Below are 57,671 nucleotides of genomic sequence, written 5' to 3'. Positions count from 1 at the left end.
AAAAACAAAATTACTTAACGGATTATTACCCAATGATTTGATAAACATAAAGCTAATCGTTAAAAATTGCACATATCCGATGTGCATCTTTGAGCGGTCAATATAGACCTTCCACCTGAGAAGGTCCTCTTATTGATTTTGCTTTTCAAAACTGCTCCATGAGTTATAACGTTTATATAATAGCGACCGCATTATCCTGATTTCTCTTGTAGAAGCAATAGAGATTGACGGTTTGGCGCAGCCCTGCCGAACACACTTGACTGATATTCTGATGGGAGTGCTGTGTTTGCCATTCGTCATCGCAATAGCGGCGCCATCAAAATCCGCATTCTACAGGCTGGCAGTAAGAGGGCGAGGGCTGTGGTTACGCACACGCCTACCTCCCCAGGGAGCGTACGAGAAGGTAGGCGCTTGCGGTATTGCTTGGGGCTGCACCGTCTTTTTCGGTGCCCGTTTTGCCTTGCAGTGCTACGCCCTTTTATTGGGTCGCCGCTTAAATGGCCCGGGGCTGGTTGGAAGGTGAGTGGCTTTAGTGTTCTCCTGCGCTCGGGCTTCGTCCAAAAACTGCAATAAATGCATGGCTCGTACCAATCGGTTACCCTTGCCGGGCGCAATGTGCAGATCGACTGCGTTCTCTCTGATGGCGACCGGCGTGATGATAAAATACTCCCCCAGGTGCAGGGGCGCAAACAATCGACAGGTCAATATAGGCATCTTTTTAGGCTCCTTGAGTCGCCTGTGACAGAAACACCCGGAAACAGCGCATCGCTTTGCGCCGCTTCTCTCGCCACAGGCGCGATCCTTGTGGGGAAAAGAAAAGGATGATTTGGGGAGAAGGGTGCGCAGCCAAGGCGGTGCGCGGCTGAAGTAAAGTACCACACCAATCCTCGCGGAACGCCACAGCACACCCCGCCGCCAGGGGCGGGAATGACTCGAAAAGTTCGCCTTCCGGGAGACGTTTATTGAAGACGAACGAGTGTATGGCGTATCATTCAAGACAGCCTCGCTAGATAGTTCTGTTATCTATTGGGGTTAGCCATCTCTCGGTGTGAGCGCACTGGGAGGTGGCGTTTTTCCTGACTTACACGGTCATGATGCGGTCCTACTCTGTTGATTGCTTTGCTGATGGGTTTCCCGCGAGCGCTCCCGTTACAGGGCGCCTCACGGGCAGAATACTGTTCGTTGCGCTGTTTTTTTATCTATTTATTCTTTGACAGCGACGGTTGAGCGGTTGGGCGCTATGGCAACCGACCTACCGTAATGCCTTTTTGCAAAGAGTTCAATCAAACTGAAGCTTTAGGCGACACCGAGTTGAGTCCCCCACCGACTGGCGAAGCCGTTGCAGTATCCCGGGGTATCAGCACTGCGTTCCGTGGGAATCCAGGGGCTGTTTCGGTAAGGGCTATCTGGGTTAAATTTCACCATCCGAACGGAGTGTTTTAGTGAGCCGCCGTATGCGGACCCGGCTTTAGCTGACTATGCTTTTTGCACGATCAAGTAGGTGTGTAATTCAGGATACTGGCCGTGTTCAAGGTGCTTGCAAATGCAATCCAGGCTTATTAATACTTTAAGGAACCCATTGGTACCCAGGCTCGAGTAGTAAACTTCCGGCCCCATCAAGTCATCTGTGTGGTCACTTTTCTCATTTGTGCCGCCGAAAGTAAAAATCAGCACGCCACCTTTATTGAGGCTGAAAACCAGTTTAGCCAAAACCTTTTCTTGCTGTTCGAGCGGTATATGCCAAATGCTATCCCAGGCTGTGATAAAGTCATACTTTTCTTCTATACGCCATTCGCATATGTCTTGATGATGCAAAACCACCCCTGGATGGCGGCACCTGGCTAAACGTATCATTTCTGCAGAGACATCGACGCCCTCTGGGGTAAACCCCTCACTTAACAGAAGATCAATGAATCGACCGGTAGAGCCGCAACCAACGTCAAGGGCTTTGCCTTTATTTTCTACGAATGCTAAAGCTCTTTTGTGCTCATCCATTCCATTCTTTCTATTGAAATTCTGGTCCTCCCAAAGGTGAGCGATTTTATCATACGCCTTGCCAATTTCTTTCGGATTCATGGTCATTGAGCCTAACGCATTCAGCAGGACGCAGCAAAGCTGTGTTCTGCTGGTTGGTTTTTGTTATCGCAAAGCACCACTTGCAAAACTATTGTCTTGTTGTTGAATCATAGTAAGCCCGTTTTACAAATTACCGCTGTGCATCTCCGAGATTTCGTTAAATTTGTTTAACAAAACTTGCTTGAGGTCATCCGGCCAGGAGTGGATGGCTTTTTCAAAACTGATTTTGCTGTTTCTGTATAGGGCGCGGCTGGCCTCCTCGAAGCCAGGGGTATCTCCTGCAACCAACAGCATCAACCCATCCAATTGCTGTTGTTTTGTGGTGATACGTTCTTCGGGCGAAACCTGTTTTTGTGCCTGTTGCACCAACTTGCGAAGAGTGACAGAAGCACCACCGGGCTGCTGGCCCAGCCACTCCCAATGACGGGGAAGCAGGGTAACCTCCTTGGGGATAACACCTAATTTGGGCCGTCCGCGCTTGGTTTTTGGGATCTGTGTATCAGTTGTTAGCCTGGCCAGTACTGCCTCTATATCACCGTGCCAATCCACCTCAACCCGTTTGCAGCTTTCAGATTCAAAGACAATGGGTTCATGAGCCGCCCCCATGTCTTTTACTTGGTGCGCAATCGCCTCCAGTGTTCCCCGCGCGATGATCCTTAGCTGGTCGATAACGATATAGTCTGTGGCCATCGTATTTCTCCATATTTACCCAGGCTAAATATTTTTATCCGGGTAAATATAGTTGATTCATCCGTCTGTGTACAATAGATAATGATTGGATTAGCGCTAACCTCTGAGGTGTTCTTATCGGGAGGGGTGGCTAGCCCAGCACGTTGAAACTCCGGACTGCCCACTTTGCCTGGTGTCCGTGAGGGCTTAATTTTTGTTTACATGTCAGTGATATACACGGCGTGCGGCTACTCCTATACTGCGGAAAAACCAACTGTTTAGGAGCGGATATGGCCAGAGCACGGATTGGTGTTATCGGGGGCAGCGGCCTCTACCAAATGCAGGGGCTGAGTGGGGCAGAAATGCTGCGGATAGACACCCCTTTCGGCGCTCCCTCCGACACAATAGTCTGCGGAAAACTACAGGGCATCCCCGTTGCCTTCCTCGCCCGCCATGGGCGCGACCACCGCCTGACCCCCAGCGAAGTGCCCTACAGAGCCAATATTTACGCCCTGCGCCAACTGGGTGTGCGCTATCTCCTGTCGCTTTCGGCCGTGGGCTCCCTGCGCGAAGAAGTGCGGCCATTGGACATGCTGATTCCGGACCAGTTTATCGATATGACGCGCAAGCGTGACAGTACCTTTTTCGGTGGTGGTGCCGTGGCCCATGTCGCCATGGCGGACCCGGTGTGCCCGGCCGTGGCGGATTGCCTGGCACGGGCCTTCGAAACCACCCAGGCGGGCCAACCCATCAACCTGCACAAGGGCGGCAGCTACGTTTGTATTGAGGGTCCCCAGTTTTCTACCCGCGCGGAGTCCCACTGGTATCGCAGTATGGGGGCCTCTGTGATCGGTATGACCAATATGCCGGAGGCAAAGCTGGCAAGGGAAGCGCAGATTGCCTATGCCACCCTGGCCATGGCTACCGACTACGACTGCTGGCACCCCCGTGAAGCAGCGGTAACCGCAGCGGTGGCCATTGCCAATTTGCAGCAAAATGCCGCCCGCGCCCAGCAGATCGCCGCAGAGGCGATCCGCCTGCTGGGTGAGGAACAGCCGCACTCTTTTGCACACACCGCGCTGGAAAGTGCTCTGGTGACGCCCATGGAGGCCCTGCCCAAAGACACCCTCACTGTAATAAAACCGCTGCTTGGCCCGACAGAACCAGTGCTTGAAGAAGTGGAGCACTGAGACGCATGCACGAAACACTGCCGCTATTGGAATTATCGGATTTCCCGGCCATTCGCCGCGAAAAAATACAAACCCTGCAGGTGAATATTGGGTACCGCTGCAACCAGACCTGTGTGCACTGCCATGTGAATGCGGGCCCCAATCGTACAGAAATGATGTCTGAAGAGAATCTGGCGCTATTGCTGGAGGTGATGAAAGCACGGGGTGTCAGCACCCTGGATATCACCGGTGGCGCGCCGGAGCTGCACCGGGGCTTCAGGCCACTGGTGCAGGCCGCCCGCGAACAGGGTGTGCAGGTGATAGACCGCTGTAACCTCACCGTACTGTTCGAACCGGACCAGGAAGATACCGCGGAATTTCTCGCGCAACACCAGGTGGAAATAGTCGCCTCATTGCCGTGCTATTCCATGGAGAATGTAGATAAGCAGCGGGGAAAGGGGGTTTTCGACAAAAGCATTCGCGCGTTGCAGAAACTGAATGCGCTGGGGTACGGCAGGGCGAACACGGGCCTGCATCTCAACCTTGTCTACAATCCGCAGGGTGCTTCTTTACCCCCGGAGCAGGTTGCCCTGGAGGCGGATTACCGCAGGGAACTGGCAGCGCATTTTGATATCGCGTTTAACAACCTGTTTGCTCTGGTCAATATGCCGATCAAGCGTTTTGGCTCCATGCTGGTGTCCAAGGGCCAGTTCCAGAATTATATGACGCTGCTCAAGGATAGCTACAGTGCAGCCAATCTTGACGGGGTTATGTGCCGCACCCTGGTCAGTGTCGATTGGCAGGGGAACTTGTACGACTGCGATTTTAACCAGCAACTGAATATCCCGGTACCGGGCCGTTTACACCTGCGCGATCTGCTCAGACACGATCTGCAGGATCTCTCCATTTGTGTGGCCGACCATTGTTACGGTTGCACAGCGGGGCAGGGCAGCAGTTGCGGTGGTGCCCTCTAGGGGCTTGCGGAAACAGGAAGAGAGCGGAAAATCAAAGTTAAATAGAGGAGCGGAGGATTATGGGCAAAAGAATCCTGCTGGTGTCTGCGATACTGGTACTGGTGATTGCCTTTTATGCGTTCGATCTGGACCAGTGGCTGATGTTGAATAAGCTGCAGGAGGGAACGGATAAATTCATGCAGTGGAAGGACGCCTCGCCACTGCTGGTGGGGCTACTGTTTGCGCTGTTTTATATTCTGGTGACCGGCTTATCTCTCCCCGGCGCTGCCATTCTCACCATTGCCGCGGGCGCGGTATTTGGTTTGTATTGGGGCACCCTCATTGTTTCTTTCTCTTCCAGTATCGGTGCAACCCTGGCTTTCCTGGTGGCCCGCTATTTACTGCGTGACTTTGTGCAGGAGCGTTTTGCCGTGCGGCTGAAAATGGTAAATGAGGGTATAGAGCGCGAGGGGGCTTTTTACCTGTTCGCGCTGCGCCTAGTGCCGGTTTTCCCTTTTGTCCTGATTAACATTCTGATGGGCCTTACCCATATCCGGGTCTCGACCTTTTACTGGGTGAGCCAGTTGGGCATGTTGGCCGCCACTATTGTCTATGTGAATGCGGGCACCCAGTTGGCAAGGATCGACAACCTGAAGGATATTGCCTCCCCGGAACTGTTGTTGTCCTTTGCCCTGCTGGGGGTATTTCCGCTGCTGGCAAAATATGTTCTCAACTGGGTGAAGCGCCGCCGCGCAGCCAAATGAGTCTTTGCAATGAGTAGACCCAAGAAATTTGATCGCAATCTAATTGTTATTGGTGCCGGCGCTGCGGGGCTGGTGAGCGCCTATATCTCTGCTGCGGTAAAGGCTGAGGTTACTTTAATTGAAGCGGGGAATATGGGCGGCGACTGCCTCAATACCGGCTGTGTGCCCAGCAAGGCGCTGATCCAGTGTGCCCGTATCGCCCACTGGGCGCGTCGGGCCGGTCAATTTGGGGTCTGTGTCGCCGAGCCGGGCATCGATTTTCCCGGTGTTATGCGCCATGTGCGTGCGTCTATTGAGCAGATTGCACCTCACGACAGTGTGGAGCGCTACACGGACCTGGGGGTGGAGGTTGTCCAGGGACAGGCGCGCCTGGTGGATCCATGGACGGTAAAAATTGCCCTGAACAGCGGCGGAGAACAAACACTCAGCGCACGGGCAATTGTGCTGGCTACCGGTGCCGAACCCATAGTGCCACCCTTACCCGGCCTGGAAAATGTGCACTATCTGACCAGTGAAACCCTTTGGGACCGGTGTGCAAAGCTGGACCAGGTGCCGCGCAGGCTGTTGCTGTTGGGGGGGGGCAGTATTGGCTGCGAACTGGCCCAGGCATTTGTGAGATTGGGGTCGGATGTCACACTGGTGGAGAAAGAGAGCCGCCTGCTGCCACGGGAAGACCGGGAGGTATCCGAAGCCCTTTCGCACGCCCTCAAGTCCGAGGGTGTGAATCTGCTCACCGGGCACGAGGCCCTGGCGTTTATCGGTAAACCAAACCGGATAGGTGGCGCCCTGCGTTTGCGCAATGCGGAGGGTGAGATAGAGGTAACATTTGACGAGGTTATCCTGGCTCTGGGCAGACGTGCCCGCACAAAAGGATTTGGACTTGAGGCACTGGGCCTGGTGCAGGGGGGCAAGTTGGAGACGGATGCCTACCTGCGTACCCGCTACCCGCATATTCTCGCCGCTGGTGATGTTGTGGGTCCCTACCAGTTCACCCATATGGCCTCGCACCAGGCCTGGTATGCCGCGGTGAATGGCCTCTTTGGGGGTATTAAAAAATTCGCAGTGGATTACTCCCTGGTTCCCCGTGCGACCTTTATTGATCCGGAGGTGGCCAGTGTGGGGCTCAGCGAGGGCATGGCCAGTGAACGGGGTATCGCCTATGAGGTGACCCGCTACGATCTCGATGATCTGGATCGCGCCATAGTCGATGGTGCCGCACAGGGCTTTGTCAAAGTGCTCACGGTGCCGGGCAAGGATAAAATTCTTGGGGTTTCCATTGTGGGCGAAAATGCGGCGGAGTTGATTGCCGAGTTTGTGATTGCGATGAAGTATGGGTTGGGCCTGAACAAAATTTTATCCACTATTCATACCTATCCCACCATGGCAGAGGCAAATAAATTTGTCGCCGGGAATTGGAAACGGGCGCATGCCCCCGAGTGGGCGTTGCGCTGGCTGAAAAGGTTTCACCGCTGGAGACGGGGTTAGTGCAGTGTAGTGTTATTGTCCCGCTGCTGAATGAACTGGAGCAGCTGCCGGAACTCACAGCGCAGTTGCGGGAACTACAAGCCAGCAACAGTTGCGAAATTATTCTGGTCGATGGTGGCAGTAGCGATAACAGTGTGACATTCGCCACTGCAGCGGGGTTTCGGGTGATTGCCTCCGAGCGCGGCCGCGCCGCGCAGATGAATGCCGGTGCGGCTGCGGCGCGCGGACACTGGCTGCTGTTTTTGCACGCGGATACCCGTTTACCCCAGGGCGCTCTGAGTACGATTGCTGCGGCTGCGGTACAGGGGGCAGAGTGGGGGCGCTTCGATGTCCGTATCTGTGGCAACAGTGTGTGGTTTCCCTTGATTGCCACCATGATCAACTGGCGTTCGCGCTTGAGCGGTATTGCCACAGGCGATCAGGCAATCTTTGTGCGCCGCGCACTGTTCGAGCGCCTGGGCGGCTATGTCCGGCAGCCTCTGATGGAGGATATTGAGTTGAGCCGGCAGCTGCTGAAGGTGGCGCGGCCGTTCTGTCTGCACCAGCAGATCACCACCTCCGGGCGCCGCTGGCAGAAGTTTGGTGTGTTGCGCACTGTACTTCTGATGTGGCGTTTGCGTTTTGACTACTGGCGCGGTGTGCCTGCGGCCTCTTTGGCGAAGCGCTATGAGTAGTGTTGCCCGGCAGGCACTGCGCCTGGTTGTGATGGCCAAGGCACCATTAAGCGGCTATGCCAAGACCCGCTTGATCCCCGCGCTGGGGGAGCACGGTGCCGCTGCGCTGGCGGAGAGGCTGCTGCACCATACCCTGGAAGCCTGTGTGAAGGCGGACCTGGGACCTGTGGAGCTGCATGTGGTACCGGGCCCCTCACACCCTTACTGGCGGGATTTCCCATTGCCTCGTGCTGTCACCCTTTACGGGCAGTCCCAGGGCAATCTGGGCCAGCGCCTGTGGCATGCCAGTGGAAACGCGCGGGCGCTGGGACAGGGGCTCCTGCTGCTCGGCACCGACTGTCCGGCGCTCACTGTGCAGCGCCTGCATATAGCGGCGCAGGGGCTACAGAAATCCGATGCGGTCATGTATCCGGCAAAAGATGGCGGTTACGCATTACTGGGACTCAAAGAGGTACAGGCGCGGCTGTTTGAGGACATCCACTGGAGTACCGAGGTGGTGGCGCAGCAGACACTGGATCGATTGTGGGAGTGTGGAATGCGTTGTCAGCGCCTGGAGGTGCTGGTGGATATCGATGAGCCCGAGGATTTATCTTCTTTGCCGCAGGCCTGGCGGGCGTCTGTCGATGTAGGCTAGAGTGCCGGGGCTGCGCCGCTCTCGGCCTCTACTGCGTTGTTATCGGCGAGAGTCCTGCGATTTTCATCGCCAGCGGCGGCCAGGCGCTGCTCTTCGATACGGCTGCTCCAGTTCAACAGTGCCTGGTAGTGGCGGATATTCTGCACATAGGTCACCGGCTCCCAGCCCCGAGCATAGCCGTGCTTGGTGGTTTTATAGTACTGGCGTTTGGCCAATAGCGGCAGGTGATCGCGCACATCGGGCCAGCGGTCCGGGTTGCCGCCCATTCGTTCGGTAAGGACACGGGCATCCTCCAGGTGGCCGTAGCCTACGTTATAGGCCGCCAGCGCCATCCAGGTTCTGTCGGGTTCGCGGATACGCTCGGGCAGCTTGTTGCGGATTTGTACGATATAGCGGGCGCCCCCCTCAATACTCTCCGCCGGATTGAGGCGGTTGACGCCCAGTTCCTTTGCTGTATTCAACGTCAGCATCATCAGTCCGCGCACACCGGTGCGGGAGCGGGCGCGGGGATTCCAGTAGGACTCCTGGTAACTGAGTGCCGCCAGCAGGTGCCAGTCCAGCTGGTACTGCTCGGCGACTTTTTGCATGGTGCCCTGCCATTGGGGTAGGCGTTCGCGGCTGCGCTTGGCGAATGCCTGGGCACCGCCGACATTCAATCCACTGACGTGCCCGAAGAATTCCTCGCGCAATTGCGCAATCATGCCATTGGTATTGGCGCGCAGCATAAACAGACGCGCGATATGATACAGGCTGTCGTCGCTGCTCTTGGGAAACGCCCAGGCCACCGGTTGGAACTGGGTGAGGTTGAACGCGACCGCGGTATTTGGGTAGAGGCCGCGGTGCACGACGTAAGCGTTGGAATCTACTACGGCATAGTTGTACTTGCCCTGCTGTACCATTTCCACCAGCTCCATGGTGTCCACATCGGAGATTGCCTCCCAGCGCAGCGCCGGGTAACGCTTGGACAGTTTTTTCAATTCCTCCGCGTGGGCACTGCCGGCGATCACCGCCACGGTCTTGTCAGCGAGATCGCTGATTTTGCGCGGACGCGCCTCACCCACGCGGTAGATGATCTGCTGGCGGATTTCGAAATAGGAGGGGGAAAAGCGCACATGTTCGCGACGCTCAGGAGTAACAGTGAGACTGGCGGCGGCGAAGTGAGCGCCCTCGGCGGGATCGCGCAGGCGCTCGAACAGCTTGTCCAGATCGTGTACATCACGGATAACCAGTTTGACGCCGATTTCATCGGCAAAGGCGCGCAGCATGCCGTACTCAAAACCGGTGGGGTTGCCGGAAGCGTCTTCATAATAGGTGGTGGGGCCATTTTGGGAAAGCACAACCAGTTCCCCAGAGGCCTTGATACGCGCCAGGGTATCCGGCGCCTTACTGGCGACCAGCAGCGCGGCACAACAAGATAGGGCCAGCCCCTTCAATAGGCGGCGGACATAGCGCAGCAGGCGGCTTGTCATCATCATAGGCTGTCCCTCTAGCTCGTCCGTTGGTGTTATCGCTGTTATACCTAAGGCCTGTTGAAGGTGAAAACGCCAGGGCTTTTGCGGCGCAAAGCCGGCGCAGTCTGCCAATTTTACATTATTTGACGACAATCTGCCCAATTTGGCTTTTGGGTACTGTGATCTGTACGCTTGAAACGCGCTATAGACTCTTGTAAGCAAGTATGACACCTGTCAAAAAAGAGAATCCTTGGCGCATAGCATGGCTTGTCTTTTGAACACTTTGATGGCGAACTGGTTCATGTGTACCCAGGTGTCGGGCAGGTGTGTTGGAGTGGCGATGCTTCAGGTACAATTGCGCCTCTCAAATTTCCGGAGCCTTATGCGCTCTTTCTTTCACGCTATTTTTCTTATCCAGACAAGAGGCAAACTCCCGCATGCTAGTTCTGCGTGGTGCTCCCGCACTGTCGACATTCCGCCGAAAAAAACTGCTCAATCAGTTGCGCGCACTGCAACCTACGATTGAGGATTTCTACGCCGAATTTGTGCACTTTGCCGATAGCGAGGCACTGGATAACAAGGAGAGGGCACTGCTTGAGCGGCTGCTCCAGTACGGCCCGACAGAAGAAAAGCGCGAACCGAATGGCGAATTGATCCTGGTGCTGCCGCGCCCGGGCACTATCTCCCCCTGGTCCTCCAAGGCCACCGATATTGCCCACAATAGCGGCCTGGCAAAAATCCACCGCCTGGAGCGGGGGATCGCCTACTACCTTAGTGGCGTGGCATTAACCGAAGCTGAACGCCAGGCCCTGGCATCGCAATTGTACGACCGCATGGTTGAGGTGGTGTTTACCGACTTTAAACAGGCGCAGCAGCTGTTTGTGGAGGAGGCGCCGCGCCCGCTGCGTGGGGTGGATATTCTCGATGGGGGCCGCGAGGCGCTGGAAGATGCCAACGTCACCCTGGGCCTGGCCCTTGCCGGGGACGAAATTGATTACCTGCTTGCCAGTTTCCAGGCGCTGGAGCGCAATCCCACCGATGTGGAGCTGATGATGTTCGCCCAGGCGAACTCCGAGCACTGCCGCCATAAGATCTTCAATGCCTCCTGGAGCATCGACGGCGAGGAGATGCCGCACTCCCTGTTTGGTATGATCAAGAACACCTATCAAAAGGGCGGTGACAATGTATTGTCTGCCTACGCGGATAACGCTGCGGTTGTGACAGGGAGTGTGGCCGGACGCTTTTACCCGGACCCGAAAAGTAGGGAATACAGTTTCAGCCACGAAGCCATCCATCTGCTGATGAAGGTGGAGACCCACAACCACCCCACCGCGATCGCGCCCTTTCCCGGTGCCGGCACCGGTGCCGGTGGGGAAATTCGCGATGAGGGCGCGGTGGGTCGCGGCTCCAAGCCAAAAGTGGGCCTGACCGGCTTCACGGTTTCCAATCTGCAGATCCCCGGTTGGGAGCAGCCCTGGGAATCCAATTACGGCAAACCCGAACGTATCGTGACCGCCCTGGATATTATGATCGAGGGCCCTATCGGCGGCGCTGCGTTTAACAACGAATTTGGCCGCCCAAATATCTGTGGTTACTTCCGCACCTTCGAAGAGCACTTTGACGGTGAGCGGCGCGGCTACCACAAGCCGATTATGCTCGCCGGTGGCTACGGCAATGTTCGCACGGAGCATATCGACAAGCCCGAGTTTTCTCCCGGTGCCAAGTTGGTGGTGCTGGGTGGCCCGGCCATGTTGATCGGCCTCGGTGGCGGCGCAGCCTCCAGTATGGCCAGCGGTTCCAGCTCCGAGGACCTGGATTTCGCTTCTGTGCAACGTCAAAACCCGGAAATCGAGCGCCGTTGCCAGGAAGTGATCGACCAGTGCTGGCAACTGGGTGAGAAAAACCCCATCGCCTTTATTCACGATGTGGGCGCGGGCGGCCTGTCCAATGCCTTCCCCGAACTGGTCAAAGACGGCGGCACCGGTGGTAACTTCGAGCTGCGCAAGGTCCCCTGTGATGAGCCGGGCATGAGCCCGCTGGAAATCTGGTGTAATGAATCCCAGGAGCGCTATGTACTGGCTGTTATGCCGGAAGACCTGCAGCGCTTTGAGGAAATCTGCACGCGCGAGCGCGCGCCTTTTGCTGTTGTGGGGGAGGCGACCGAAGACAAGCACCTGCTGCTAAACGACACCAGGTTTGCGTCCAAACCGGTGGACCTGCCCATGTCTGTGCTGTTCGGCAAGCCGCCGCGCATGCACCGCGAGGCGGAAACACGTAAAGTTGAAACCAAGGTGTTTTCCACGGCGGATATCGATCTCAATACAGCCGCCGAGCGCGTACTGCGCCTGCCCACGGTGGCGAGCAAGAGCTTCCTGATCACCATTGGCGACCGCACGGTGACCGGTCAGGTATCCCGCGATCAGATGGTTGGTCCCTGGCAGGTGCCGGTGGCGGACTGTGCGGTGACCACCGTTGCCTACGACAGCTATGCCGGTGAGGCCATGTCCATAGGCGAGCGCACGCCTGTGGCACTGCTGGATGCCCCGGCTTCCGGCCGCCTGGCAGTGGGGGAAGCGATCACCAATATCGCCGGTACCCCGGTAAAACAACTCTCCGATATCAAACTCTCCGCCAACTGGATGTGTGCCGCCGGCCACCCGGGCGAAGAGGAAAAACTCTACCGCACCGTGGAGGCGGTGGGCATGGAACTGTGCCCGGCACTGGGCATTACCATTCCGGTGGGCAAGGACTCCATGTCCATGCGCACCGCCTGGGAGGATGAGGGCGAGCAGAAGGCGGTTACCGCACCACTGTCCCTGGTGATCTCGGCCTTTACCCCAGTGACCGATGTGCGCAAAACGGTGACGCCGCAGCTGCGCACCGACAAGGGCGACAGCGAGCTGCTGTTGATCGACCTGGGTGCGGGTAAAAACCGCCTGGGCGGTTCTTGCCTGGCGCAGGTTTTCAACGAACTGGGCGACAAACCTGCCGACCTGGACGACGCCAGAAAGCTGAAAGGTTTTTTTGAGGTGGTACAGCAGGCCCTGCAGGAAGACCTGATTATGGCCTACCACGACCGCGCCGATGGCGGCCTGTTCACCACCCTGGCGGAAATGGGCTTTGCCGGCCGCGTGGGTATGGATGTGGAAATTTACGAACTGGGTGAAGATCCGATTGCCGCATTGTTCAGTGAAGAGCTGGGTGCGGTATTACAGGTCCCCGCCTGTGAGGCGGATATGCTGGTACAGCGCTTTGCCGCAGTCGGTGTGCCTACCCATAAGATTGGTTACCTGAACAACAACGAACATCTGTGTATCACCAATAACGGCATTGAAATCTTCAAGCGCGCCCGTGCCGAACTGCAGCAGATCTGGTCGGAAACCAGCTTCCGTATCCAGTCCCTGCGCGATAACGCCGAGTGTGCCGAGCAGGAATTTGCCGCTATCGCCCGGGAAGATCCGGGTCTGTCGGTGAATCTTACCTTCGATATCAACGAAGATATCAGCGCACCTTATATTGCCAGGGGTGTGCGTCCGAAAGTCGCCATACTGCGCGAGCAGGGGGTAAACAGCCAGGTGGAAATGGCGCACGCCTTCCACCGCGCCGGCTTTAATGCCGTCGATGTGCATATGAGCGACATCCTCTCTGGTCGTGTGGCCCTGGATGCGTTCAAGGGCCTGGTGGGCTGTGGCGGCTTCTCTTACGGTGATGTACTCGGTGCCGGTGAGGGTTGGGCCAAAACCATCCTGTTTAATGATCGTGCCCGGGATCAGTTTGAAGGCTTCTTTAACCGCAAGGACACTTTCGGCTTGGGGGTGTGTAACGGCTGCCAGATGTTCTCGGTGATCAAAGCATTGATTCCCGGAGCAGACCATTGGCCGCGGTTTGTGCGCAACCTGTCTGAGCAGTATGAAGCGCGCTTTGCCCTGGTGGGTATTGAGGATTCCCCCTCGGTGTTGTTTAAGAACATGGCCGGTACCTATATGCCGGTTGCTGTTGCCCACGGTGAGGGCCGTGTGGAATTTGCCGACCAGCAGGCACTGGAACAGTGTGAAGTTTCCGGCACCATCGCCATGCGTTACCTGAATAACAGCGGTGAGATTGCCCGGACTTATCCGGCCAACCCCAACGGTTCGGTCAATGGGATTACCGCCCTGTGTTCGGAGGATGGGCGTGTCACCATTATGATGCCGCATCCGGAACGCGTTGCCCGTACAGTTAGTAACAGCTGGCATCGGGATGAATGGAAGGAAGACGCGGGTTGGATGCGCCTGTTTCGCAATGCGCGGGTGTTTGTCGATTGAGGCGTATCCGCTTGTTCCCCAGGCCAGTGCCCTGGATTCAGGCAAGGATTGACTGGACCTTGCCCTAGATCGGCCATAACCCTTTCACAGGCGCCCTTGAACTAGGCCGACAACCCTGCGGAGTTGTTTGGTCTTTTTCGGGGCTCACGCCAGCCTGTTGCCGGTGCTGGCCTCTCTCTGGGCCCTATTCTCCGAGCGACTGTCGGGCTAATACTCTTAGGTATGCGAAATAGATAATTAGATCGGATAAGAATTGAATATCAAGAATACAGAAGAGCTGATGGATTATGTCAGTCACGGAAATAAGGTGAAGTACCTATTCTTCTGGGGGCATAGGAAACCGAAGAAAGGGGTATCGAAGTCTTGTTTGAGCCAGTGGTATGACTCGCCTTTTGAATCTGACAGCAACAGATTTCTCACTGCCGAACATTTTATGATGTATAAAAAAGCAAAACTGTTTGGCGATGATTCCGCTGCAGAAAAGTTGCTTACTGTGGCTGATCCAGGTGCTGCTAAAGCAATTGGTCGTCAGATTGAAGGGTTTGATCAAGAGCTTTGGGATAAGAAAAGGTTCGGCATCGTTGTACAGGCAAATTTGGCGAAATTTAAAGACAACCATGCGCTGAAAGAGTTTTTATTGAATACTGGTGATCGGGTACTGGTTGAAGCGAGCCCTGTGGATAGGATTTGGGGAGTGGGCCTGGCTGAAGACGATGAGAGATGTCAAAATCCCAACAAATGGAAAGGCCACAATCTATTGGGTTTTGCCTTAATGGCTGTTCGCAGCAGGCTGAGAGAGGGCGGCACATAACAAGTGTCGGCACGACCGCTAATACTGTGCCTATGCTGGACCTCCACCGCTTTGCGGCTCCGGCCCGTGCAACAGGCGATAGTGATAACGCTGAGTGCGGGCGCCTGACTTGCCTATTGGGAAAACAACGCTATGAGCAACAACCACAAGCGTCCGCTTTATATTCCCCACGCAGGGCCCTCCCTGCTGGAGATGCCACTGTTAAATAAGGGCAGTGCATTTACGCTGGAAGAGCGCCTTGAGTTCAACCTGGCGGGACTTCTGCCAAACACGGTGGAGACCATTGAAGAGCAGGCGCGCCGCGCTTATCACCAGTATCAGCACTGCAAGACCGATCTCGACAAGCATATTTACCTGAGGGCCATTCAGGATGACAACGAAACCCTGTTTTTTTACCTGATTGAGCACCATATCAAGGAAATGCTGCCGATCATTTATACCCCCACTGTTGGCGCCGCCTGTGAAGAGTTCTCCAATATCTATCGCGACCACCGCGGGCTCTTTATCTCCTACCCGGATCGCGAGTATATGGATGATATATTGCGCAGCGCCACCAAGGAGAACGTCAAGGTGATCGTTGTGACCGATGGCGAACGCATACTGGGCCTCGGTGACCAGGGCATCGGCGGGATGGGTATTCCTATTGGCAAGTTGTCCCTGTATACCGCCTGTGCCGGTATCAGCCCCGCCTATACCCTGCCTGTGGCGCTGGATGTGGGCACCAACAACCGCAATTTGTTGAGTGATCCCATGTATATGGGATGGCGCCACGAACGCGTTTGCCAGGAGGAGTACGATGCATTCCTCGAACAGTTCATCGCTGCGGTAAAACGCCGGTGGCCAAAAGTACTGGTACAGTTTGAGGACTTTGCCCAGACCAATGCCATGCCGCTGCTGCAACGGTATCGCGAGCAGCTGTGTTGTTTTAACGATGATATCCAGGGTACCGCATCGGTGGCACTGGGCACCATTTTGGCAGCCTGTAAGGTCTGGCAGGAATCCGTTGCGGTTCAGCGGGCTGTTATTGTCGGTGCCGGTTCCGCGGGCTGTGGTATTGCCGAGCAAATCGTGCGTGCCATGGTGCAGGCGGGTCTCAGCGATGCGCAAGCCCGCGCGCGTATTTTTATGTACGACCGTTACGGGCTGGTGACCTCGGACATGAAGGGTTTGCACGACTTCCAGGCGGCGTTGGCCCAGGACCCGAAAGCCTTTGCGGGGGCTCGGGAGTGGGATCTGCAGACCCTGATCGGCAAAGTGAGCCCGAGTATCCTGATTGGCGTCTCGGGACAGGGAGGACTGTTTACCCAGCAGGTGGTCGAGGCTTTGCTCACAAGTTGTCCCCGCCCCCTGGTGATGCCGCTGTCCAACCCCACTTCCCGCGCCGAAGCGACGCCCGCGGAGATTTATACCTGGACCAATGGCGAGGCTTTGGTGGCAACCGGCAGTCCCTTCGCGGCGGTGGAGACAGGGGGGCATCATATCGCTGTGGCCCAGTGCAATAACGTCTATATTTTCCCCGGCATCGGTCTCGGTGTGATCGCCGCCGCTGCAACGCAGGTGACTGACGGCATGTTGATGGCGGCATCCAACGCCCTGGCCGAGCAGGCACCGGTGGTCAAACACGGCGAGGGTGCACTGTTGCCGCATTTGAGCACTATCCGCGCGTTGAGCAAGCATATTGCCCGGGCTGTTGCGGCTCAGGCCCAGTTGGATGGGGTGGCGCCAAAAGTCAGTGGGGAAAGCCTGGAACGGTCACTCGAGCGCAATTTTTGGCGGGCCGATTACCGCAACTACCGCCGGCGCTCTTTTTAAGGAAAGGGCTACAGCTTTTCCAGGACTTACGCATAGGGTATGCTGATGGACAGGATGCCCGCAGCCGATTTGGTCCCTTCTGATCTGAATATTTCACCAAGCCCATGATGTTCAGGGGGCAGTCGTACAGCCTTCTTTCGGGTATTTACGCAGCAGCTTTTTGTTTAATCAACAGCGAACCCGGCTGAACTGTGGCGCAAGGCACCCACCCTTGGGCCTTTTCTACACGCCGGGAGCAGCACTCATACGCAGTAATCCGCTCAACAGATTTCGCTGTGTGGCAAATAGTGTTTGCCAAAGATACTACTTCGCCAGTTGGAATACCCAGCATGCGGATTTGTAAACCACCACAGCCGCTACTTTCGTTAGCTTCAGATAGATATTGGCCAGCTCCGTTTTGCAGCACCAGTGTACGCAGTCGCTCCCGCAGCACGGGGCGAGGCAAATGTCCACCTAGGGCCAGTTTGAAGAACCAGGCAATGGGCTACAACTGGTCAGCCGCAGTACAAACACCCTGGAAATGGGTGACTGCTGCGTTTTTTTGCCCGGAGATTTTCACGATACACTCTGCCTTTCTGCGTATGCTCTGATGTTCCGTCTGACCAGCTGTGATTTCCCAGAAAAAAAGCGGGCTGGCAGGTTACAGTAATTTGAGCCGGTTCGGAGGGAGGACAGGGTGCTTGTTAAAAGTGTACAAAAAATCGCTTCCCTATAGTGGAAAACCTCTCCCCGATCGTCTGGACATTCAATGGAGGAGAATCGACGACTACCAGGGTTGGGGGTAACGATATCGATACAGGGTTTAAGTGCTCAAATAACAAACAATTTAATGGGGTTTTAATTAGGAATTGCACGGATTCGGTCCTGCAAGCAGCATTTTTAGAGCAAAGATTGAGTAATTTGGCAAAGTGCTGGGCTGAGTAGTTACGGTTGGGGAGAGATGTCAGAATCAGAAAAAGAAACACTAAGTGGCATATATCTCGCAATCCGGGCGACACTGGCGCGGGTGGTATCGCGCATTGTACCGCCTAAAGAGATCGAGGATATCGTTCAGGAGACCTATGTCAGGGTCTGTCAGGTCAAGCAGAAAAAAGAGATATTGTATCCGCGCTCCTTTTTACTAAAAACGGCCCGAAACCTGGCACTGGATTACCTCAAGCGGTCAGAAACACGGCTGGCGGTGAGCGCCGATGAAGACCCGGAACTGGCGCCTGGCCAGGGGGAGTATTTTTCCGACGAAACCTATGACCGGGTCGCGGTGGAGGAAGAATTCGCACATTTTTGCGAAGCCGTTCGCCAATTGCCCGTACAATGCCGTAAGGTGTTTGTCATGAAGAAAGTGTACGGCTACTCCCAGCGGGAAATAGCCAAAGCGTTGAATTTAAGCGAAAGCACCGTGGAAAAGCATGTTGCCACCGGCATCAAGCGCTGTACCTATTTTATGATGCAACGGAGCAGCCTTGAGCCAGACAGCCATGGCCTGAGCAAACAGCGGCCACTAGCCTCCACCTCGCCGTTTGAGCGGGGCAAGGGGAGCGCAGATGAGTAATATTCACAAACTGCAAACACTGGAACAGCGCTACGACCAGGCGAGCCAGTGGATTGCCAAACTGGACAGGGGCTTGAGTGCGAAAGAAATTCAAGCCCTGCACCAATGGTTGGCGGACACTGGCGATAATCGCCAGGTACTGTTCAAGATGGCGGAAATTTGGGACAAAATGGACGCCCTGTCGCGGCTTTCCGAACTGTTCCCCAGCACCCCAAAGCCCGAACATGGCACTCCCCGGCCCTACCTGGCCGTGGCGGCGTCCGTGCTGTTGGTGTTTGCCAGCCTGTGCGCCTGGGTGGGCACTACGTTTCCCGAAAAGTTTGCCGGGCGGCAATACTTGTTGGCCACTGTCGTCGACCGGTTGTACGAAACGGCAATCGGAGAACACTCCTCGATTCATTTACCCGACGGCAGCCAGCTGGTGCTCAATACCAACAGCCGGGTAAAAGTCAACTATACCGACCACCACCGAGTGCTGGTGCTTGAACGCGGCGAAATTCACGTCGAAGTGGCCCACGATAACGCCCGCCCCCTCAGTGTTATTGCGGGAGATAAAGTGGTGCAGGCTGTGGGAACCGCATTCAATGTGGAAATTAACAGCGATCAGCACATCGAGCTTGTGGTCACCGACGGCAAGGTTCTGGTCGCCGTACACCAGATACCGGGCAAAAATGCGCTCGAGTTCGGGCCCGATATTTTGCCGCCCTCCTCAATGGCTGTCTCAAAAGGTGAACAACTGGTACTTGGGGGAGAGGAAGAGGAGGAAGAAGTTGAAAAAATAAAACCTGAAGAAATACAAGTCAAATTGTCGTGGCGGGAAGGCAACCTGGTTTTTCGAGGAGAATCTCTGGAGGACGCAGTGGCCGAAATCAGCCGCTACACACAGGTTGAATTCGTTATTCTCGATGAAAACCTGAAAAAAATGCGCATTGCCGGATTATTTAAGGCCGGCGATGTTAAGGGTTTATTGTTGGCCCTGAGAAAAAACTTCAATATTTCCTATCAGCGGATTGGAGAAAGCAAGGTCTTGCTAAGCGCCCAGTAACTCCAGCCTTATAATCCTAAGCCGTGCGAAATGCACAGTCAGTATACTAATTATAAAAAATGCATTTGGCAGTATGGTGGAAAAAAATTGCTAGGTCGTCTACTCAGTACGCGAGCGAGAAACTCGCGACTGAGAATAATAATCTGGTGCGATTTCGGTGTGTTGTCCTCTTCCTGCTGATGATGCTGTCATCAGTATTGCCTGTAAAAGCGGCACAGCCACATGAAAAAATTCCTTTCGTTATTCCTCAGCAAAGAGCGGACCTGTCGCTCACCGAATTTGCGCAGCAAGCTGATTTAACGCTTATTTTTCCTTTTGATATCGCACAGGAAAAAACGGCAAACCGTTTGGTGGGTACCTACTCGATAGAAGAAGCTATTCGGGGTTTACTGTCGGGAACGGGGTTAAGCGCAAAACTGGAGGGGGATGGGCAGCTCAGTATCAGTATTGATAGCGCCCGAGGAGGGGTGAATTCCATGAGGTTGGATTTTTGCAAACCACAAAAAAAGGCAATTGCACAGACGATTCGTGAGGTGCAGCAGAGCAAGCACAGCGCTCCCGCTTGGTGTAGCGCGGCACTGGCCTACCTGGCGTTAACCGCGACGCCCGCCAGCGCCCAGAGCAATGAAGAGGCCGATAGCAAGGCTATTGAAGAAATCACTGTTACTGCTCAGAAGATTGAGGAGAGTATCCAGGATGTGCCCATTGCTGTTTCGGCTTTGTCTGGTGACACTATGGACGACCTGAAAATCGAGCGCGGCGAGGAGTTGTTGCGCGCGGTGCCCAATGTGAATTTCTCTAAAAACAATTTCAGCACCTATAATTTTTCTATTCGCGGTGTGGGTACCAAGGCTGTCTCCGCCAGTTCAGACCCGGCGGTTGCGGTGAGTTTCAACAATGCGCCACTGATCCGCAACCGCCTGTTCGAGCAGGAGTTCTTCGACGTAAAACGCTTGGAGGTGCTGCGCGGCCCGCAAGGTACCCTGTATGGTCGCAATGCCACCGCCGGGGTGGTGAATATGTTGCCGCAGATGCCGGGGCCGGAGTTTGAATCGAATATTAAGGCGGAAGTCGGCAGCTACAATTCCCGGCGTACCAGCGGCATGTTGAATGTACCCCTGGGGGATTCCCTGGCCATGCGCTTTTCCGGCGCTATGACAAAGCGGGACGGTTTTGACTATAACACCGTTACCGATAACGACGTCAACGACCGGGATCTCTACTCCACCCGTTTTGTTCTGCAGTGGAATCCCAGCGAGGTGTTTAATGCCAATCTGATCTGGCAGCACTTTGAGGAGGACGACAACCGCTCCCGCACGGGCAAACAGCTTTGTACCCGAGACTCAGGCTTGGAGATGATCAATGAGACAGAGGTTCCGGACCTCTTTAGAGGGGCCCTTAGCCAGGGGTGCTCACCAGGCTCTCTGTACGATGATGACGCTTTCGGAGCCCCCAATGCGCGCAGTTTCGCATTTCTCACTGCATTGAAGCGTATAGGGGGAGAGTTGGGGTATACTGAAGGCGGATCTGTATTTGGGGAGGGAGTGAATCGCCTTAAAGATATTGCCCCCTATGGGAATGTACAGCAATCGCGCGATCTACACGAAATCGCCACCAGTTACGATCCGGTGTTTCGTGCCGAGAACGATCTAGTGCAGCTGAATCTGGAACTGGCCCTGGGAGATTCCCTGCAACTCTTTGCCCAGTCCACCTATGCAAAGGATGACTACTACAGCTCCCAGGACTACAACCGCTACGTTTCCGATCCGATCTTTAACGATTCTGTGGGCTTATATGATACCCTAGGTAACCCTATCACTGGATCAGGGCCGACTCCGGGTGGTATCTATACTGATCCACAGCTGGGTCCTTCGGACCGGATGCTGGCGGTGGATATCAGCCGCTCTGACAACAGTCAGTGGAGCCATGAACTGAGGTTGCAAACCAGCTTTGATGGTCCGTTTAATTTTTCCGTGGGGGCCAATTACCTGGATTTCGAATCTCAGGACGATTACTACGTATTTAACAATCTTTTCACCTATATTGCTGAGGATATTTATAATCGAAACCCCTCGGAGGTTAGCACTGATGGTCATGTAACGCTCCAATGTGATAATTTCGCAGAAGTAGGACGAGCGCGCGAATGCCTGTACGTGGATTACAATTCTCTCGATCAGATTGATGATGAAGGCCATAACTATTTCCTCAGCCGGAATCAAGTGAAGACCCGCTCCCAGGCGTTATTTGGGGAGACCTACTGGCAGTTTTCTGATGCTGTAAAACTCACCGCTGGCCTGCGCTATACCCAGGATCGCAAGACCGCCACCCCAGTGCCCAGCCAGCTATTGATGACTGCAAATTATGACACTGAGGGGAATATAGTTGATTCGGGTCCTGCCACTGGTGGAAGAGTTGGACGTGGTTATCCTGCCCAGGCGGATGTAGAGCAGGAATGGCAGGAATATACCGGCCGCCTGGTACTGGACTGGCGCGGGGAAACCCCCTTTACCGACGAGACTCTCTTTTACATTTCCTTTGCCCACGGTTATAAAGGCGGTGGTACCAATCCACCACGCATGGACATCGACCCTGAGGTGGTGCAATACCAGCCCCTTGGTAGTACCTTTGAGCCGGAGTTTGTGGATGCCATCGAATTCGGTACCAAAAACAGCCTGTTGGATGGCAGCTTGACATTGAATACCACTGCCTTCTACTACGACTACAAAGATTACCAAGTGTCGCAAATTGTGGATCGTATCTCCCTGAATGAAAATTTTGATGCGGAGAGCTGGGGTCTGGAACTGGAGGGGGCCTGGCAGATGACCCCCAGCACCCGTGTGGATATGAACCTGGGCTATTTAAAAACCCGTATTGGTGATGGTGAGGAATCCATCGATGTGATGAACCGCACCCAGGGCAATGAGGATTGGGTGGCGTTGCGCCCCTGGATACAGGTGCCCTCCAATTGTATTGCGCCAAAAGATATTGTTGAACATATTATCAATGTTGGTGCCATTCTTCCTCCTCAGGTACAGGCTGAGCTGTTATTGCCTCTTCATCTACTATGCGGAGGATCTTCACGGTACGGAAGTTTTGGCCTGGGATTAGGGAATATCAATTGGAGCCAGGCACTGGGCTTTCCCGAGGGCTTCACTTACGATCCACTCACTGATGCCCCCAATGGCGGGCGCGGCTTTGCCGCTGACCTGGGTGGAAACGAGCTGCCCAATGCCCCGCGCTTTACGGCCAGTTTGGGCCTGGAGCATGTGATCCAAGTGAAAGACTGGGATCTAAAACTGCGCGCCGATTACTACCGCCAGGGGGAAAGCTATGCGCGGGTGTATAATACCGAGTATGACCGCCTGGAAGCCTGGAGCAACCTGAATGTATCGGCCACCTTTACTCAGCCGGAATGGGATTTGCAGATGCAGCTCTATGTGAAGAATGTATTTGACGATGCACCTATTACCGACTTCTTTACCAATAGCGATGATACCGGGCTGAGTGCCAATGTATTTACCCTGGAACCGCGGATTGTGGGGTTAAGTCTGTACAAGGGCTTTTAAAGGTAGCCGTTCCTTGGAACGGCGATGATTTTTTCAGCTATTAGCCCGACGGCTATGTAGTTCTTTATAGTGTGGTGTCCTACTACAGGCATCGCACGATTAAATATGTAGCATAAAGAACCTTTTTCCGCCTGAATAATAAGATAAGGAAATTTCCTCATTGGCTGTAACTTATTGTTGCGGCCCTTTTTATCCCCGGTAAAGAGAAGGAGGATAGACTTTTCAGGATTGAGGCTTGCGAGGATACCGGGATGGGGCAGCTTATCTCGGTGGACCCCAGCCCTCTGGGACAATTCAATGCGGGCGGGCATATAAGGCGGAAGCCCGCTGGCCTGAATAATAAGGGAAACAGAGCTGCTGCCCTTATTTTGGTGAAATATTCAGGCTAGCTCTGTTTTTCACCGGCTTCTGCCGTGCCCCGCTGGCGTAGCAGCAGATAATCCGCCCACCGAAAACCACCGCCCAGGAACTCAGTGGCAGCTTTTGCGCCGGATAAAAACAGGTGTTCACAGTGGCTTTCCGGCATGGAGAAGTCGAGCCAGTGGGGAGACTCGCCAGTTGCCATTGGCTTGATGGCAATCTCTTTAACCAGAGTATGGTACTCCGCATTAAAGTGCGCGCGCATATGGCTGTCGAGAATATTGCGGCAGGTATTGACCAGCCCCATGGTAAAGCGACCGGCCCGGCTGGATTTCGGCTGGTAGTGATCCACCTCCAGCTTGATACCGAAGGTGGGCAGTTTCGGTACGCCGCTGGGCTTGTGGAAGATGTCAAAGGGAAAATTGGACACCAGACCGCCGTCCACAAACTGGACATCTCTGGGAAAGCCGTTTTTAAAAAACTGCCTGGGAACCCCCTTCATGCTGTGCCAGTTGTCCGCCACGGAAGCGCACTCGTCCAACTGCGGGATATTTTTTACCGTGTGGGGCTGGAAGAAGCCGGGCACAGACATGGAGGCGCGCACATATTCGGCAGGGTTGACGGCGCTGGGATTGGCATAATAGAGGGGGGCTTTGGCCGGAAACACAGCCCGGGTTTCTGTGGTGATATCTGCGGCCACCAGTGCCACTTCGGCTCTGGCTACCTGGCTGTCGGGATTGCCCCGGTAGCACAGGGGCGGGAACTGATTGATGCGCTGGTTGAGCTGCGCGGTGTTGGTAATGCCCAACTGGCACAACGCTTCCTGCAGCCAGCGGGTAAAGGCGTCCCCGGGATTGAGCCCCTTGTGGCGCAGCAATTGTCTACAGGTACGCAAGGAATCCAAAGGATGCAGGACCAGGCTACCGAACAGGCCCTTGCCCCCAAGCAGGCGCTGCACGGTTTTACAGGCAAAAGGTTCGCCATCCTCGAAACTGGCAAAATCCGCATTGGCCATAATGTCCAGCAGCACCGCACTCTTGCTGACATCAGGTGTGCCGGCGGCGGCCAGAAACAACGTATTGATGGCCCCTGCAGACGTCCCGGCGATTTTGCGAAAGCGAATACCTGCCTTCTCCAGAATGTAGGTATAGCCTACCAGGGCAATCCCCAACATGCCCCCGCCTTCCATTACCAGATCGACATACTGGAGCCCCTCTGTATCGTACACATCGCTAAACTGCTTGCCTTCAATGTCGGCCCTGGCGTTTTTCCAATAGGTGTTTGCCTGGGAGATTGCGTTGTTGACCCACTCTGTTTTTTTCATGGGAGTTTTCCGTATCAGGTGATTTTTTACTTCAAATCTGGAGAATAGGCGTATTTTTGTAGGGTGGAGATAGGGTACCATCCCGGATTAACTTCGCCAGTCCTTGCAACGGGTTTTCTGTGCCCTGTCAACAGGATTTTTCAGATCGTGCAGAAAGCTTGAGTCAAATTTGCACGGCTGTGCCATTTAGATCCGCTGTGTCAATCCCTTTCCAAAAGCCATTCAGCAAGTGGATGGTACTGGGTGTTTTCATCCTGTATTGCCCGGCAGTCTCAACAATGTACGTTTGGCCTGCTCTCGGGAACACCCACGCAAGGCCCTCAATTTAAAAATACCAGCACTCGATTGAGTTATAGGGCTTGGGGGCTTTTGAAGCCTGGATGCCAATAAGTGCCCAAGGTGCAGAGCCGCCGGGCGACAGAGGGATAGAAAGGCACTATGGACGCACTAAGAGTGGATCAAAGTGAGTGTGACCGCTGTCTGTAACGGTTGTTCAAATGAGAAAAACAGATTATGCAGTGACCGATCACTGTAATGGATCTATTGTGTAGTGGTATGGTGAATCACAGTGATATCTCTTGCTTCCGGCAAGCGGTGGCGCCGGCACTGCACTTGCGGGCTGTTTGAGAGCCGCCATAATCGGGCTGTCGGTAGTGGTTATGATGACCCTTTTTAGTTTGTACTTACTACCAGATCAGAAGGAAAGAATACCCTTACCCCAGGACGCGCTGTGAATACAGCCCTGTACGCTCGTAATCGGCATCCATGCCTCATGTGATCCCAGGAGAGGGGTATCTTTCTTCCTGTCTTACTGGTATGTGTCCAAAACGGGCTGCTGCATGGTTTAATGAGGATTGTCAAAGAGTTGACACAGTATTGCTCTGGAAGTGGTCATTGGGATAATACTGATCACTAGATCAATACTATGTATCACGGAGAGAGCTGTATGAATACACTTTTGCTCGCAGCAGGGCTGCTTTCCATTTTCGTAGGCTTGATCCACTCAATTTTAGGTGAGCTTCTAATTTTCAAAAAAGTCAGAGATGGGGCCCTTATTCCCGCTGTCACAAGCGGGCTGCTTGGTGAAGGCAATATTCGCATATTGTGGGCCACGTGGCATATTGCAAGCATTTTTGGATGGGTTGTTGGCGTCATGCTTATCAGTATCGCAAACAATGGTTTTTCAGGCTCAGCATTATTTATTCAGTATATTTCAGCATCAATGTTCGCTGCGGGTTCACTGGTTTTTATAGCAACCAAAGCCAGGCACCCTGGTTGGATTGGGCTTTGTGGTGTTGCTATTCTTTGTTGGTTGGCATGAAAATTAGCAGTCTCATAACAACGCAATCAAAGACGCCCCTGTGGGCAGGGCCACCACTTCGCGGCTTCGCTGTTAAGGGCCGGCAACTTCCCTTATTATGGCGATCAATATCAAGCATAGACTGGTTTACTCGGGAGGCATCGTGATTAGGCAATACGGGTTCATTGTTAAGGCTAAAAGCTATGATTATCATCATCACAAAACGGTTATGGATGCAGCAGATTTTTTCACAGAAGTTATCGGTGTAAGCAATGATGATGACGCTGTCTTAGTTGCTAGAGGAATGGTGGAGCGTGGTGTGCAGGTCATTGAGCTTTGTGGTGGTTTTGGTTCGGAGAGTGCAGAATATATAATCTCGCAATTAGACACAGATATTCCTGTTGGTTACGTTACGTTTACTGAGAAGGAAAATCAAAAATTGGTGCGTATCCTGTCTGAGGATTCAGGTGCACAACAGTCATTTCAAGCCCACTGACAGCGCGTGGCCGTTTCTGTTTGAATTGGTTTTAGTGTTTGTGGTGGTCTATTTAAGTGGTTTTGGACTTTGACAGCAGCACCTATATCGAAAGTAGATTTTGTCATAGGTTATCTCTTTTTTGCTAATGGTAAAGAAATGACGGAATTCTGAACACTACACAGCTTTTAGAAGCAAAAAATTGATATGGTTGCAGAAATGCTTATTTGATTGGGTTCAGGATAAAATTTTCCCACAATTTATCTTTTCCCATCTTTACCTGGCACCATCAATTAAAAGCTCTGGCAACTTTTGTTTTGGTGGGAAACAGTATGTATAGCCGATATCCACCTGTTTACAGGTGGATATCGGATTGACAGCACGGCCATTTTAGGGACCTGAAGGTGCCGGGTGCCGACGAACCACTTCCTCTAGGACCGAATCAAGTAGTCGAAGGCACTGAGCGCCGCGGTAGAGCCGGCGCCCATGGAGACCACGATCTGTTTGTAGGGCACAGTCGTGGCATCGCCGGCGGCATAGACGCCGGGGAGAGAGGTTGTTCCGCGTTCGTCGATCATTATTTCGCCCATGGGATTCAATGCCACATCTGTTTTCTTGAGGAACTCGGTGTTGGGGACCAAGCCGATCTGTACAAAAACACCGGCAATCGCAAGAATGTAGCTTTCGCCAGACACGCGCTCGGTATAGGCGAGGCCATTAACCTTATTGCCGTCACCGAGTACTTCGGTAGTCTGGGCATTAACGATAATATCGATGTTATCCATCTGTTTTGCTTTTCGCACCAGGACTTCATCTGCACCCAGCCGATCGGCGAATTCCAGCACGGTGACATGCTCGACAATACCGGCGAGGTCAATGGCGGCCTCGATACCGGAGTTGCCACCGCCGATTACCGCAACGCGCCTGCCCTTGAAAAAGGGGCCGTCGCAGTGGGGGCAGTAGGCAACGCCCCTGGTACGGTATTCCGCTTCACCGGGTACGCCCAGCGCTCTCCAGCGGGCACCCGTGGCGAGTACTACCGAGCGGCTGGACAGGGTGGCGCCGCTGTTGAGTTCCACCTGCAGCATGCCTTTGCGCTGTAAGTGCGCGGCGCGCTGATCAGTAATAATATCCACGCCGTATTCTTTTACATGTTGTTCCAGACTGGCGGCGAGTTTGGGGCCCTCTGTGTAAGGCACGGAGATCAAGTTTTCGATACCCACAGTATCCATCACCTGGCCACCAAAGCGCTCCGCCACTAACCCCGTGCGAATGCCTTTGCGCGCGGCGTAAATGGCTGCTGCAGCGCCGGCCGGGCCACCCCCAACTACGAGAAGATCGTAAGGGGCTTTTTCATTCAGTTTTGCAACGTTACCTTCCGCGGCACCGGTATCCAGTTTGCCTATGATTTCCTCAAGCGACATCCTGCCCTGACCAAAGTGTTCACCGTTTAAGTAAACGGCGGGTACTGCCATTACGTTGCGTGCGTCTACCTCTTCCTGGAACAAGCCGCCATCAATCATCTCGTGGGTAATATTTGGATTGAGCGTGGCCATCAGGTTCAGTGCCTGCACCACATCCGGGCAGTTTTGGCAGGACAGGGAAATATAGGTTTCAAAGTGGAATTCGCCCTCCAGGTTGCGCACCTGCTCCAGCACCTCAGGATCGGCCTTGGCGGGGTGGCCGCCCGCTTGCAGCAGTGCCAGTACCAGCGAGGTGAATTCGTGGCCCAGGGGAAGACCGGCAAAGCTTACACGGGGCTTGGTCCCGACAGGCGCAATGGCCATGCTTGGGCTGCGTTTAGCCCGGTCTTGCCGTGGGGTGATTTTTCCGGAGAGCGCAGAGATTTCGTCCACCAGGGTTTTCATTTCTTTGGATTTAATGCTGTTGTCTGTGGATACATGAATTGCTATCGGTTTGACAATATTTTGCAGGTAAGCATCCAGTTGATTTTTCAGGTTTGCATCTAACATCGGTGTTCCTTTCTGTCGCAATCTCGATATTTCACCTGCCCGCCTTTCGGCGGGCTCAAGAGGTCAAGGGTTTAAATTTTTCCTGCCAGGTCCAGGGAGGGGGCCAGGGTTTCCCCGCCATCTCTCCACTTGGTTCCACTTGGTCGGGCAGACTTCGCCGGGGTGTCCTGGTAAACCTTGGTGTTAAAAGGGTTCAATTCGGATTCGATGTGGCGTGACATGGAGAGCTCCTCAATCTTCAGTGTCTTGTCGGTGGTGGTTCTAGAGTAGATTTCATGCTATTGACGTTTTTATCTTGATAGAAATTATTAATATAAATCCCTTTAATAGTTTTCTTATATCAGTGGTTTCTCTGGTAACCCGTCTGTGAATTGCGATACTGGTGCGGGGTGGTGTCCGGGTGTGTCCAAGGCCCCCTTGTTGACCCAGGTAAAGACAGGGAGAGAAAGAGAGACGTCAGGTTTTGAACCGGTACGCTAAAGAAGGGGTGACGTGTAAAGCCGGGGGGATATGGAAAATACAGTGCAGGTTGATGAGTAGCCGCAAATGGTTGCTTGAAGGGCAATGTCCGCTAGACAGCGGACATTGCCAGTACCAACCCTGTGAGATGTGGTTCAGCGATGCCTTAGATTTTGCCGATCAGGTCCAGGGAGGGGGCCAGGGTTTCTTCACCCTCCTGCCACTTGGCGGGGCAAACCTCGCCGGGGTGTGCGGCAATGTACTGGGCGGCCTTTATCTTGCGCAGCAATTCGCCGGCATCGCGACCAATACCACCGGCAGTAATCTCCACGAGCTGGATACGGCCTTCGGGATCGATGACGAAGGTGCCGCGGTCGGCAATACCTTCCTCTTCGATCATTACACCAAAATTACGTGTGATGGTGCCGGTGGGGTCGCCGATCATCGGGAACTGGATCTTGCGGATAGTTTCTGAGGTGTCGTGCCAGGCCTTGTGGGTGAAGTGGGTATCGGTGGATACAGAGTAGATTTCCACGCCCAACTTCTGAAAGGCTTCGTAGTTGTCTGCCAAGTCACCCAGCTCGGTGGGACAAACAAAAGTAAAGTCTGCGGGATAGAAGAAAAACACGGCCCACTTGCCCATCACGTCGGCGTTGCTGATATCAAGGAAATCGCCGCTCTGGTAAGCTTTGGCGCTGAAAGGTTTCAATTCGGATTCGATGTATCGGGACATGGAAAGCTCCTTAGGGTGTGTAAACTCTGGTGTTGAATAAGCTTGCTAGGGTGTATTCTATTTGTGCTTTTTGATTGATAGAAATAAACAATTTAAATGTGCTAAATAGGTTCCTGCTATCTGTAGTTAGCCCTGCCACAGTTCCAGTTTTGTCATTTATTCCCTGTGGATGGGCAACACACTAGGGGTACGCCAGCGGTTTGTGGCCTCGTTCACCGGTTGCGCCGACAATGGCGTTTTTGTGCAAGGGAATGGTATGCGATTGATTCGGTTGTTAAAGCACGATCTGGCTCGGGAGGCCCGGGAGTGGGTGGCGGATGGCGTGATCAGCGAGGGCCAGGCGGAGTTGATCTGTACCCGCTATGAGGTGGACTACCACGGGGCGCACCAGCGTGCGCTCGGTTACAACCTGCTGGTGGGACTTGGATATTTATTTGTCGGACTGGCTGTGATCACCCTGATAGGGGCCAACTGGGAAGAGATTCCCCGCGCCCTGCGCATGGGAGGGGTGATTGCCATCACCATTGGAACCCAGGTTTTGGCTTTGCGGGTATATCTCACCCGCGATCCCCGGGCGGGGGAGGGGCTCTTTCTGCTGGGGAACCTTTTCTTCGGTGCGGCGATCATTCTGATCGCACAGATCTATCATCTGGGCGAGCATATGCCCGACGGGGTCTTCTGGTGGGCCCTGGGGTGTGTGCCGTTTGCCTTGATTACGCGAAGCCCCTGGCTTGCCGGCCAGGCCAATGCGCTGGCGCTCATCTGGTTCTTCCTGCAAGTTAACCTGGGTTTTTATCCGGTGCTTTTCCCGCTCTTTATCCTGGTTTCCCTCTATGTACTGATTTGGGGACGGGCAAGCATCATTCTGTTGCTGATGAGCATACTCAGCGCGGGCCTGTGGCTTGAATATTCCCTGGCGGAATTATGGCGGTCGCAGACGCAACGCTTTGGTTTTGACTTATTCCCGGAAAATCTGGCGGTGGCGGTTGCCCTGTTTATCTTTCTGTATGTCTTCGCGCACTGGCTGGCACGGCGGCCGTCACCGAAGGCCAGGGACTATGCCGCTGTGATCTCGGTGTGGTGCTTGCGTTTTGCCCTGATTGCCCTGTTGATTTTCAGTTTCGAGCAGCCCTGGAAACAACTGATTGAGGCGGACTGGCATCACCGCTATACCATGTGGGTGGTGATTGCGGCCATAGGGGGTATTGCCCTGGCGCTGGCTGTGCCGGCGAGGCGTTTGTTGGCCTGTGGCATCCAATTTGTGGCGTTGGTCGCTTCACTGCTTCTGGTGAGTAACAGCGACAATACTGGGCTGGCAGCCTACCTGCAGGTGGCCACCAATTTTGCTCTGATCGGCAGCGGCATCTGGCTTATTTTACACGGCATCTACGCCGGTATTTCTCATTATTTTTTCCTGGGAGTGATGGCTATTTTACTGGTGGCGCTGTTACGGTATTTCGACCTGATGGGAGATTACGTGGGAGCAGCACTGATCTTTATCCTGTTTGCAGGCCTGCTGATCGGTGCTGCGAAGTATTGGAGGTATCATCAAAACAGGGGAGACCTGCGATGAAACGCATACCCCTGATTGGTCTGGGCATTGCTATTGCCACACAGTTTTTGATTCTTATCGGGTTGTATGTACAGGCGCAGATTCCCCTGTGGCTTGGCGAGCCGATTCGGGTAAAGACCGTGCCGGTGGACCCCCGCTCCCTGTTTCGCGGCAATTACGCCAGGCTGAGTTACGATTTTTCCAGTATTGACCAGTCAGCCTTTAAAGAAGATCAGCCATTGCGCCAGGGAGAGGTGGTTTATGTCTCCCTGAAAAAGCACCCGCCTGGCCTCTATGTATTTTCCTCAGTGAGTCTGGAAAAACCGCAGAAGGGCATTTTTCTCCGGGGACGCGTGATGGGGAATCGCTGGCGCAATAACGCTGGCTACCGTATCAAGTACGGTATTGAAGCCTATTTTGCCCCCAGGGAAAAAGCGCTGGAGCTCGAAGACGCGTTGCGGGATGGTGGGGTGGCAGAGTTGATGGTGACGCCCAGCGGCAGGGCTGGTCTCAGGAAAGTGGTTGGCAATCATTGACGCTTGCAGGCAGTTGGAGTGACGGTACCCCAAATGACCACGACAGGAGTTTTTCCCCTATTGCTGGCCATACAGGCCGCCTGTCTATTGACCGCTGTAGTGGGGGGGTACTTTTCGGGTGTTGAGATGACTTTGTTGGGTGGTGCCCTTTGGGGCGCGCTTTGTTTTGCATTGATTGGTGCACCGGCAGGTTTCGCCGCGGTCATCTGGCTCACCCGCTCCAATACCGTTGTGGGCCGGACTCTGCGCCGGCATTGTAATCAGTTGATGCCGGTATTTACGGGGCTCTCCCTTGGCCAGATCGTAGTGATTGCCGTTGTTACGGGGGTTTGTGAGGAGCTGCTGTTTCGCGGTTTTTTGCAGGTTTGGTGGTCCCAGTTGAGTTCCCCCTTGTCTGGGCTATTGGCTGCCTCTCTGGTGTTCGCGTTATTGCACTGGGCGTCGCGGGTTTATTTTCTGCTGACTTTTGTGTTCGGCTTGATTTTGGGTCTTGCGTACCAGACAAGTGGCAGCTTATTAGGTGTTATAACCTGGCATGCCATCTACGATTTTCTGGCATTGACGACGCTCGTTTATCACCCGCGTATGCTCGGTGTGGATACACCTGGGCTCAACTGAACTGGTCAATCCCGGAGTGCCAGGCTAGAGGAGTGTGCTGGCGAGCAGTCCCGATAAAAGTGCGGTGACTGCGAATGCCATCAGGGCCAGCAGGCCGTCGTGGGACACCAGAGCCAGACCGAATATCGTAAGGGCGAATCCCGCGGTAGTCGCGGAAAAAGGCACCGGCTCCATCAGGGGTATGGCCAGTGCGATTAGGGAGCAGATGACAGCGATGGCATAGGTTCCCCCCCGCCTGACCAAAAAGTCCAGGCGCGGCTGCATCCAGCGATCGGCGAGCTCTGCAGGTTTTTTCATGCCATTGAGGACTTTGCTGAGTTTTCTTTTGGAGATGGAACGTCGCAGTAGCCACTGGGGCAGCCACACATGCTGGCGCCCGAAGAGCAGTTGAATGGCCACCAGGAGCAGCAGAGCCGCCATGACACTGGATACACCGGGTACACCACTGAGCGGTGAGAACAAGATCAGCCCCACCAGTAACAAAAAAGGGGCAAAGGATCGGAGTCCGATGGCTTCAATCACCAATTGGAGAGAGATGCGCTTTGTATGCTGGCTGCTGGTTTCGATTTGATCCAGCAACTGGCTCAATCCTGTGATTTCATTTGCCATGGTGATGGTTTGGCTCTGGGTTGTTGCCCCACTGCCCACATGTTTGCCGATGCCAAGGCAAAGTGCTCCCGGGATTCGATCATCCCTTTCCAGCCGCCTGCTGGTTGGCCGCCGCATAGCCTGGGGTTACTGATAGTCTGAACTCCATAAGAGGGGATCGCCAGTTTTCTATTGGGCTGTTTGCATTGCATAGAAGGTGGGAGGAAGTGGTTGTGAAAGCAGGTGGTGCAAATCGGATCAATAAGTGCCGGTTTACGACGCGCGGTTTTCGGGCCAATCCGGTGATCCTGGTTGTCGGTTCATAAGATGCCGGTGCGGTGGCTGCCAGGCAGCCTCTGCGCAAGCCTCTGAAAGCCGGTGGTCAACTGCGTGCAATGGCCGGTATTTCAGGGGATGTGACCGATCCGTACTGGGAACCGGCTGGTTTGCCAGGGCAGTAATATCTAGCAGGTTAGCTAAATAACTTGGGCAAAGCCTCCTTTTCTTCCGCCTCGCCACTATGACCGGCCCTGCGCGCCATCAACCCCTCTGCAAGTCTCCGGATTTTCCCTATGTGCAACGGCTTGGGCGGCTGTTGATAAAGGGCGGCACTCAGCAGTTCTTGCAACTCATCCAGCTCTTCGAAGCCGAGCTGTCGGGCGGCATCACCCAGGCTATTGCCTTCAAACTGAGGCCAGCGGGAGTGCAGCCAGTTTAGGGTGGCCTGCTGGATGTGACAGGGATTACCACTATCGACAGCCCGTTTCACGGCACCGGTGCCATAGTCTTTGTGCGCCAGCGGGTTGTTAGTCACAGTCTGCCCTTTTCCGGGATTGCCCCGGCGGCGCAGGTGGTAAAGGTAGAGCAGCCATAACAGATGAGAGGCAAGTGCGGCTATTGCCAGGTTGCGCCAGAAGTGGTCCTGCGCTTCGAGGCCGGCAGTGCCTGGCACCAGTGTTTGCAGGGCCCCGCCTTCCCCGTTTGGCACAGCGGGTGCAGCGCTGCCGCTGACGTTAAAACGGAAGGCGGGCAGTTGCGTAGCTCTTTGCCGATTGTTCTTGGTGTCCCACCAGATGATGGTCACGGCCGGCAGCTGGTAGCTTCCGGGTCGGGTGGCGACAATTGCTGTGGTCTCGATACGACTGCCGGTCACGCCGTCGGGACCGGTCTGATCTTCCTGCTGGGGTTGATCCGGATAGGTCTTCAGGCCCTCTACATCCAGTTTGGGCAGTGGTGGCAGTTGTGCTGCGCGCAGACCTTCGGCACGCACCGTAAGGATACGGGTAATGGGTTCGCCAACCGCGAAAGTATTGGCGTCCTGGCTCCAGCTTTGTACTATCCCCAGGCTCGAAGCAGGCAGCCATTGGGCACCGCTATAGCGATCGGGTTTGGGTGACACTTGTACGGTTTTTGCCTGGGAGCGGAGACGCATGCGCTGGTTGTTGCGGTTGAAAAGGGAAAAGGGGTCCCTGCGCCCGGCCACTGCAGCATAGGTCAAAGCCGGAATGGTGAGTTGCCCCGAGTTGTCTGCAAAGACCGCATAGGTCAATTCGTACACTGCGTAACTGGTGCCGTTCAGTTTGCGCTCGTAGCGCTGTTCATTCACTTTGTCGACGTGGGCTCCGGTGATCTGCAAGGGCTCGGTGGCAATATCGTGCAGGCCGATGGTGGTATACAGGCGTACATCCACCAATAATTGCTCCTGCACGTAGACTTTGCTTTTATCCGGCTCTACTTCCAGAAAGACTTTGCGCTCCCCGCTGCCTGGGTGGCTTTGCGCTTCGCGCACGGAGATGGGGATGGTATTGGAAACCTGGTCCTTGTAGTGGAGGGAAGGAATAATTAACTCGCCCTCACGCTTGGGGGCGAGCGCGAGCACCCATTCCACAAAGCTCTCTGCGCGACCATTGATCACGCGGTATTGGTTCGACTGTTGCCGTGAGAGAATATCAAAATCCTCCTCCAGCAGTTCAAAATCGGGCTGCCCGCCACTTTCTTCGCCGGAGTATCTGAGGCGTAAGTTGACGGTCTCCTCAATAGCGATTTTGTCTCGATCAACGCTGGCATTCAGTTCGCTTGCATGTGTGACGGTCGCCAAACCGAGCAGTACAAAAATGAAACACAACCGATAGAGCCCCATCCCAAATCGAATTCCTGAGCCGTGGGTAAACTGTTTTTTGTTTCGCTGCCTCATAGGATTACCCGATGCCAGTGCCGTCATAAAACCCTATCACCTTTTTCCCTACCATCTTTGAGTGGCGCCATTTTCCGGGGGTTCCCATTCGCCGCTGCGATAAGCGCGGCGTCTTTGCAGACTTTCATATTTGAATTTTTCACGCATCAGTCCAGCGGGGTCGTCGGGGATCTGTCGTAGCCACTGGTCCAGCGCCTGCTGGGTTTCCGGGTCCAGAGCAGTTTCCCCGCTACCCGACCCAGAGGGTTCCTGACCCTGTTCCTGTTCTTCCCCGCGCTGTTGGGCTTTTGAAGGTTGCTGTTCTTTTTCCTGCTGCGCCGGATTGGAGGTTTTTTGTGCAGAAGATTGTTCCTGTTCTTGGCCGGGCTCCTGCTCGGGGGCGCGGGCTTCGCGGTCAGCGGATGGCTGATTGTCGCCCTGTTGCTGTTGTTGGTCCTGTTGCCCTTGCTGGCTCTGCGGTTGATTACCGGGCTGCTGCTGGTTTTGTTGTTGTTCCTGCTGTTCTTTGGATTCCTGTTGCTGCGGAGGTTTTTGCAGCTCCTGCAGTTGTTTGGCGATACGCCGATTGTGTTCAGCGTCGGCGAATTGGGGGGCTTGTTCCAGGGCGCGGTCGTAGGCTTCAATGGCCTTGTTGTAATCCCCCTGCTGTACCAGGCTATTGCCCAGGTTGTAGAGGCCTTGAGGATCATCACTGAGGGCGAAATCCTTCTGGGCTGCGGCATAGTCACCGGCGCGATAATTGGCCGTGCCCCGCCACTGGGGGTTCCTGAATGTCCCCGCCGCCGCCTCGGGCTCACCCTCTGCAAGCAATTGCCGGCCCTGTTGGTCCTTGCGTTGCCAGAGATCTTTCCATTCGAAAGCCCGGCTCTCGCTGGGCAGGCCCAAAAGCAGGACCAGGGGCAGGATGCAGGCCAGTGCGCCGCGGCGGAATAGGAAGGCGGCAAGGGGCAGGACCAGCAGGAGCAGCAGAGGACCCTCATCGCGCCATTGATCGAACTCTCTCTCCGTTAACTGCGCCTGCTGCGGGCGCCCGGATTGTGGCAACAAGTGACTGATATCGCGGTCGTTTACGGCAATCCTTGCATAGCGGCCGCCACTGTTGTTGGCGAGATGGCGGAGTGCGCGGGGATTGAAATTGGAAATCACAATTGTCCCTTTACTGTCTGTGACAAAGCCACCGCTGGCGCCCCGGGGGATAGGGCTGCCTTCGCCACTGCCCACAGCGAGGATGCTGAGTGCCACATTGGCATCGGCAAGCGACCTGGCTACGCTATCCAGTGCCATCGGGTCAATACCGTCGGTTACCGCGAGGAGCTGACCGCGGCCGGCAGCCCCGTCTTTCAGAAGGCGGATGCCGTTTTCCACACCCATTTCAATATTGCTCCCGGGTACCGGCATCACAGAGGGCGAGAGTGCGGGAACCAGGTTGGCAATGGTGGCAGTATCCTCGGTGAGCGGCGTGACTATGTGGGCCTCGCCGGCGTAGGCAACCAGAGCCGTCAATCCGTCTTTGCGCTGCCGCAGAATATCCAGGATTTTCAGTCTTGCGCGCGTGAGGCGATTGGGGGAGAGGTCTGTCGCCATCATGGAGGGGGACAGGTCCAGTAATATCACCAGAGCGTCCTGATTGCTGTATACCGGTGTCGGCAGCTTTCGCCAGGTGGGTCCGGCCAGGGCGAGAATCATCGCGGCCAGCAGGGCAAAAACCAGCGCAAACAGCCAGGGGCGTTTGGCCCCTCCGCGCAACAACAGGTGCGGTAACAGGTCTGCATCAATTACTTTTTGCAGTTGTGCGCTGTTGAGAACGGTCTTCCAGAGCCCCCAGCAAACCAGTGCGGCCGGTATCAGCAGCCACAGCCAGTAGGGGCGCAGAAAGTGAAAGGACTGTAATAGGTCTGGCATATTCATTGTGCCCGGCCTCCGCGGACAGCTGTGCGGCTATGACGGCCTCCGGCATGGCTTAAATGAGTAACAAGTGGCGCCAGGGCCCAGATACCCGACAGTAACAGGGCGGCGCCCAGCGGCCAGAAAAAGAGGGATTTAAGCGGTCGATAACTTTCCGCTTCCTGCTCTACTGGCTCAAGGGCATCCAGTTCGGCGTAAATCTCCGCCAGTTCCCGCGGGTTGCGGGCGCGAAAGTAGCGCCCGCCAGTTTCTTCGGCAATGGCTTGCAGTGTCTTGCTGTCCAGATCCCTGGAGGGGTTGATCCTGCGGCTGCCATAACGACTGCCCAGTAGACCCGGTTGCACCATCTCATCGGCGCCCACACCGATGGTATAGACAGTAATTCCGGCCTGTTGTGCCAGCTGTGCCGCTTTGAGTGGAGAGACTTCCCCGGCGGTATTGGCACCGTCAGTCAGCAGAATAAGAACCCGCTGCTCGGCGGGGCGCTGGGTGAGGCGCTTTACAGACAAGCCAATGGCATCGCCGATAGCGGTGCCCTGACCGGCGAAACCAATCTGTGCCTCGTGCAATAATGTGCCGACGGTTTCCCGGTCATAAGTGAGCGGGGCCTGAAGGTAAGCGCGGGTACCGAACAGTACCAGCCCCAGCCGATCGCCCTTGCGACGCTCGACAAAATCCCCGACAACCTGTTTGACGGCGTCGATACGCATGGCCGGACGACCGCCGATGAGCATATCCGGAGTTTCCATACTGCCGGAGATGTCCACGGCCACCAGCAGGTCACGGGCGCTGCCGGCCTGGGTGATGGGCTCGCCGTACCAGCGTGGGCGGGCCGCGGCGCAGATCAGCAACAGCCAGAGTAGGGTGAGCAGCGCCAGGTTGAAAAGGTTACTTGTCCCACCGCTGTCGCGGTGGGACAAGGCCGCATAAAAAGGCACTTTAAGTGCACTGTGCAACGGTTTGGCGCGGGGCAGACACCAGCGCAGCAAAAGTGGCAGCGGTGTGAGTAAAAAAACCCAGAGCCAGTCAAACTCAAACACGGCTGGCTTCCCCGTTAAGCTCGGTAGAGGTCACTTGCGCAGATTGCGCAGATCGGTCGTGTTGTTCCACCCAGCCAATGGCGTATTGTCGCAATGCGTTGTTTCTGTCCGGGTCGCCAGTACCGCGATACAACTGTTCCAGCAGGACCTGCCTCGCACCGGAGGGGCATTGCAATGGGGCGGTATTTTCCAGGAAGGCCAGCCACTGAAGGCCGGTGAGATTGGCGCACTGCGGGCGACCAAAGCTGGTCACGGCGACCCGCTTTAGGATTTCGTTCATCTCCGCACTGGCGGTGGGCTGGCTGGCATCGACCGCTTTCAGTAGGGCCACAGCTTGCACCCGATAGCGGTTGCGGCGGGCTTGTTTGCGCTGTCGCCCAACCCCCACTGCAATGCCCAGCAGACAAGCGAAGATGAGTGTTGCGAGCAGCCACCATCCCGGCGCAGGCGGCCACCAACCGACGGACGTAGGCTCTTGTATATCGTGTAATTGTGCCAGGAGTTCCTGGGGCTCCGGCGAAGGTGCCGGGCTTTGTCGCTGATTGGTTTCTCTCAGCATAACGGCTCCCAGGTTGGCGCAGGCTTGCCGAAAGCGATGCTCCTGAGCGTCTGGCGACAACCGCTGGCAGATAGCAGAAGGTCCCTCTTATCCATCACGACTGCCGCCTGTTACTGTTCTTGTACCAGTTGTTTTTCTGGTGTGACCCATAGAAGGACATCAGCTCCGGCACCAGGGGTTTGGTGTTGTCAAAGTCCAGTAACGGCAGCCGGTGGCGGCGGCAGAGCTGCTCCACTTCGGTATGAAGGCGGGCCTGTTCCTTTGCGAAGGCGTCCCGTTGAGGGCGGTTGACGGCACTGAGAAAAGTGCGCTGGAGGCCGTCGGTGATTGTCATCGACTGCGCCGGAAGTTTCCGTTCCAGGGGATCGGTTACCCGAATTACCTGCAGGTCCGCTTGCCGGGATAATAGGTAAAGGGGTTGCGAGCAGGGTTCATCGAGATCGTGACAGTCGCTGATCAGAAAAAGGGCACTGCCAGGGCGGGCAATGCGGCGGGCTTCTTCCAACAGGGTCTTCAGGGAATGGCCGCCATTTTCCGCTATCGGGCTGCGAAGTTCGCCGGCTCTGGCCACCATACTGTGAATCATTGCCAATACGGCGTGGTGACTGCGCCGCGGACGAACGGTATCAATCTCTCGGTCGGAAAAAAGCAGGGCGCCGATGCGATCACTGTGCAGCAGTCCGGCCCAGCCGAGAGCTGCGGCAATGCCACTGGCGGCGACAGATTTAAACGCGCGGTGGCTGCCAAAGAACATCGGTGAGCGCAGATCCAGCAGGATGACCACCGGCCTTTCCCGCTCCTCCTGGTAAAGCTTGGTATGGGTCTTGCCGGTGCGTGCAGTTACGCGCCAATCAATAGAGCGGACATCGTCGCCGGCCTGATAGTCCCTGACCTCCTCAAAGTTCATGCCGCGGCCACGGTAGCGGGTGAGCAGGTTGCCGGCCTGATCGCTGCGCGCCAGGCGCGGTTGAAACAATTGCAGCTGGCGCGCTACATAGCGCAATTGCACCAGCGGGCCCACTTGTGGATAGGCACCGCGCAAATCCGTTTCTAACGGGGGGGCTGCAGCTTGCATCAGATGGCCGGAACCTGCTGCAGTAGCCGCTCTATGACCTGACTGGTGTTAATACCGGCGGCTTCGGCTTCAAAACTGAGCAGCAGGCGGTGGCGTAAAATATCGGGCGCCACCTCCATTACGTCGTCTGGTGTAACGTAATCGCGACCGGCAAGCCAGGCCCGAGCGCGGGCACAGCGGTCGAGGGCAATGGTTGCTCTGGGACTGGCGCCAAAATCTAGCCAGGACGCCAGCTCGCGGTCATATTTCATCGGCTCGCGCGTGGCAATGACAAGCTGGACAGTATAGGTTTCCACTGCCTCAATCATCTGCATGTCCAGAATCTGCTTGCGGGCCTGGAAGATGGTCTCCTGATTGATCACGTTGTCAGGGCGATTTTCGCCAAGGCTAGCCTCGGATCTGGCCAGACGAAGAATTTTTGCTTCCGCCCCCGCATCCGGGTAGGCAAGATTCACCTGCATCAAAAACCGGTCTAACTGAGCCTCTGGTAGAGGATAGGTCCCCTCCTGCTCAATAGGGTTTTGAGTGGCCATCACCAAAAATAACTGTGGCAGCGGATAGGTTTTCCGCCCTACACTGATTTGCCGCTCTGCCATGGCCTCCAACAATGCGGATTGCACTTTGGCGGGAGCGCGATTGATCTCATCGGCCAGGATCAGGTTGTGAAAGACCGGCCCGGGTTGGAAATGGAACTCTCCGCTTTCCGGCCGGTAAATATCGGTACCGGTAATATCTGCCGGCAACAGGTCCGGTGTGAACTGAACGCGATGGAAGTCTCCCTCAACAGCTTCGCCCAGTGTTTTGATCGCCTTGGTTTTGGCCAGGCCCGGAGCGCCTTCCACCAACAGGTGGCCGTCTGCAAGCAGGGCGATCAATATGCGATTGACCAGGGTTTTCTGCCCGATAATCTGCTCTTCCAACCAGTCGCCCAGGGCGACGATGCGATCTCTGGTATTCCGGTTTGCTTCCATAACCTCTCTTCTTTTGCGAATGTGCCCGCCGGGTCGAATTGGCTGGCTATCTGCGATCTTTTATATATAGTCGCCACCATTGAGGTTGGCTCCGTTGATTTTAACGGCACCAGATAAAGAGGCAAGTAGGTAACAACGGGTCATCGGTAAGGCGACAAACTTTTGAGGTGGTTCTGTCACTCCTCAAAGGGTATCTGAACGTGAACCTGTAGGACTCACCCCGCTTGTAATCCGGGGATGAGATGACCGTCTTTTCGGATCTACAGTTATTGGATCGGATGAGACAAAAATGCGATTGGGAGGTTCCCCGTGAATATGGCGACGGTGATTACCGATAGCCGTGATGAGTTAGTGGCACAGATTTGTGAGCTGACTCGCGATAAGCTGGCGAGTGAAGCCGAGCCAGTTGTGGCTTTTGCGCAGCAGTTCCTACACCAGTACCCGCTGGAAGACCTGGCGGGCCGACGACTTGTGGATGTCTTCGGTTGCATCTACTCCTGGTGGAACTTTATTCAGCAGCGCTCCGGCGATCTTCCCAAGGTGTGGATCTTCAATCCGCGCCTGGAGGACGATGGTTGGGAATGTACCCATACGGTGATCGGACTGTTGCAGCAGGATATGCCATTTCTGGTGGATTCTGTGCGGATGGAGATCAATCGGAGAAATACCGTCATCCACTCCATCAAAAGTACGGTACTGCATCTTGAACGCAATGCCAGTGGTAAGTTGAAGCAGCTGCTTCCCACTCCCGGAGTGTCGCCGGATTTGTCCTTTGAGCATATCTCGACAGGCAAGAACAAGCCTGGCAAGGGGGCGGGAAAGCTGGTCGAGGCCCTGATTTATATCGAGGTGGACCGCGACACCTCGGCAGAGTTCGCCTCTGGACTGACCGCCACCTTGAAAGAGATTCTGGGCGAGGTGGAATTGGTGGTAGATGATCATGCGCCCTTGCTCGAGGCCTGCAGCGAGATGGAGGGCCAGCTGCAGGCCGGACTCTCTGAAGATGACACCAATCTGCTGGAGGCATGCGCTTTCCTGCAATGGATGCGCGATGGCAACTTTACTTTCCTGGGCTATCGGGAATACGAGTTCAGCCAGGCTGGCGACAAGAAGATTCTCAGCGAAATGGAAGACCGGCGCCTGGGGATTTTCAAGAAGTTGCAGGAGACCGCCGCCCCCATGCCGGAGACTGCTTTCAGTGAGGGAAAACAGCGCTTTTATCAGGGCCCCAATTACCTGACGTTCGCCAAATCCTCGGTGAAATCCCGTGTGCACCGCAGTGCCTATTCAGATTACGTTATGATCAAGCGCTATAGCGCGGAAGGCGAGGTCATTGGCGAGTCGGCGTTTATGGGGCTTTATACCTCCCCGGTGTATACAGAGAGCCCAGCGAAGATCCCGATTATCCGGCGCAAGATGGCGTCCATCATCGAGTACAGCGGCCTGACCGGCCACGGCCACGACGGCAAGGCGCTGCGCCGTATCCTGGACACCCTGCCCCGCGACGAGCTGTTCCAGGGCAGTACACAGGAATTGTTCGATGTGGTGATGGGGGTGCTGAGCCTGAATGAGCGCGCCCAGATCCGTCTATTTATGCGCCGGGATCCTTTTGGCAAGTTTGTCACGGCGACGGTGTTTGTGCCGCGGGAACAATTCAGTAGCAGCGTGCGCGAATTGATTTGCTCGCATATAGCTCGGGCCATTAAGGCCAGGGATTCGGATTTTACCACTTTCTTCTCCGAATCCATTCTCGCGCGGGTACATTTTGTTTTCCGCGTTTCACCCGACGCACCCGTAGATATGGATGTAGCGCTGTTGGAGGCGCAGATTGTGGATATAACCCGCTCCTGGGAAGATGTATTTCAGAGATCGCTAATTGAAAGCGGTGGGGAAGAGGAGGGCAACCGCCTCTTTCGCATCTACGGGCGCGCCTTCCCTGCGGGCTATCGAGAAGATTTTGAACCGCGTATCGCGGTACAGGATGTCAATGCCATTCAGGGGTTGAGTGAAAACAACCGGGTCGCCATGAGCTTCTACCAGCCTGCCGGTGCAGCCCAGGGCAGCCTCCGTTTCAAAGTCTTTAACTGGGGCAGCGGCCTGACCCTCTCGGACATTATCCCGGTTCTGGAGAACCTCGGTCTGCGGGTCATTGGCGAGTTCCCCTATACGATTCGTCCCTGTGGCGGCACCGATGTGTGGATGCACGAGTTCCACCTGGAGTTTGGCTTACCCACTAAAATCGATGCCCAGGCTTCCCGCAGCCTGTTCCAGGATGCTTTCGCGGCTATCTGGAACCACACTGCCGAGAGTGACGCCTTTAACCGCCTGGTATTGGCCGCCCGCCTGAACTGGCGTGAAGTATCCATGTTGCGCGCCTACGCCCGTTATCTGAAGCAAACAACATTCAGTGCCAGCCAGGGCTATATCGCAGCAACGCTGGCCAGCCATGTGGAGATCACCCGCAACCTTGTGGCGCTTTTTCGTGCGCTGTTTGATCCGCGCCTGAGTTCCGGCAAGCAGGAACAGACCCGGGTCGAGCGACTGATTATCAAAATCCACGATGGTTTGGATGGCGTCGAAAATCTCAATGAGGACCTGGTGTTGCGTCGCTACCTGGAATTGCTGCTGGCGACCCTGCGTACCAACTTCTTTCAGAGCGATGCCGAGGGGCGTCCCAGGGATTACATCTCAATCAAATTCAGCCCACGCGACATTCCGGGTATCCCCGAGCCACGCCCCGAGTTTGAGATTTTTGTCTACTCGCCGCGAGTGGAAGGTGTGCATCTGCGTGGCAGTAAGGTGGCACGGGGTGGTCTGCGCTGGTCGGACCGACTGGAAGACTTTCGCACCGAGGTATTGGGTCTGGTGAAAGCCCAGGCGGTGAAAAATGCCGTGATCGTTCCCAGCGGTGCAAAAGGCGGTTTTGTGATGCGTCGTCCACCGGCGGATGGCAGCGGTGAGGCTGTGATGGAAGCGGGAATCGCCTGTTATAAAACCTTTATCCGCGGCCTGCTGGATATCACCGATAACTTGAAGAATGGTGAGGTCATTCCGCCACCATTGGTCGTGCGTCGGGATGAGGACGACCCCTACCTGGTAGTGGCGGCGGACAAGGGGACCGCCTCTTTCTCCGATATCGCCAATGGCATTGCCAAAGACTATGATTTCTGGCTGGGCGATGCCTTTGCTTCCGGCGGAAGCCAGGGGTATGACCACAAGAAGATGGGGATTACCGCCCGTGGTGCCTGGGTATCTGTGCAGCGACACTTCCGCGAAATGGGAATGGATATCCAGAAAGAGGATTTCTCGGTAATCGGTATCGGTGATATGGGCGGCGATGTTTTTGGTAACGGCATGCTGTTATCCGAACATATTCGCCTGACAGCCGCCTTTAACCATTTACACATCTTTATTGATCCCAGTCCGGATACGGCCATCAGTTTCGAGGAGCGCAAGCGCCTGTTTGGCCTGCCTCGCTCCGGTTGGGGGGATTACAACCGCAAGCTGATCTCCAAGGGCGGAGGGATTTTCGAGCGCCGTGTCAAGGCAATCAAGATCTCCGCGGAGATGAAGAGCGCATTCGATATCAAAGAAGACCGGCTCACGCCCAACGAACTGATCAGCGCCCTGCTGCGTGCACCGGTGGATTTGATCTGGAATGGCGGCATTGGTACCTACGTCAAGGCGGCCACAGAATCCGATGGCGAAGTGGGAGACAAGTCCAACGACCATCTGCGCATCAATGGGTGCGAGCTGCACGCCAGGGTTTTCGGGGAAGGGGGTAATCTGGGCATGACCCAGCGCGGACGCATCGAATACGCGCTGAATGACGGTCGCTGTAATACCGACTTTATCGACAACGCCGCCGGTGTGGATTGTTCCGACCACGAGGTGAACATCAAGATCCTTCTCGATCGGGTGGTGGCAAACGGGGACCTCACCGACAAGCAGCGCAATCAGTTGCTGGATGGAATGACCAACTCGGTGAGCGATCTTGTGTTGCGCAACAACTACGACCAGACCCGCGCATTAAGCATCGCTGAGTACCAGGTTTCCAAGCGTCTGGATGAATACCGGCGCACCATTAATGCACTGGAGGATGACGGCCGCCTCAATCGGGCACTGGAGTTTATCCCCGACAATGAACAGATTTCCGAGCGGCTGCACAAAGGGCAATGCCTCACCCGTCCCGAATTGTCGGTTTTGCTTTCTTATGTGAAGGTGCAGCTCAAAGAAGCGCTGCAAGACTCAGAAATTGCCAATAATCCCCAAGTGCGTCGGGCTGCCGAGTCCGCCTTTCCGGCAGAGCTGGTGGCGCAATACGAGGAACAGGTATACGGCCATCCGCTGCTGCGCCAGATTGTTGCCACCCAGGTGGCCAATGAAATGGTCAACAGCATGGGGATCACATTCTATAATCGCATCAGCACCGCCACCGGGGGAAATATCGACGATGTTGCAGCGGCCTATGTGAGTGCCCGCGATGTTTACAGCATGCAAGAGTTCCAGGAGCAGGTGGTCCAACTCGACTACAAGGTACCGGCGGAACTGCAGACCGAGCTGCTTAATTCCATGATCGGCCGGGTGCGCCGTGCCACCCGCTGGTTTCTGCGCAATCGCCGCAGTGATTTGGAGCCGGCGCGCAATTGTGCGTTATTTCAGGAGCCGGTACAGCGCGTCATCAAGGCCCTGCCTAAAATTCTGAGCGGCGATCCACTCAGTGAGTGGGAGCAGCGTTATCAGAAGCTTTTGGAAGCGGGGGTGCCCGAGCCTCTGGCACTGCTGTCAGCCTCCCCAACCTATCTCTATTCTGCACTGGGTATTTCTGCCTCGGCGCGGGCCAGTGGCAAGTCGGTGGAAGAAGTGGCCATCGTTTACTTTCGGCTTTCCGACGCGCTGAACCTGCACTGGTTCGGCAACCTGATTGTCGATCTGCCGGTCGACAGTTTTTGGCAAGCGCAGGCCCGCGAAACCAGCATGGATGATCTGGACAGCCAGCTCTCGACTCTTGCGGTAAACATCCTGCGCCTCGCCAGCGGGGAGAAATTGGATGTCGATACCGCGATGTTGCGCTGGAGCGCTATTATGGCGTCTGCCATTGCACGTTGGCACACGATGATTGCCGAGCTGAAAGCAGCCTCTGTGGGTGATTTTGCGATGTTTACGGTGGCTCTGCGCGAGTTGATGTACCTTGCTCAGGCTACCGCAGACTGTGAATCCCTGCAGGAATAACACAGTCGTCAGTTCCGGGAATTGTTTGATTGCCGGATTGGTATGGGTTGGAGGGGTCCCTGTGGGTGGCCCCAACCATGTATTTGTGAAACCCGAGTGCTTCGTTTGCCCTTTTCGTGGCAAGTGGGTGGCCGCTCGCTCCCCATATTAAGGAAAGGTATGTATTCAACACTGCGTAAGGCATTGTTCGCGCTCGATCCCGAGCGAGCCCACCATTTCTCACTGGATGCGATCGGGGCCGCCGAGCGTCTCGGTCTGATGTCGCTGTTCAAAAAGCCCATAGCGCATGACCCCGTGGAGTTGATGGGGCTGACATTACCCAACCCCGTGGGGCTGGCTGCGGGGCTGGACAAGAATGCGCAGGCATTCAACGGATTGGGTGCACTGGGCTTTGGTTTTATCGAAGTGGGGACCGTGACCCCGCGCCCGCAGCCAGGCAACCCACAACCGCGCCTGTTCCGTGTGGAGGAGGCTGGTGCCCTTATCAATCGTATGGGGTTTAATAACCTCGGTGTCGATTACCTTGTACAGCGGGTGCGGCATCGCCGCTACAAGGGGGTACTGGGCATCAATGTGGGCAAGAACTTTGATACCCCGGTTGAGAGAGCGGCGGACGACTACTGCCTGTGCATGGAAAAAGTCTATCCCTTTGCGGATTACATCACAGCCAATGTGTCCTCTCCCAATACGCGCGGTTTGCGAGATCTGCAGTTTGGCGAAAGCCTGAAACGTCTGCTGGAACGTATCAAAGACAAGCAACTGCAGCTGGCGCAAAAGAGTGACCGCTATGTGCCCGTGGCGGTAAAGATTGCCCCAGATTTGGAGGGGGAGGTCATCGCGCAGATTGCCGAGGTGTTGTGCGAGTACAGTGTCGATGGTGTCATCGCGACCAATACCACCATCGATAAGTCTTCGGTCGCCAGGCTGCCCTATGGAAGCGAGGAGGGTGGTCTCAGCGGTAAGCCGCTACGGAAGCGCTCGACCCAGGTTATTGCGCAATTGTCCCAGGCGCTGGACAAGCGAATCCCGATTGTTGGTGTGGGCGGTATTTTTGATGGGGACAGCGCGGTGGATAAAATTCGTGCCGGTGCCACTGCGGTGCAGATCTACACCGGGTTTATCTATCGGGGCCCAGCGCTCATTCGCGCTGCCGCGGAGGCCCTTGCCCTGGAGCGCCGTCGCTCAGTTGGCGGTGAGTCCCAATAGGTTTGGTTGCACATGGACAGCCGCCCTTGAAAAAGTATTGGTTGTGTTTGGCAGAGCGCCAGATCAAAAACACTCTGCGCTTGTTGGCCCTGAGCAGGGACTGGGAGAGGTCTTGGGTTGTCGTTAAGGGCTAAATGGTACTCCAGCCGTCCGGGTACTGGATGTCGGTGGAAACAGCGCTATAAATCTCCAATTTTTGCGCCTTGGTGGTTCTGTCAAAGCCATTCCAGTAGTCTTCCCGCCCTTCACGCCAGCCGTTGACCCATTCCTGGTGGGCATCACTTTCTACAAAGGGACAACTGTCAATGGACTTGTTGTTCAGTGCAGCTAAATATCCCCGGTAGAATGCCCTGTCGGTGTGATTGCGTTTTTGGCGTTTCATTGTATAAGGCACCTCTGTTCGTAGATGTACCGGTGGCAGCGCGGTATGATGGATACGCTTTACAGTTATATTGCACCGTTTGTTTAAGCTTAGTGAATCTTTCCCGCAGGTGACCGCGCGCTTTCCTTTCCGCCTCCTATTGCAAGAATACTGTCGGGTTTGCCCAATCGGAAAACTCTGGACAGGCCATTTGAGCGCTATTGGTGGGGCGGGAAAATCCCACATGACTCCACAGACATGGCGCCAATCGGTGCGTTTAGCGTGGGTTGAGACGGCACAAGGGACATCGCGACGGTGGCGGAGTGACCCTCCGCTTGTGACCGGTTTCGAGGATGGCTGTGCATGTCAGGGGTGCGGGTGCCGGTAGGTTCTCACTGGTTCTAAGCCTCTGTGGGCGGCATCGTTTCTCTCATCGGTCCGCACCGGGCGGGGTAAGAAAATTGGCGTGCAAACAAGCCCCGGAAGACGTGAAATGTCCCCTTCTGGAGGGGGAAATTGGGTAAATATGTTGACTGATTTACAGATAGAAGCATTAAAGTTCACTGCCACCTGCCCCAAAGGGCTTGAGAGCCTGCTCGCCCAAGAGCTGCGGGCTCTCGGTGCGGATGGATTGCAGGAGCAGCCCGCGGCCGTGCACTTTTGCGGCTCTTTAGCCCTGGCCTACCGCTGTTGTCTCTGGAGCCGCCTCGCCAACCGTATCCTGGCGCGCCTGGATCAGGTGCGTATAGGCGGTGCCGAAGATCTTTATCGAGCAGTTGCCGCTCAGCCCTGGGAGCAGCATATACAGCCGTCTGGCAAGCTCTGGCTACAGTTCTCCGGCACCAACCGCGAGATTCGCAACAGTCAATTCGGTGCACAGAAGGCAAAAGATGCAATTGTCGATCGCCTGCGCCGTCAGACCGGTGCGAGACCGAGCATTGTCAAGCACAATCCCGATTTGACCGTGACGTTGCGATTACAGCGGGAAAAGCTGGATATCGCGATTGATCTCAGCGGCGACAGCCTGCATAAACGCGGCTACCGCACCCACATCGGCGCTGCACCATTAAAAGAGAATCTCGCTGCCGCGCTCTTGCTGCGCGCCCAGTGGCCACGGATTGCCGCAGAGGGCGGTGCATTGCTGGACCCCATGTGTGGCTCGGGCACCATTTTGATTGAAGCGGCCTTGATGGCGGCGGATATCGCCCCGGGCTTGTTTCGCGAGCAATTTGGTTTTGAGTCCTGGCTCAATCACCAGAGCGATATCTGGAATCACTTGCGTGAGGAAGCCCTGCAGCGCCGCGCCGCTGGCCTGGAGAAAGATTTACCTGAAATTCGCGGTTATGATGCGGATGCCAGGGTGCTTTTTGCTGCCGAAGCCAATATTGCCAGGGCGGGACTGGAACGCCGGGTTCGAGTGCGTTGTCGTTCCGTAGCCGCTTTCAAAGTCCCGAGCCACAGGGCAGTCAAGCCGGGCCTGGTGTTGACCAATCCGCCCTACGGTGAGCGTTTGGGAGATCAGGAAGCCCTGCGGGAAACCTACGCGGAGTTGGGGCGCCAGCTGAAAGTGGAATTTCCAGGCTGGCAGGTGGGTATTTTTACGGGCAACCCGGAGCTTGGCTATTCCACCGGGCTGCGCTCCCACAAGCACTACCAACTGTACAATGGCAGTATTCCCAGCCAATTGTTATTGTTCCAGGTGCATCAACTGAATGCGCCGGGACAATCGGCTGACAAAGAGCGCAAACTATCTGTAGAGGCGGAAATGGTGGCCAACCGCCTGCGTAAGAATCTGCGCACGACTGGCAAATGGGCCGATAGGAACGGTGTCGATTGTTACCGGCTCTACGATGCCGATCTGCCGGAATATTCTGCTGCAGTGGATTTGTACAAAACCAGTAGTGGTACGCTGTATGCCCATCTGCAGGAGTACCGCCCACCGGCCAGTATTGATGAGGGTAAAGCGTGTAACCGCCTGCGCGACCTGATGCGTGCTGTGCAAACTGTCCTGGACTTGCCGCGGGCAAAGATCAGTATCAAGGAGCGGCGCCGTCACAGTCACAAGAGTGGGCAGAAGGGCGGTGGCCAGTATCAAAAGCAGGCGGAAGCTGGAACCGCTTTGCGAGTGAAGGAGTACGGTGCTGAGTTCGAAGTGGATTTGTGGCGTTATCTCGATACCGGACTGTTTCTCGACCACCGTCCGGTGCGCAAGTACATTCGCGAGTTAGCCTCCGGCAAAACATTTCTCAATTTATTCTGCTACACCGCCAGTGCGACAGTGCAGGCCGCCCTGGGGGGCTGTGTGCGGAGTACCAGTGTGGACATGTCCAGAACGTATCAGTCCTGGGCCGCACGCAATTTTCGCGCGAATACTATGGACCCTTACAGGCACCAACTGGTGGAAGCGGACTGCCTTCGGTGGCTTGCCTCAGCCCAGCAAAATCGCAAAGGACAGTACGATTTGATCTTCCTCGACCCCCCCACCTTTTCCAATTCTGTCAAAATGCGCAGGGTACTGGATATACAGCGCGATCACGCAACGCTGATTCACCAGTGCATGACGTTGCTGGCCCCCGGTGGCAGACTGGTGTTTTCAAATAATTTGCGCAGTTTCAAAATGGATGGGGAGATTGACAAAGCCTACCGGGTAAAGCCGCTGCAATTGCTGGACAGGGATTTTCACAGAAACCCGAGGATTCACAATGTCTGGGAATTGTGCGCAGGGGAATAGACCCGATGCGCTTCGAGGCTCAACCCTTAAGTCAGCGGGCCGGCTGAAACATCAAAAATATCCCGGCAGGGACACGCTTTACTCGAGTTCCATAACCACCCGAAAACCGAGATCCCGCAAGCGGCTATCATCGCTGAGGCCCTTGCGATAATCCGCACTGATCTTGCTGGAGGTGTCCCGCATAGAGCCACCGCGCACGCTGTGCAATTTACAGTTCGCTATCCGTAGCGGGTTTGCATCGGTGCGGCTACTGTCATAACCGGGCTGGTAGCAGTCCTGCACCCATTCGGCGACGTTACCCGCGGTATCGTAGAGTCCGAAGGGGTTGGCCGGGTAGTGACCCACGGGTGCAGTGGTGACACGGAAGAGGCTGTTGAATTCGCTATTGCATCCCCGCCGGCAATTGGCCTTGCCGCGCGCATCATCGCCCCCCCACCAGAAAGGCTCTGCAACACCTGCGCGGGCCGCGTACTCCCATTCCGCTTCAGTGGCCAGGCGGTAGCGCTGGCGGGTTTCTGAGGATAGCCACTGCAGGTACCCTTGGGCATCCTCCCAGCTGACATGGATAACGGGCCTGTCTCCGCGCCCCCAGCCGGCGTCGTCCGGCAGAGCACGACCAGTGGCCAGAGCAAAACGATCATACTCATCAAAGGTAATTTCATGGGTTGAAATGGCAAAAGCACGGGTGATTGCCACCTTGTGGGCCGGACTGCTGAAAGAGCGCCGGTTATTGCCCATGGTAAACCTGCCCGCTTCGATCACAATCATCTGTGGCCCCCAGCCCCCGGATGGGAGTTTCGAGCGGATTTTTTTCCCGGCAAAGTAAGCCCGCTTCAGTGCAAGCGATAGTGTGAGGTCACTATCTTTGATATCGACCCAGCGGCGCACCTTGTTAAAGCCGGGCTTGCTGATTTCCAGGTCGTATTTTCCCGACTTTAGCTTGATGCCCGGCTGATAGCGGGGTGCAATATTCATAATGCGCACACGGGCGTCTTGCGGCGATGTCTTCACATTCAGGGCATAGGTGGGTGGGGCTTTGGGAATCTCGGATAACGCAGCCTGGATGCTCCCGGAGGCACTTTTCGTTGTCTCCGGGCTCAATGGGGTTGTTGTGGCCGTTTTGTCCATGCCGCTGCCGGGGTTTCGCGGAGGCCCGCCACTTTCTGCAAGCGCAACGGGTTTTGTGGTTATATTTTCCCCGCCCTCTGTTGCCCCTAAAGCGGTCGTTTGGGTTTCACTGGCGGGATTCTTATCAGGTATTGAATCGGGATTGGGCAATAATGCGGCTGCCTGACCCGACAGGGCTCCGGCGGTAAAGCGGCTGGCGCTGTCGAGGAGCGGGAGGCCGCTGCGCCATTGGGCTTTGGCGCTGATCAGGCTGAACAGACTCCAGGTGAAGAACAGGGAGAGGGCCATGAGTCCGCCGGCCAGCCAGGGGCGTTTGTGTTTTGCGGGTTCACGTAGCAGCTGGTGCAGGCGCACGAGAGTGTCCCGTTCTGTTTGTGTCCGCTGTGGCTGCTCGGGGTGTTTTCTGCCTCGTTTCAGGACCCGCACAATCCGCTCGCTGGCGCTGCTGTACAAGGTGAGCAACAGGGCGCGGGTGAGGCTGTAAATCCCAACGGAGGCAATGTTGAGCTGGCTGATCTGGCTGCTGGGCTTACCCGCCAGGGTAGCAATCCATTGGTCCACGGCATCACTCACATCCAGTCCGCGCTGAAACCGTTTGTCCGGGTCCTTCGCCAGAAAGCGGTCTATCAGTGGCTGGTAAATGGCGTTGCGCGATGGCAGCCGCGGGATAGGGCCGGTCAGATGCTTGATGGCAATGGCCACCGCTTCCTCGGCTTGATAGGGCACGGCACCAGTCAGCATTTCATAGAAGACCACACCGAGGCTGTAGAGGTCGGCGCGACCGTCAATGGCGGCTCCCCGTGCCTGCTCGGGGCTCATGTAGTGGGGGGTTCCCACTACCATGCCGCTATTGGTCATGCGGGTAGTGCGCGCGACCGCCCGCGCCACCCCGAAATCGCTGAGTACGGCGGAGCCGTCTTCCCGCAACAGGATATTCTCCGGTTTGAGATCGCGATGCACATAGCCCTTGCTGTGGGCATGATCCAGAGCCATGGCGATTTGCCGCACGACATTCAGGGCTTCCAGCGGCGCTATAGGACCTTTTTCAAGCCGTTCTGACACCGAGCCTCCCGGCATATAATCCATGGCGATATAATTTAGGCTGCGGTAGCGACCGATATCGTGGATGCCGACAATATTGGGGTGGGAGAGCTGCCCGACGATATTGGCCTCGCGCTGGAATCGCTCACTGAAGACCGGGTCTGCATTCAAAACCGGCGACATCACCTTGAGGGCCACCTGGCGGCCCACACTGCGCTGGATCGCCAGGTACACCGTGGACATGCCGCCCTGATTGATTTTTTTGAGGATCCGATAGCCCGGAATTTGCAGGGATGAACTACCGCTGGTGACGACTTCCATGGTGAGCGGGTCCTGTTAAAGCAGCTTGGGAAGCCCGATGATTGCCATCGTGACTGCGGCTACCACAAGAAGTGCTGCAAACACCCGCTTCGACAGTCCCTGGAGCTGCTCGAATGGCGGTTTGTTGTGAACAGCTCGGGAGTGTGCGTCCGAAGTTGAGCAGAGGGCAGGTGCCTGGGGTGGGGCATCGATAATTTGTACGGTAATGTTATCTCTGCCGCCGGCATCGAGTGCGGCCCCGATCAGTAAATCCACCGCGCGATGATTGTCGGTATTTTCTGCCAGTATTTGCGCAATCTTCTCATTGGGCACTTCGGTGCAGAGGCCATCACTGCACAGCAACAGTTTCTGCCCTGCAGCCCATTGGTAGGAAACCCGGTCTATTTCCAGGTTTGGGTTTGCACTGCCGCCGATACAGCGGGTTATAACATGCCGGTTGGGGTGGCTGGCCGCCTCTTCAGGATTGATGGCACCGGAATCCATTAACATCTGAACGTAGGAGTGGTCATTGGTCAGCTGACTGAGTTCGCCGCCCCTGCCGCCTGGTGTCCACCGATAGGCCCGGCTGTCTCCCACCCAATAGATACGGAAGTAGTCGCCCTCCTCGGCCAGAACGACTGCGGTGGAGCCCATGTTGGCAGTGCAGTGTTCATCTCCAAGCAGCAGGGTATGGGCCTTTCGCAGCGCCTGTTCGTAGTGGCGGTCAGTAGCTGCAGATTGCTGAACCTCTTCGACAACCGTTTTGCTGGCAAGCTCGCCGGCATGGTGTCCGCCCAGACCATCCGCAACCACCCAAATCCCTTTCTGTTCATCGGCCCAGTAGGCATCTTCATTCTGTTCACGCCGGTAGCCGGGATGGGTGGCGCCGGCACTGCGCGTGGCGCCTTGCATGCACTGAACAACTCCGCTTTGCCGCGACACTTTGGCTTCACTCACTGGCGTGTAACTACCTGTACTCTGTGATGATCATTGTATAGGAGATAGCCAGCCCGGCAGAAGCCGGCCCTCCTCCAGTGGCGCGGCAAATATACTTTATGTAACCCCACCTACTGCACTCAAGTGGCCATCATCGCACCTTGCGGATACTAGACCTTCGCTTCATTGTAAGCTGCAAACCCAATCACACGCTAATGGTATTACCCATGTTAAACTCAACTTTAACAATAAAACTGAGCGTTTCGGCAGCTTTTTACCAGTGGTCTTCTCAGCCTGGGAATCCGGCAGGTCTTCCATTCCTATGGGGTTGCCGCCCTGGAAATGTCGGTGCAATGTGCGCAGTTGCGCGTACTACAGGCGCTTGCGCCAGCCCGGCCCTGTGTTTATTAACCCGGCAAGGCATTGGTTCGATTGCCAGGTTAAGCGTCGAGCGTTTTATCTCCTGGATGAGGCCTGTTTTTTCAATTCCCTTTAGGTTGAGGAGCGACTTCAATGCTCAAACTTTGCGACGTGAAGGACCCAGGTCAAAGTATCTGGCTGGTTTCACCGGGCGTGACCGTGGGGCGGGCCCAGAGTTGCGACCTGTGTCTGCCCGATGACTCTGTGGCCAAGTTGCACCTGAAAATTGCTGTAAAAAAAGAGCATCAACTGATGCTCGACAGTGTCTGCGCCGGCTCCCAGGTTCTGGTCAATGGCCAGGCTGTGACAATACCGCATCGGTTGCGGCTGAATGACCAGCTGACAGTTGGTACCCGTATACTGAGAATTGTCGATCCGAAAGTGACCAGGCTCAAAGCGGCACCTGCGAAAAGTGTTGCCTGGGCCTTAAGAGCAAACCACCGGGCCATTGCCGGGAAAGTGTTTGCTGTGAAAGCGGGTTCGGTGGTGGGGCGTTCGGAAGAATGCGATATCACCTTTTTTCTGTCTCATTTATCGCGCCGCCACGCGCGTCTGGAAGTGCGCGAAGGGTTGTTATTTGTAATCGATCTCGGTTCGGCCAATGGCACTTATGTCAATAATCGCCGGGTTGCGGAGAGCCGTGTACGTCGCGGTGACGAGCTGCGTTTCGATACCTTGTGCTTTTCCGTTGTCGGCCCCGCGGATGATATTGACAGAACTGCAGTGCGTCCCGCAGTTTCCATGGCTGAAGTGGCGCGATCGGAGGGGGCAGTCAGCACAGGAGCGGTTGCAGAGGATATCACCCGGCCTTCTGCTATTGCCAATGACCATGTCCTGTCGGGCGCTGGTGCTGTTGGCGTTTCCGGAGTGCGCAAGACCCCAGCGCGCACCTGGGTGGTGGCCCTGCTGCTGGGGGTGAGTGCCGCAGGTCTTTACTGGGCGGACTCGCAGGGACTTTTCGGATGAAAGGCGCAACCGAACTCATGCTCTATACGACACTTGGGTGCAGTCTGTGTGAAAAGGCAAAAGTGGAAATCTGGCCCCTTCTGCCCCGGTTTGGTTTGCGATTGCGCGAAGTGGATATCGCCGATGACGATCAATTACTCGAACGCTTCCGGTTGATGATTCCCGCAGTGGGGCTCGGCGATCCTGAAGAGGTCTGCCCCTGGCCCTTTGACCGGTCGCAGCTGCAAGCGTGGTTGGCCGAGAGATTGGGGTAGTTAGAGTTTGCCTGTGGCTTCATTCTCCTTTAGTAACTGTAATCTGGCACCGTTGCGGTAGGCGTAAATGACCGTGTATGCCAGCACATTTTGAACATAGGTGCGTGTTTCGCTGTAGGGAATGGTTTCTATCCAGACGTCGTAGGGCAGGCGTTTGCGGGTCTTCCTCAGCCAATTCGCCACCCGGGATGGCCCCGCATTGTAGGCTGCTGCAGCTAGGATGCGGTTGTTGTCGAAGCGGTTGAGCAGGGTGCTCAGGTAGAAACTGCCGAGGGCGATATTGGTGCCGGGACTCAACAGGTCCCAACTGCGGCGGAAGGGCACCCCGGAGCGGCGCGCGGTGTCGCGGGCTGTGGAGGGCAATAGCTGCATAATCCCCAGAGCACCGGAGCTGGATTTGGCATCGTGACTGAAATGGCTCTCCTGACGTGCGACTGCGTAAATCATATAGGGGTCCAGTGGCGAACTCTGCCTGCCCACCCGTTCACTGACATTGTGAATGATCTCTGCGAAGGCCAGTGGGAAGCGCAGCTCCAGATCGTCCAGATAGTTTGCGGCCAACACGGACTGGATGGACTTGTGATACCAGCCCCAGTTGCTCGCCACCTTACCTGCGGCCAGTAATTCCTCGGGAGTCATATCCCTGGTGGCGTAATTCCACTCCCTGCGCGCATGAAAGAATTCGCCCATGGCCTGTAATTCACGCGCTCTCTGAAAGGCCGGGCGGTGCGCTATGGTTTGAACCTGCTCGGTCGTGATCGGCGCGGGCCTGTGAACAAAGCTGTAGTGTTGCCCCAGTGCATCTGCGGCGAGAAAGCCGTAGTAGCTGCGTTTCTGTGCCAGTTGTCGGTAGAGGTGTGCAGAGACCCCGGTGTGTGACTCGCCGTAGAGCTCGTCCAGTGAGCGGGCTTTCCAATAGAGCCAGCGGTCGAGTTGCTGCTTGGCTGGCGGTAGTCGGTCGATCCAGAAGGCAACCTGTTCCCAATCCAACTCGCGCAGGAACTGGCGTGCCAACCACTCGATGCTGTGCCCATTTCTGATCGCGCGACCCCGCCCAAGCCGCAACAATCCCGGCATATTCTCCTGTCGCGCAAATTGCCGCGCCAGGTGGTGCAACAGTGTCTCCTGTTCGGTATCGCTGAAGAGAAAACTGGCGCTATAGCGCTGCCAGGCCTGTTCGGCGCTGGCTGCGTCCTGTCGCGCCAATCGATGAAGGCCGTACAGGATAATTTCCCGGTTCTGCTGGAGGCCGTCCAAAAAGCGGGAATAGTTGAGTAGCAGCTCGGGGGTTTTGTGTACTTGGCGCAAGCGTGCTGCCAGCTCCTTGTAGGGCGCCTTCATTTTCCTGGCAATATAGGTGGCCAGTGCCGGATTACCCTCTTTGAGTGCGAGCAGATGGCGTCTCCAAATCAGCTTCTGGGTAAGCCCACCGTCCTGCCTCCAGCGGGCAAAAACGGGATCGCATTCCTCCACCTGGGAATGCCCCACCAGCCAAAGCTGCCTTGCTAGCCGGTAGGCTTGTGCCCTGTCCCCATGACGGGACAGGGCATCGGCATAATAACAGCGCAAGGCAGTGCGGTTTTGTGGCTTCGGCCGGTAGTATTTCAGATAGGCTTTAAACTGGCCCCGACTGCCCAATTGCATAAGGAGTTGTATGCGCATCCAGTCGCCAATAGCGGTATTTTCATTCTCGGTGAGAAACCGGTTTATTTCCGCCATGGGCAGCTGCGGCAGATTTTTATGAATGATCCAATAGTCCAGATAGGGGGCCAGAGGATAGTCCTTGAGTTCGGATTTCAGTTTTTTAAGCTGGTGCGGGTGGTTGTGGCCGATGGCGAGCCGTGCCCTGCGCAGTTTCTGGCGATAGACAATAACCTCTTCGCCCGGGATTGCCGCTGACTGCTCCGAAGGCGGCGCCTGTTGCTGGGCCTTGCACGGGGCAATCAGGCAGACACAGATCATCAAGAGAGGGGAGAGCAGGGCAATCCCCCTTGTGTCGGTCCACATCTCATTTATCCCGATATTGGGTGCATCCTCGCCAGTATGCGGGAGAGCACGATAAAAATGCTAAAATAGCGGATTTTTCACAGGGCCCGTAGTATTGAGTTCGCGTTTTCATTTGGCGGGAATGCAATCCGGGTTTGTTAAGTGTAGTGCGTGTTTATGTTGCTTCTATTGGATGGGGTCAGTCTTCGCTACGGGACCCAAGTACTTGCTGAGAAAGTCAGCGCAAAAATCGAGCGTGGTGATCGCATTTGCCTTGCGGGGCGCAATGGGGAGGGTAAATCCAGTCTGCTGCGCCTGATTGCCGGGCAGGCCGACCCCGACGAGGGTGAGGTTGTTCGCGCCAGCGGCATGGTGATGGCGATGCTGGAACAGGCCCTGCCGTCGGGTTGTAATGAATCCGTCTATGCCTATGTCGCAGGTGGACTGGGTGAGATCGGCGCCGTATTGGCGGGCTACCGGGATAAT

The 57,671-nt window shown here is 55.6% G+C and carries 43 protein-coding genes (2 of these 43 cut by a window edge); 23 read left to right on the top strand and 20 right to left on the bottom strand.

What is annotated here, in order from left to right; all coding sequences use genetic code 11:
- From ACL7TT_RS05110 to ACL7TT_RS05095, 4 genes are all read right to left on the bottom strand, one after another.
- A protein-coding gene (locus ACL7TT_RS05110; protein WP_413393672.1) for a hypothetical protein crosses the window boundary here: on the bottom strand, nt 1-48 show its 5' end (the start). 285 nt of this gene lie to the left of the window's left edge; 48 of the gene's 333 nt are visible here — the first part of the coding sequence; the start codon lies at nt 46-48; the stop codon falls past the left edge of the window.
- A gap of 420 nt (nt 49-468) precedes the next feature.
- Nucleotides 469-714 (bottom strand): hypothetical protein, encoded by a 246-nt coding sequence (locus ACL7TT_RS05105; protein WP_299944198.1) that lies wholly within the window; start codon nt 712-714, stop codon nt 469-471.
- 762 nt (nt 715-1,476) lie between these two features.
- Nucleotides 1,477-2,076, bottom strand: a complete 600-nt coding sequence (locus ACL7TT_RS05100) for a class I SAM-dependent methyltransferase (protein WP_413393670.1) — start codon at nt 2,074-2,076, stop codon at nt 1,477-1,479.
- A 123-nt stretch (nt 2,077-2,199) separates the two neighbouring features.
- Complete coding sequence (locus tag ACL7TT_RS05095) at nt 2,200-2,766, bottom strand: DUF2239 family protein (RefSeq protein ID WP_299944193.1); 567 nt, start codon at nt 2,764-2,766, stop codon at nt 2,200-2,202.
- Nucleotides 2,767-3,035: 269 nt separating this feature from the next.
- Here ACL7TT_RS05095 and mtnP point away from each other — a divergent pair, with 269 nt between their 5' ends.
- The 6 genes from mtnP to ACL7TT_RS05065 are packed head-to-tail and all read left to right on the top strand — an operon-like array spanning nt 3,036 to nt 8,424.
- Complete coding sequence (mtnP, locus tag ACL7TT_RS05090; protein WP_413393668.1) at nt 3,036-3,935, top strand: S-methyl-5'-thioadenosine phosphorylase; 900 nt, start codon at nt 3,036-3,038, stop codon at nt 3,933-3,935.
- 5 nt (nt 3,936-3,940) lie between these two features.
- Nucleotides 3,941-4,888: an arsenosugar biosynthesis radical SAM (seleno)protein ArsS gene (gene arsS / locus ACL7TT_RS05085; RefSeq protein ID WP_299944188.1), complete on the top strand. Its 948-nt coding sequence runs from the start codon at nt 3,941-3,943 to the stop codon at nt 4,886-4,888.
- Nucleotides 4,889-4,947: 59 nt separating this feature from the next.
- The gene (locus ACL7TT_RS05080) at nt 4,948-5,631 is read left to right on the top strand and encodes a TVP38/TMEM64 family protein (RefSeq protein WP_299944185.1); all 684 of its coding nucleotides are present in this window, start codon (nt 4,948-4,950) and stop codon (nt 5,629-5,631) included.
- A gap of 9 nt (nt 5,632-5,640) precedes the next feature.
- The gene (locus ACL7TT_RS05075; protein ID WP_413393665.1) at nt 5,641-7,116 is read left to right on the top strand and encodes a dihydrolipoyl dehydrogenase family protein; all 1,476 of its coding nucleotides are present in this window, start codon (nt 5,641-5,643) and stop codon (nt 7,114-7,116) included.
- The gene (locus ACL7TT_RS05070) at nt 7,116-7,790 is read left to right on the top strand and encodes a TIGR04283 family arsenosugar biosynthesis glycosyltransferase (protein WP_413393663.1); all 675 of its coding nucleotides are present in this window, start codon (nt 7,116-7,118) and stop codon (nt 7,788-7,790) included. The genes ACL7TT_RS05075 and ACL7TT_RS05070 overlap by 1 nt, the downstream gene beginning before the upstream one ends.
- Nucleotides 7,783-8,424, top strand: a complete 642-nt coding sequence (locus tag ACL7TT_RS05065; RefSeq protein WP_299944177.1) for a TIGR04282 family arsenosugar biosynthesis glycosyltransferase — start codon at nt 7,783-7,785, stop codon at nt 8,422-8,424. The genes ACL7TT_RS05070 and ACL7TT_RS05065 overlap by 8 nt, the downstream gene beginning before the upstream one ends.
- Here the strand turns inward: ACL7TT_RS05065 and mltF are convergent.
- Complete coding sequence (gene mltF / locus ACL7TT_RS05060; RefSeq protein WP_413393661.1) at nt 8,421-9,899, bottom strand: membrane-bound lytic murein transglycosylase MltF; 1,479 nt, start codon at nt 9,897-9,899, stop codon at nt 8,421-8,423. The genes ACL7TT_RS05065 and mltF overlap by 4 nt on opposite strands.
- Before the next feature lie 413 nt (nt 9,900-10,312).
- Between mltF and purL the strand changes: the two genes are divergently transcribed.
- The 6 genes from purL (at nt 10,313) to ACL7TT_RS05030 (ending at nt 22,962) form a co-directional block, all read left to right on the top strand.
- The gene (gene purL / locus ACL7TT_RS05055; RefSeq protein WP_413393659.1) at nt 10,313-14,179 is read left to right on the top strand and encodes a phosphoribosylformylglycinamidine synthase; all 3,867 of its coding nucleotides are present in this window, start codon (nt 10,313-10,315) and stop codon (nt 14,177-14,179) included.
- A gap of 253 nt (nt 14,180-14,432) precedes the next feature.
- The gene (locus tag ACL7TT_RS05050; RefSeq protein ID WP_413393658.1) at nt 14,433-14,990 is read left to right on the top strand and encodes an NADAR family protein; all 558 of its coding nucleotides are present in this window, start codon (nt 14,433-14,435) and stop codon (nt 14,988-14,990) included.
- 132 nt (nt 14,991-15,122) lie between these two features.
- On the top strand, nt 15,123-16,802 hold the full coding sequence (locus ACL7TT_RS05045) for an NAD-dependent malic enzyme (protein WP_413393656.1): 1,680 nt from the start codon (nt 15,123-15,125) through the stop codon (nt 16,800-16,802).
- A gap of 940 nt (nt 16,803-17,742) precedes the next feature.
- Nucleotides 17,743-18,351: an RNA polymerase sigma factor gene (locus tag ACL7TT_RS05040; RefSeq protein WP_413393654.1), complete on the top strand. Its 609-nt coding sequence runs from the start codon at nt 17,743-17,745 to the stop codon at nt 18,349-18,351.
- The gene (locus tag ACL7TT_RS05035; protein ID WP_413393652.1) at nt 18,344-19,396 is read left to right on the top strand and encodes a FecR family protein; all 1,053 of its coding nucleotides are present in this window, start codon (nt 18,344-18,346) and stop codon (nt 19,394-19,396) included. The genes ACL7TT_RS05040 and ACL7TT_RS05035 overlap by 8 nt, the downstream gene beginning before the upstream one ends.
- Nucleotides 19,397-19,542: 146 nt before the next feature.
- Nucleotides 19,543-22,962, top strand: coding sequence for a TonB-dependent receptor (locus ACL7TT_RS05030; protein ID WP_413393650.1), 3,420 nt, complete (start codon nt 19,543-19,545; stop codon nt 22,960-22,962).
- A gap of 385 nt (nt 22,963-23,347) precedes the next feature.
- Here ACL7TT_RS05030 and ACL7TT_RS05025 read toward each other — a convergent pair whose 3' ends face one another.
- Nucleotides 23,348-24,646 carry a patatin-like phospholipase family protein gene (locus tag ACL7TT_RS05025; protein ID WP_413393648.1) on the bottom strand — a complete coding sequence of 433 codons (1,299 nt, stop codon included), beginning with the start codon at nt 24,644-24,646 and terminating at the stop codon, nt 23,348-23,350.
- Between the two features lie 946 nt (nt 24,647-25,592).
- Here ACL7TT_RS05025 and ACL7TT_RS05020 point away from each other — a divergent pair.
- The gene (locus tag ACL7TT_RS05020; protein ID WP_413393647.1) at nt 25,593-25,967 is read left to right on the top strand and encodes a hypothetical protein; all 375 of its coding nucleotides are present in this window, start codon (nt 25,593-25,595) and stop codon (nt 25,965-25,967) included.
- Nucleotides 25,968-26,109: 142 nt separating this feature from the next.
- Entirely contained in the window at nt 26,110-26,442 is a 333-nt protein-coding gene (locus tag ACL7TT_RS05015; protein WP_413393645.1) for a DUF6506 family protein, read from the top strand.
- Nucleotides 26,443-26,852: 410 nt separating this feature from the next.
- Here the strand turns inward: ACL7TT_RS05015 and ahpF are convergent, their stop codons facing one another.
- The 3 genes from ahpF to ahpC all read right to left on the bottom strand — a co-directional run bounded on the left by ahpF (nt 26,853) and on the right by ahpC (nt 29,586).
- Nucleotides 26,853-28,394, bottom strand: a complete 1,542-nt coding sequence (gene ahpF, locus ACL7TT_RS05010; protein WP_413393643.1) for an alkyl hydroperoxide reductase subunit F — start codon at nt 28,392-28,394, stop codon at nt 26,853-26,855.
- A gap of 71 nt (nt 28,395-28,465) precedes the next feature.
- Nucleotides 28,466-28,615, bottom strand: a complete 150-nt coding sequence (locus ACL7TT_RS05005; protein ID WP_413393641.1) for a hypothetical protein — start codon at nt 28,613-28,615, stop codon at nt 28,466-28,468.
- 404 nt (nt 28,616-29,019) lie between these two features.
- Nucleotides 29,020-29,586 (bottom strand): alkyl hydroperoxide reductase subunit C, encoded by a 567-nt coding sequence (gene ahpC / locus ACL7TT_RS05000; RefSeq protein WP_413393639.1) that lies wholly within the window; start codon nt 29,584-29,586, stop codon nt 29,020-29,022.
- 256 nt (nt 29,587-29,842) lie between these two features.
- Between ahpC and ACL7TT_RS04995 the strand changes: the two genes are divergently transcribed.
- From ACL7TT_RS04995 to ACL7TT_RS04985, 3 genes are read left to right on the top strand one after another with little or no spacing between them, the layout of a single operon-like run.
- On the top strand, nt 29,843-31,159 hold the full coding sequence (locus ACL7TT_RS04995; RefSeq protein ID WP_413393637.1) for a DUF2157 domain-containing protein: 1,317 nt from the start codon (nt 29,843-29,845) through the stop codon (nt 31,157-31,159).
- Complete coding sequence (locus ACL7TT_RS04990) at nt 31,156-31,674, top strand: GDYXXLXY domain-containing protein (protein ID WP_299944134.1); 519 nt, start codon at nt 31,156-31,158, stop codon at nt 31,672-31,674. The genes ACL7TT_RS04995 and ACL7TT_RS04990 overlap by 4 nt, the downstream gene beginning before the upstream one ends.
- Before the next feature lie 33 nt (nt 31,675-31,707).
- Nucleotides 31,708-32,292 carry a CPBP family intramembrane glutamic endopeptidase gene (locus ACL7TT_RS04985; RefSeq protein WP_413393635.1) on the top strand — a complete coding sequence of 195 codons (585 nt, stop codon included), beginning with the start codon at nt 31,708-31,710 and terminating at the stop codon, nt 32,290-32,292.
- Nucleotides 32,293-32,316: 24 nt separating this feature from the next.
- Here ACL7TT_RS04985 and ACL7TT_RS04980 read toward each other — a convergent pair whose 3' ends face one another.
- The 7 genes from ACL7TT_RS04980 to ACL7TT_RS04950 all read right to left on the bottom strand — a co-directional run bounded on the left by ACL7TT_RS04980 (nt 32,317) and on the right by ACL7TT_RS04950 (nt 40,624).
- Nucleotides 32,317-32,901, bottom strand: a complete 585-nt coding sequence (locus tag ACL7TT_RS04980) for an exopolysaccharide biosynthesis protein (RefSeq protein WP_299944128.1) — start codon at nt 32,899-32,901, stop codon at nt 32,317-32,319.
- 451 nt (nt 32,902-33,352) lie between these two features.
- Nucleotides 33,353-35,074: a BatD family protein gene (locus tag ACL7TT_RS04975; protein ID WP_413393633.1), complete on the bottom strand. Its 1,722-nt coding sequence runs from the start codon at nt 35,072-35,074 to the stop codon at nt 33,353-33,355.
- Nucleotides 35,075-35,122: 48 nt separating this feature from the next.
- Nucleotides 35,123-36,982, bottom strand: a complete 1,860-nt coding sequence (locus ACL7TT_RS04970) for a VWA domain-containing protein (RefSeq protein WP_413393631.1) — start codon at nt 36,980-36,982, stop codon at nt 35,123-35,125.
- Complete coding sequence (locus tag ACL7TT_RS04965) at nt 36,979-38,019, bottom strand: vWA domain-containing protein (RefSeq protein ID WP_413393629.1); 1,041 nt, start codon at nt 38,017-38,019, stop codon at nt 36,979-36,981. Before ACL7TT_RS04965 ends, ACL7TT_RS04970 begins: the two co-directional genes overlap by 4 nt.
- Nucleotides 38,012-38,578, bottom strand: a complete 567-nt coding sequence (locus ACL7TT_RS04960) for a DUF4381 domain-containing protein (protein ID WP_413393627.1) — start codon at nt 38,576-38,578, stop codon at nt 38,012-38,014. The genes ACL7TT_RS04965 and ACL7TT_RS04960 overlap by 8 nt, the downstream gene beginning before the upstream one ends.
- 94 nt (nt 38,579-38,672) lie before the next feature.
- Nucleotides 38,673-39,653 (bottom strand): DUF58 domain-containing protein, encoded by a 981-nt coding sequence (locus ACL7TT_RS04955; RefSeq protein WP_413393625.1) that lies wholly within the window; start codon nt 39,651-39,653, stop codon nt 38,673-38,675.
- Nucleotides 39,653-40,624 carry an AAA family ATPase gene (locus tag ACL7TT_RS04950; protein WP_413393623.1) on the bottom strand — a complete coding sequence of 324 codons (972 nt, stop codon included), beginning with the start codon at nt 40,622-40,624 and terminating at the stop codon, nt 39,653-39,655. Before ACL7TT_RS04950 ends, ACL7TT_RS04955 begins: the two co-directional genes overlap by 1 nt.
- A 315-nt stretch (nt 40,625-40,939) precedes the next feature.
- Here ACL7TT_RS04950 and ACL7TT_RS04945 point away from each other — a divergent pair, with 315 nt between their 5' ends.
- Both ACL7TT_RS04945 and ACL7TT_RS04940 read left to right on the top strand, forming a co-directional pair.
- Nucleotides 40,940-45,856, top strand: coding sequence for an NAD-glutamate dehydrogenase (locus tag ACL7TT_RS04945; protein ID WP_413393676.1), 4,917 nt, complete (start codon nt 40,940-40,942; stop codon nt 45,854-45,856).
- A gap of 159 nt (nt 45,857-46,015) precedes the next feature.
- A complete protein-coding gene (locus tag ACL7TT_RS04940) occupies nt 46,016-47,062 on the top strand; it encodes a quinone-dependent dihydroorotate dehydrogenase (RefSeq protein ID WP_413393621.1) in 1,047 nt (348 codons plus the stop codon).
- A 130-nt stretch (nt 47,063-47,192) separates the two neighbouring features.
- On the opposite strand, the gene rmf is transcribed toward ACL7TT_RS04940, so the two are convergent.
- Nucleotides 47,193-47,444 carry a ribosome modulation factor gene (rmf, locus tag ACL7TT_RS04935; RefSeq protein ID WP_299944107.1) on the bottom strand — a complete coding sequence of 84 codons (252 nt, stop codon included), beginning with the start codon at nt 47,442-47,444 and terminating at the stop codon, nt 47,193-47,195.
- Nucleotides 47,445-47,949: 505 nt separating this feature from the next.
- Between rmf and rlmKL the strand changes: the two genes are divergently transcribed.
- Nucleotides 47,950-50,154 carry a bifunctional 23S rRNA (guanine(2069)-N(7))-methyltransferase RlmK/23S rRNA (guanine(2445)-N(2))-methyltransferase RlmL gene (rlmKL, locus tag ACL7TT_RS04930; RefSeq protein ID WP_413393619.1) on the top strand — a complete coding sequence of 735 codons (2,205 nt, stop codon included), beginning with the start codon at nt 47,950-47,952 and terminating at the stop codon, nt 50,152-50,154.
- A 78-nt stretch (nt 50,155-50,232) separates the two neighbouring features.
- On the opposite strand, the gene ACL7TT_RS04925 is transcribed toward rlmKL, so the two are convergent.
- Nucleotides 50,233-52,644, bottom strand: coding sequence for a bifunctional serine/threonine-protein kinase/formylglycine-generating enzyme family protein (locus ACL7TT_RS04925; RefSeq protein WP_413393617.1), 2,412 nt, complete (start codon nt 52,642-52,644; stop codon nt 50,233-50,235).
- Nucleotides 52,645-52,659: 15 nt separating this feature from the next.
- Nucleotides 52,660-53,535 (bottom strand): PP2C family protein-serine/threonine phosphatase, encoded by an 876-nt coding sequence (locus tag ACL7TT_RS04920; protein WP_413393615.1) that lies wholly within the window; start codon nt 53,533-53,535, stop codon nt 52,660-52,662.
- A 537-nt stretch (nt 53,536-54,072) separates the two neighbouring features.
- Here ACL7TT_RS04920 and ACL7TT_RS04915 point away from each other — a divergent pair.
- Together ACL7TT_RS04915 and ACL7TT_RS04910 are read left to right on the top strand one after the other, a co-directional pair.
- Nucleotides 54,073-54,945 (top strand): FHA domain-containing protein, encoded by an 873-nt coding sequence (locus tag ACL7TT_RS04915; RefSeq protein WP_413393613.1) that lies wholly within the window; start codon nt 54,073-54,075, stop codon nt 54,943-54,945.
- A complete protein-coding gene (locus tag ACL7TT_RS04910; RefSeq protein WP_413393611.1) occupies nt 54,942-55,199 on the top strand; it encodes a glutaredoxin family protein in 258 nt (85 codons plus the stop codon). The genes ACL7TT_RS04915 and ACL7TT_RS04910 overlap by 4 nt, the downstream gene beginning before the upstream one ends.
- On the opposite strand, the gene ACL7TT_RS04905 is transcribed toward ACL7TT_RS04910, so the two are convergent.
- Nucleotides 55,200-57,206, bottom strand: coding sequence for a transglycosylase SLT domain-containing protein (locus tag ACL7TT_RS04905; RefSeq protein WP_413393609.1), 2,007 nt, complete (start codon nt 57,204-57,206; stop codon nt 55,200-55,202).
- Nucleotides 57,207-57,362: 156 nt separating this feature from the next.
- On the opposite strand from ACL7TT_RS04905, the gene ACL7TT_RS04900 reads away from it, so the two are divergent.
- Nucleotides 57,363-57,671 carry the 5' portion of an ATP-binding cassette domain-containing protein gene (locus tag ACL7TT_RS04900; protein ID WP_413393608.1) on the top strand. It continues 1,557 nt past the right edge of the window, so only the first 309 of its 1,866 coding nucleotides appear in the window; the start codon lies at nt 57,363-57,365; the stop codon falls past the right edge of the window.

This window comes from Microbulbifer jejuensis (assembly GCF_047289955.1).
Lineage (GTDB): Bacteria > Pseudomonadota > Gammaproteobacteria > Pseudomonadales > Cellvibrionaceae > Microbulbifer.
The sequence above is the reverse complement of the archived record's forward strand: the minus strand, read 5'-3'. Positions and strand labels throughout refer to the sequence as shown.

Coding starts and splice junctions, on each gene's coding strand:
- ACL7TT_RS05040 (WP_413393654.1), top strand. CDS start 17,743: ATGTCAGAATCAGAAAAAGAAACACTAAGTGGCATATATCTCGCAATC.
- ACL7TT_RS04925 (WP_413393617.1), bottom strand. CDS start 52,644: ATGGAAGTCGTCACCAGCGGTAGTTCATCCCTGCAAATTCCGGGCTAT.
- ACL7TT_RS05065 (WP_299944177.1), top strand. CDS start 7,783: ATGAGTAGTGTTGCCCGGCAGGCACTGCGCCTGGTTGTGATGGCCAAG.
- ACL7TT_RS04945 (WP_413393676.1), top strand. CDS start 40,940: ATGGCGACGGTGATTACCGATAGCCGTGATGAGTTAGTGGCACAGATT.
- mltF (WP_413393661.1), bottom strand. CDS start 9,899: ATGATGATGACAAGCCGCCTGCTGCGCTATGTCCGCCGCCTATTGAAG.
- ACL7TT_RS05080 (WP_299944185.1), top strand. CDS start 4,948: ATGGGCAAAAGAATCCTGCTGGTGTCTGCGATACTGGTACTGGTGATT.
- ACL7TT_RS05045 (WP_413393656.1), top strand. CDS start 15,123: ATGAGCAACAACCACAAGCGTCCGCTTTATATTCCCCACGCAGGGCCC.
- ACL7TT_RS05035 (WP_413393652.1), top strand. CDS start 18,344: ATGAGTAATATTCACAAACTGCAAACACTGGAACAGCGCTACGACCAG.
- ahpF (WP_413393643.1), bottom strand. CDS start 28,394: ATGTTAGATGCAAACCTGAAAAATCAACTGGATGCTTACCTGCAAAAT.
- ACL7TT_RS04995 (WP_413393637.1), top strand. CDS start 29,843: ATGCGATTGATTCGGTTGTTAAAGCACGATCTGGCTCGGGAGGCCCGG.
- arsS (WP_299944188.1), top strand. CDS start 3,941: ATGCACGAAACACTGCCGCTATTGGAATTATCGGATTTCCCGGCCATT.
- ACL7TT_RS05005 (WP_413393641.1), bottom strand. CDS start 28,615: ATGTCACGCCACATCGAATCCGAATTGAACCCTTTTAACACCAAGGTT.
- ACL7TT_RS05075 (WP_413393665.1), top strand. CDS start 5,641: ATGAGTAGACCCAAGAAATTTGATCGCAATCTAATTGTTATTGGTGCC.
- ACL7TT_RS05025 (WP_413393648.1), bottom strand. CDS start 24,646: ATGAAAAAAACAGAGTGGGTCAACAACGCAATCTCCCAGGCAAACACC.
- rlmKL (WP_413393619.1), top strand. CDS start 47,950: ATGTTGACTGATTTACAGATAGAAGCATTAAAGTTCACTGCCACCTGC.
- ahpC (WP_413393639.1), bottom strand. CDS start 29,586: ATGTCCCGATACATCGAATCCGAATTGAAACCTTTCAGCGCCAAAGCT.
- ACL7TT_RS04940 (WP_413393621.1), top strand. CDS start 46,016: ATGTATTCAACACTGCGTAAGGCATTGTTCGCGCTCGATCCCGAGCGA.
- ACL7TT_RS04915 (WP_413393613.1), top strand. CDS start 54,073: ATGCTCAAACTTTGCGACGTGAAGGACCCAGGTCAAAGTATCTGGCTG.
- mtnP (WP_413393668.1), top strand. CDS start 3,036: ATGGCCAGAGCACGGATTGGTGTTATCGGGGGCAGCGGCCTCTACCAA.
- ACL7TT_RS04970 (WP_413393631.1), bottom strand. CDS start 36,982: ATGAATATGCCAGACCTATTACAGTCCTTTCACTTTCTGCGCCCCTAC.
- ACL7TT_RS04980 (WP_299944128.1), bottom strand. CDS start 32,901: ATGGCAAATGAAATCACAGGATTGAGCCAGTTGCTGGATCAAATCGAA.
- ACL7TT_RS04960 (WP_413393627.1), bottom strand. CDS start 38,578: ATGCTGAGAGAAACCAATCAGCGACAAAGCCCGGCACCTTCGCCGGAG.
- ACL7TT_RS04920 (WP_413393615.1), bottom strand. CDS start 53,535: ATGCAAGGCGCCACGCGCAGTGCCGGCGCCACCCATCCCGGCTACCGG.
- ACL7TT_RS04985 (WP_413393635.1), top strand. CDS start 31,708: ATGACCACGACAGGAGTTTTTCCCCTATTGCTGGCCATACAGGCCGCC.
- ACL7TT_RS04990 (WP_299944134.1), top strand. CDS start 31,156: ATGAAACGCATACCCCTGATTGGTCTGGGCATTGCTATTGCCACACAG.
- purL (WP_413393659.1), top strand. CDS start 10,313: ATGCTAGTTCTGCGTGGTGCTCCCGCACTGTCGACATTCCGCCGAAAA.
- ACL7TT_RS04955 (WP_413393625.1), bottom strand. CDS start 39,653: ATGCAAGCTGCAGCCCCCCCGTTAGAAACGGATTTGCGCGGTGCCTAT.
- ACL7TT_RS04910 (WP_413393611.1), top strand. CDS start 54,942: ATGAAAGGCGCAACCGAACTCATGCTCTATACGACACTTGGGTGCAGT.
- ACL7TT_RS05105 (WP_299944198.1), bottom strand. CDS start 714: ATGCCTATATTGACCTGTCGATTGTTTGCGCCCCTGCACCTGGGGGAG.
- ACL7TT_RS05095 (WP_299944193.1), bottom strand. CDS start 2,766: ATGGCCACAGACTATATCGTTATCGACCAGCTAAGGATCATCGCGCGG.
- ACL7TT_RS05020 (WP_413393647.1), top strand. CDS start 25,593: ATGAATACACTTTTGCTCGCAGCAGGGCTGCTTTCCATTTTCGTAGGC.
- rmf (WP_299944107.1), bottom strand. CDS start 47,444: ATGAAACGCCAAAAACGCAATCACACCGACAGGGCATTCTACCGGGGA.
- ACL7TT_RS04975 (WP_413393633.1), bottom strand. CDS start 35,074: ATGAGGCAGCGAAACAAAAAACAGTTTACCCACGGCTCAGGAATTCGA.
- ACL7TT_RS04950 (WP_413393623.1), bottom strand. CDS start 40,624: ATGGAAGCAAACCGGAATACCAGAGATCGCATCGTCGCCCTGGGCGAC.
- ACL7TT_RS05100 (WP_413393670.1), bottom strand. CDS start 2,076: ATGAATCCGAAAGAAATTGGCAAGGCGTATGATAAAATCGCTCACCTT.
- ACL7TT_RS04905 (WP_413393609.1), bottom strand. CDS start 57,206: ATGTGGACCGACACAAGGGGGATTGCCCTGCTCTCCCCTCTCTTGATG.